Source organism: Paenibacillus sp. O199, assembly GCF_001636635.1.
GTDB lineage: Bacteria > Bacillota > Bacilli > Paenibacillales > Paenibacillaceae > Paenibacillus > Paenibacillus marchantiae.
Window position 1 is genome coordinate 1 of the sequence record NZ_LGRP01000005.1, and the last position, 57,671, is coordinate 57,671.

At 48.0% G+C, this 57,671-nt stretch carries 58 protein-coding genes, 1 pseudogene and 1 riboswitch (1 of these 60 running past the window's edge); of the genes and pseudogenes, 24 read left to right on the forward strand and 35 right to left on the reverse strand.

Translation table 11 applies throughout. The annotated features are described in order from the left end of the window. Positions 1-106, forward strand: a 106-nt coding sequence (locus tag A6049_RS34550) for a GT-D fold domain-containing protein (RefSeq protein ID WP_481852588.1), incomplete at its 5' end; no start/stop codon positions are given. Positions 107-217: 111 nt separating this feature from the next. Here the strand turns inward: A6049_RS34550 and A6049_RS09065 are convergent. Continuing rightward, the gene (locus tag A6049_RS09065) at positions 218-634 is read right to left on the reverse strand and encodes a hypothetical protein (RefSeq protein WP_063564344.1); all 417 of its coding nucleotides are present in this window, start codon (positions 632-634) and stop codon (positions 218-220) included. A gap of 189 nt (positions 635-823) precedes the next feature. Here A6049_RS09065 and A6049_RS09070 point away from each other — a divergent pair, with 189 nt between their 5' ends. From A6049_RS09070 to A6049_RS09120, 12 genes and pseudogenes are all read left to right on the forward strand, one after another. Beyond that, positions 824-1,957 carry an RluA family pseudouridine synthase gene (locus A6049_RS09070; RefSeq protein ID WP_063564345.1) on the forward strand — a complete coding sequence of 378 codons (1,134 nt, stop codon included), beginning with the start codon at positions 824-826 and terminating at the stop codon, positions 1,955-1,957. 114 nt (positions 1,958-2,071) lie between these two features. After that, positions 2,072-2,650: an SLOG family protein gene (locus A6049_RS09075; RefSeq protein WP_063564346.1), complete on the forward strand. Its 579-nt coding sequence runs from the start codon at positions 2,072-2,074 to the stop codon at positions 2,648-2,650. A 121-nt stretch (positions 2,651-2,771) separates the two neighbouring features. Continuing rightward, on the forward strand, positions 2,772-3,590 hold the full coding sequence (gene speD / locus A6049_RS09080) for an adenosylmethionine decarboxylase (RefSeq protein ID WP_063564347.1): 819 nt from the start codon (positions 2,772-2,774) through the stop codon (positions 3,588-3,590). A gap of 177 nt (positions 3,591-3,767) precedes the next feature. After that, positions 3,768-4,178 (forward strand): flagellar basal body rod protein FlgB, encoded by a 411-nt coding sequence (gene flgB, locus A6049_RS09085; protein ID WP_063564348.1) that lies wholly within the window; start codon positions 3,768-3,770, stop codon positions 4,176-4,178. Positions 4,179-4,407: 229 nt separating this feature from the next. Then, positions 4,408-4,899: pseudogene (locus A6049_RS34020) on the forward strand (GNAT family N-acetyltransferase); the annotation flags it as partial. Positions 4,900-5,100: 201 nt separating this feature from the next. Then, positions 5,101-5,508: an NUDIX domain-containing protein gene (locus A6049_RS09090; protein ID WP_240321368.1), complete on the forward strand. Its 408-nt coding sequence runs from the start codon at positions 5,101-5,103 to the stop codon at positions 5,506-5,508. A 234-nt stretch (positions 5,509-5,742) separates the two neighbouring features. Beyond that, positions 5,743-6,264: an RNA polymerase sigma factor gene (locus A6049_RS09095; protein ID WP_063564349.1), complete on the forward strand. Its 522-nt coding sequence runs from the start codon at positions 5,743-5,745 to the stop codon at positions 6,262-6,264. Further along, positions 6,254-7,585 (forward strand): DUF4179 domain-containing protein, encoded by a 1,332-nt coding sequence (locus A6049_RS09100; RefSeq protein WP_063564350.1) that lies wholly within the window; start codon positions 6,254-6,256, stop codon positions 7,583-7,585. The genes A6049_RS09095 and A6049_RS09100 overlap by 11 nt, the downstream gene beginning before the upstream one ends. A gap of 112 nt (positions 7,586-7,697) precedes the next feature. Continuing rightward, positions 7,698-8,741 (forward strand): S66 family peptidase, encoded by a 1,044-nt coding sequence (locus tag A6049_RS09105; protein ID WP_063564351.1) that lies wholly within the window; start codon positions 7,698-7,700, stop codon positions 8,739-8,741. 64 nt (positions 8,742-8,805) lie between these two features. Beyond that, the gene (locus tag A6049_RS09110; RefSeq protein ID WP_063564352.1) at positions 8,806-9,111 is read left to right on the forward strand and encodes a hypothetical protein; all 306 of its coding nucleotides are present in this window, start codon (positions 8,806-8,808) and stop codon (positions 9,109-9,111) included. A gap of 365 nt (positions 9,112-9,476) precedes the next feature. Beyond that, positions 9,477-10,172 carry a threonine/serine exporter family protein gene (locus A6049_RS09115; RefSeq protein ID WP_240321369.1) on the forward strand — a complete coding sequence of 232 codons (696 nt, stop codon included), beginning with the start codon at positions 9,477-9,479 and terminating at the stop codon, positions 10,170-10,172. A 19-nt stretch (positions 10,173-10,191) separates the two neighbouring features. Next, positions 10,192-10,641, forward strand: a complete 450-nt coding sequence (locus tag A6049_RS09120; protein WP_063564353.1) for a threonine/serine exporter family protein — start codon at positions 10,192-10,194, stop codon at positions 10,639-10,641. Between the two features lie 23 nt (positions 10,642-10,664). Here the strand turns inward: A6049_RS09120 and A6049_RS33225 are convergent, their stop codons facing one another. The 10 genes from A6049_RS33225 to A6049_RS09165 form a co-directional block, all read right to left on the reverse strand. Further along, on the reverse strand, positions 10,665-10,817 hold the full coding sequence (locus tag A6049_RS33225) for a hypothetical protein (protein ID WP_161490568.1): 153 nt from the start codon (positions 10,815-10,817) through the stop codon (positions 10,665-10,667). 64 nt (positions 10,818-10,881) lie between these two features. Beyond that, positions 10,882-12,744, reverse strand: coding sequence for a transglycosylase domain-containing protein (locus A6049_RS09125; protein WP_063564354.1), 1,863 nt, complete (start codon positions 12,742-12,744; stop codon positions 10,882-10,884). Beyond that, positions 12,738-13,526 (reverse strand): HAMP domain-containing protein, encoded by a 789-nt coding sequence (locus A6049_RS09130; RefSeq protein WP_145921912.1) that lies wholly within the window; start codon positions 13,524-13,526, stop codon positions 12,738-12,740. The genes A6049_RS09125 and A6049_RS09130 overlap by 7 nt, the downstream gene beginning before the upstream one ends. A gap of 171 nt (positions 13,527-13,697) precedes the next feature. Further along, positions 13,698-14,834, reverse strand: a complete 1,137-nt coding sequence (locus tag A6049_RS09135; RefSeq protein ID WP_063564356.1) for a sensor histidine kinase — start codon at positions 14,832-14,834, stop codon at positions 13,698-13,700. A 54-nt stretch (positions 14,835-14,888) separates the two neighbouring features. Then, positions 14,889-15,611, reverse strand: a complete 723-nt coding sequence (locus A6049_RS09140) for a response regulator transcription factor (protein ID WP_063564620.1) — start codon at positions 15,609-15,611, stop codon at positions 14,889-14,891. A gap of 89 nt (positions 15,612-15,700) precedes the next feature. Next, complete coding sequence (locus A6049_RS09145) at positions 15,701-16,522, reverse strand: DUF2785 domain-containing protein (protein WP_063564357.1); 822 nt, start codon at positions 16,520-16,522, stop codon at positions 15,701-15,703. 241 nt (positions 16,523-16,763) lie between these two features. Further along, positions 16,764-17,222 carry a DinB family protein gene (locus A6049_RS09150; protein WP_095206027.1) on the reverse strand — a complete coding sequence of 153 codons (459 nt, stop codon included), beginning with the start codon at positions 17,220-17,222 and terminating at the stop codon, positions 16,764-16,766. Between the two features lie 184 nt (positions 17,223-17,406). After that, the gene (locus A6049_RS09155; RefSeq protein WP_063564358.1) at positions 17,407-18,351 is read right to left on the reverse strand and encodes a DUF1963 domain-containing protein; all 945 of its coding nucleotides are present in this window, start codon (positions 18,349-18,351) and stop codon (positions 17,407-17,409) included. A 155-nt stretch (positions 18,352-18,506) separates the two neighbouring features. After that, complete coding sequence (locus A6049_RS09160; protein ID WP_063564359.1) at positions 18,507-19,796, reverse strand: ammonium transporter; 1,290 nt, start codon at positions 19,794-19,796, stop codon at positions 18,507-18,509. A gap of 2 nt (positions 19,797-19,798) precedes the next feature. Further along, the gene (locus A6049_RS09165; RefSeq protein ID WP_063564360.1) at positions 19,799-20,212 is read right to left on the reverse strand and encodes a hypothetical protein; all 414 of its coding nucleotides are present in this window, start codon (positions 20,210-20,212) and stop codon (positions 19,799-19,801) included. A gap of 282 nt (positions 20,213-20,494) precedes the next feature. On the opposite strand from A6049_RS09165, the gene A6049_RS09170 reads away from it, so the two are divergent. Continuing rightward, a complete protein-coding gene (locus tag A6049_RS09170; protein WP_063564361.1) occupies positions 20,495-20,995 on the forward strand; it encodes a DinB family protein in 501 nt (166 codons plus the stop codon). A gap of 87 nt (positions 20,996-21,082) precedes the next feature. Here the strand turns inward: A6049_RS09170 and A6049_RS09175 are convergent, their stop codons facing one another. Next, positions 21,083-21,586, reverse strand: a complete 504-nt coding sequence (locus tag A6049_RS09175; RefSeq protein ID WP_063564362.1) for a GNAT family N-acetyltransferase — start codon at positions 21,584-21,586, stop codon at positions 21,083-21,085. A gap of 100 nt (positions 21,587-21,686) precedes the next feature. Continuing rightward, complete coding sequence (locus A6049_RS09180) at positions 21,687-22,835, reverse strand: M23 family metallopeptidase (RefSeq protein WP_240321358.1); 1,149 nt, start codon at positions 22,833-22,835, stop codon at positions 21,687-21,689. 217 nt (positions 22,836-23,052) lie between these two features. Between A6049_RS09180 and A6049_RS09185 the strand changes: the two genes are divergently transcribed. From A6049_RS09185 to thrS, 3 genes are all read left to right on the forward strand, one after another. Further along, positions 23,053-23,820 (forward strand): response regulator transcription factor, encoded by a 768-nt coding sequence (locus tag A6049_RS09185; protein ID WP_063564363.1) that lies wholly within the window; start codon positions 23,053-23,055, stop codon positions 23,818-23,820. Beyond that, positions 23,817-25,577, forward strand: coding sequence for a sensor histidine kinase (locus tag A6049_RS09190; RefSeq protein WP_063564364.1), 1,761 nt, complete (start codon positions 23,817-23,819; stop codon positions 25,575-25,577). The genes A6049_RS09185 and A6049_RS09190 overlap by 4 nt, the downstream gene beginning before the upstream one ends. Positions 25,578-26,055: 478 nt before the next feature. Continuing rightward, on the forward strand, positions 26,056-28,035 hold the full coding sequence (gene thrS, locus A6049_RS09195) for a threonine--tRNA ligase (protein ID WP_240321359.1): 1,980 nt from the start codon (positions 26,056-26,058) through the stop codon (positions 28,033-28,035). Between the two features lie 116 nt (positions 28,036-28,151). On the opposite strand, the gene A6049_RS09200 is transcribed toward thrS, so the two are convergent. After that, positions 28,152-29,015 carry an SDR family oxidoreductase gene (locus A6049_RS09200; protein WP_063564365.1) on the reverse strand — a complete coding sequence of 288 codons (864 nt, stop codon included), beginning with the start codon at positions 29,013-29,015 and terminating at the stop codon, positions 28,152-28,154. Positions 29,016-29,144: 129 nt separating this feature from the next. Here A6049_RS09200 and A6049_RS09205 point away from each other — a divergent pair, with 129 nt between their 5' ends. Next, positions 29,145-29,690: a hypothetical protein gene (locus A6049_RS09205; RefSeq protein WP_063564366.1), complete on the forward strand. Its 546-nt coding sequence runs from the start codon at positions 29,145-29,147 to the stop codon at positions 29,688-29,690. A gap of 67 nt (positions 29,691-29,757) precedes the next feature. Continuing rightward, positions 29,758-30,489: an MBL fold metallo-hydrolase gene (locus tag A6049_RS09210; protein WP_063564367.1), complete on the forward strand. Its 732-nt coding sequence runs from the start codon at positions 29,758-29,760 to the stop codon at positions 30,487-30,489. 102 nt (positions 30,490-30,591) lie between these two features. Here the strand turns inward: A6049_RS09210 and A6049_RS09215 are convergent, their stop codons facing one another. Further along, positions 30,592-31,800: a PQQ-dependent sugar dehydrogenase gene (locus tag A6049_RS09215; RefSeq protein WP_063564368.1), complete on the reverse strand. Its 1,209-nt coding sequence runs from the start codon at positions 31,798-31,800 to the stop codon at positions 30,592-30,594. 262 nt (positions 31,801-32,062) lie between these two features. Between A6049_RS09215 and A6049_RS09220 the strand changes: the two genes are divergently transcribed. Next, positions 32,063-33,154, forward strand: a complete 1,092-nt coding sequence (locus tag A6049_RS09220) for a M24 family metallopeptidase (protein ID WP_063564369.1) — start codon at positions 32,063-32,065, stop codon at positions 33,152-33,154. A gap of 104 nt (positions 33,155-33,258) precedes the next feature. On the opposite strand, the gene A6049_RS09225 is transcribed toward A6049_RS09220, so the two are convergent. Continuing rightward, positions 33,259-33,942 (reverse strand): queuosine precursor transporter, encoded by a 684-nt coding sequence (locus tag A6049_RS09225; RefSeq protein ID WP_063564370.1) that lies wholly within the window; start codon positions 33,940-33,942, stop codon positions 33,259-33,261. Between the two features lie 259 nt (positions 33,943-34,201). Further along, positions 34,202-35,599, reverse strand: a complete 1,398-nt coding sequence (locus A6049_RS09230; RefSeq protein WP_063564371.1) for an L-cystine transporter — start codon at positions 35,597-35,599, stop codon at positions 34,202-34,204. A gap of 334 nt (positions 35,600-35,933) precedes the next feature. Between A6049_RS09230 and A6049_RS09235 the strand changes: the two genes are divergently transcribed. After that, positions 35,934-37,634 carry a methyl-accepting chemotaxis protein gene (locus A6049_RS09235; protein WP_063564372.1) on the forward strand — a complete coding sequence of 567 codons (1,701 nt, stop codon included), beginning with the start codon at positions 35,934-35,936 and terminating at the stop codon, positions 37,632-37,634. A 151-nt stretch (positions 37,635-37,785) separates the two neighbouring features. Here the strand turns inward: A6049_RS09235 and A6049_RS09240 are convergent, their stop codons facing one another. The 11 genes from A6049_RS09240 to cobD form a co-directional block, all read right to left on the reverse strand. Further along, complete coding sequence (locus A6049_RS09240; RefSeq protein WP_063564624.1) at positions 37,786-39,327, reverse strand: cobyric acid synthase; 1,542 nt, start codon at positions 39,325-39,327, stop codon at positions 37,786-37,788. Positions 39,328-39,399: 72 nt separating this feature from the next. Continuing rightward, a complete protein-coding gene (gene cobS / locus A6049_RS09245) occupies positions 39,400-40,290 on the reverse strand; it encodes an adenosylcobinamide-GDP ribazoletransferase (protein ID WP_063564373.1) in 891 nt (296 codons plus the stop codon). Beyond that, positions 40,287-40,847 carry a bifunctional adenosylcobinamide kinase/adenosylcobinamide-phosphate guanylyltransferase gene (gene cobU, locus A6049_RS09250; protein ID WP_063564374.1) on the reverse strand — a complete coding sequence of 187 codons (561 nt, stop codon included), beginning with the start codon at positions 40,845-40,847 and terminating at the stop codon, positions 40,287-40,289. Before cobU ends, cobS begins: the two co-directional genes overlap by 4 nt. Continuing rightward, entirely contained in the window at positions 40,844-41,974 is a 1,131-nt protein-coding gene (cobT, locus tag A6049_RS09255) for a nicotinate-nucleotide--dimethylbenzimidazole phosphoribosyltransferase (protein WP_063564625.1), read from the reverse strand. Before cobT ends, cobU begins: the two co-directional genes overlap by 4 nt. A gap of 47 nt (positions 41,975-42,021) precedes the next feature. Beyond that, positions 42,022-42,843 (reverse strand): ABC transporter ATP-binding protein, encoded by an 822-nt coding sequence (locus A6049_RS09260; RefSeq protein ID WP_063564375.1) that lies wholly within the window; start codon positions 42,841-42,843, stop codon positions 42,022-42,024. Beyond that, entirely contained in the window at positions 42,840-43,886 is a 1,047-nt protein-coding gene (locus A6049_RS09265) for a FecCD family ABC transporter permease (RefSeq protein WP_063564376.1), read from the reverse strand. The genes A6049_RS09260 and A6049_RS09265 overlap by 4 nt, the downstream gene beginning before the upstream one ends. Further along, complete coding sequence (locus A6049_RS09270; RefSeq protein ID WP_063564377.1) at positions 43,883-44,884, reverse strand: ABC transporter substrate-binding protein; 1,002 nt, start codon at positions 44,882-44,884, stop codon at positions 43,883-43,885. The genes A6049_RS09265 and A6049_RS09270 overlap by 4 nt, the downstream gene beginning before the upstream one ends. 200 nt (positions 44,885-45,084) lie before the next feature. Beyond that, a riboswitch (cobalamin riboswitch) is annotated at positions 45,085-45,221 on the reverse strand. Between the two features lie 166 nt (positions 45,222-45,387). Beyond that, positions 45,388-46,035, reverse strand: a complete 648-nt coding sequence (locus tag A6049_RS09275) for a histidine phosphatase family protein (protein WP_063564378.1) — start codon at positions 46,033-46,035, stop codon at positions 45,388-45,390. Beyond that, positions 46,026-47,006, reverse strand: coding sequence for an adenosylcobinamide-phosphate synthase CbiB (gene cbiB / locus A6049_RS09280; RefSeq protein WP_063564626.1), 981 nt, complete (start codon positions 47,004-47,006; stop codon positions 46,026-46,028). The genes A6049_RS09275 and cbiB overlap by 10 nt, the downstream gene beginning before the upstream one ends. Positions 47,007-47,050: 44 nt before the next feature. Further along, positions 47,051-47,875 carry an adenosylcobinamide amidohydrolase gene (locus A6049_RS09285; RefSeq protein WP_063564379.1) on the reverse strand — a complete coding sequence of 275 codons (825 nt, stop codon included), beginning with the start codon at positions 47,873-47,875 and terminating at the stop codon, positions 47,051-47,053. Further along, on the reverse strand, positions 47,856-49,004 hold the full coding sequence (gene cobD, locus A6049_RS09290) for a threonine-phosphate decarboxylase CobD (RefSeq protein ID WP_095206029.1): 1,149 nt from the start codon (positions 49,002-49,004) through the stop codon (positions 47,856-47,858). The genes A6049_RS09285 and cobD overlap by 20 nt, the downstream gene beginning before the upstream one ends. Positions 49,005-49,215: 211 nt before the next feature. Between cobD and lplA the strand changes: the two genes are divergently transcribed. Together lplA and A6049_RS09300 are read left to right on the forward strand one after the other, a co-directional pair. Next, the gene (lplA, locus tag A6049_RS09295) at positions 49,216-50,217 is read left to right on the forward strand and encodes a lipoate--protein ligase (RefSeq protein ID WP_063564381.1); all 1,002 of its coding nucleotides are present in this window, start codon (positions 49,216-49,218) and stop codon (positions 50,215-50,217) included. Positions 50,218-50,460: 243 nt separating this feature from the next. Then, positions 50,461-51,264 carry a Cof-type HAD-IIB family hydrolase gene (locus A6049_RS09300; protein WP_063564382.1) on the forward strand — a complete coding sequence of 268 codons (804 nt, stop codon included), beginning with the start codon at positions 50,461-50,463 and terminating at the stop codon, positions 51,262-51,264. Between the two features lie 111 nt (positions 51,265-51,375). Here A6049_RS09300 and A6049_RS09305 read toward each other — a convergent pair whose 3' ends face one another. Then, the gene (locus A6049_RS09305) at positions 51,376-51,681 is read right to left on the reverse strand and encodes a hypothetical protein (RefSeq protein WP_063564383.1); all 306 of its coding nucleotides are present in this window, start codon (positions 51,679-51,681) and stop codon (positions 51,376-51,378) included. Positions 51,682-51,721: 40 nt separating this feature from the next. Then, positions 51,722-52,660: a DMT family transporter gene (locus A6049_RS09310; protein WP_063564384.1), complete on the reverse strand. Its 939-nt coding sequence runs from the start codon at positions 52,658-52,660 to the stop codon at positions 51,722-51,724. 120 nt (positions 52,661-52,780) lie between these two features. Here A6049_RS09310 and A6049_RS09315 point away from each other — a divergent pair, with 120 nt between their 5' ends. Then, complete coding sequence (locus A6049_RS09315) at positions 52,781-54,202, forward strand: aminotransferase-like domain-containing protein (RefSeq protein ID WP_240321360.1); 1,422 nt, start codon at positions 52,781-52,783, stop codon at positions 54,200-54,202. 186 nt (positions 54,203-54,388) lie between these two features. Here A6049_RS09315 and A6049_RS09320 read toward each other — a convergent pair whose 3' ends face one another. The 5 genes from A6049_RS09320 to A6049_RS09340 all read right to left on the reverse strand — a co-directional run. After that, complete coding sequence (locus tag A6049_RS09320; protein WP_063564386.1) at positions 54,389-55,015, reverse strand: ABC-2 transporter permease; 627 nt, start codon at positions 55,013-55,015, stop codon at positions 54,389-54,391. Next, positions 55,008-55,874 (reverse strand): ABC transporter ATP-binding protein, encoded by an 867-nt coding sequence (locus A6049_RS09325; RefSeq protein WP_063564627.1) that lies wholly within the window; start codon positions 55,872-55,874, stop codon positions 55,008-55,010. Before A6049_RS09325 ends, A6049_RS09320 begins: the two co-directional genes overlap by 8 nt. Continuing rightward, entirely contained in the window at positions 55,874-56,254 is a 381-nt protein-coding gene (locus tag A6049_RS09330; protein ID WP_063564387.1) for a GntR family transcriptional regulator, read from the reverse strand. The genes A6049_RS09325 and A6049_RS09330 overlap by 1 nt, the downstream gene beginning before the upstream one ends. A 218-nt stretch (positions 56,255-56,472) precedes the next feature. Then, positions 56,473-57,054, reverse strand: a complete 582-nt coding sequence (clpP, locus tag A6049_RS09335; RefSeq protein WP_062326868.1) for an ATP-dependent Clp endopeptidase proteolytic subunit ClpP — start codon at positions 57,052-57,054, stop codon at positions 56,473-56,475. Positions 57,055-57,072: 18 nt separating this feature from the next. Then, positions 57,073-57,671, reverse strand: the 3' portion of a protein-coding gene (locus tag A6049_RS09340) for an RNA polymerase sigma factor (RefSeq protein WP_063564388.1). Its footprint extends 268 nt past the window's final position; only the last 599 of its 867 coding nucleotides appear in the window; its start codon lies off the right edge, out of view — the gene reads right to left on this strand; its stop codon occupies positions 57,073-57,075.

The following is a 57,671-nucleotide window of genomic DNA, read 5'->3' on the forward strand; positions in this document are numbered from 1 at the left end:
CGTAAACGCGGTTGTCCTTGCGGAGCGGACAGCGGCACTTGCGGGCAAAGTCGCCATCGACTTCGGCAAAGCCAACAACATCATTTTGAAAGGCCGCGCCAACTAGTTTGTAAAAGTGGATACTACAACAAAAAATCCCGGACTCCTTGGAGCCGGGATTTTTGTCTGTTCATCATAAGATGCCATATGATAACACTCTTCCTGTTGAACCTTCTGTTCACAGGAACCAATTGGTGGCTGCAATACCATAGAACACTTCGGGTCCGGTTCGTACCGATGTGGATACCCCTGAAATAAACGAGGTATACACACTTTCCAGTGCAGGCGGTGCGGACAGATCCTGTGCAGTGAACGAATGAAATTCAGCGCCACCGTTCTGACCTACTGTACCTTCGGCGCGATAGATTACAAAGAACGGATCGTAAACACTGCCCCGTACAAGTTCAACAACGAACGTATCCCCCACTTCTCCAGTAACGCCAACCGTGCCATTCAAGGTGATAATGGGGTTTGGGACACCAAGGGTCTGCAGACCAATGGAGCCAAACGCTTCCGGCGAAGGAGACAGGGACAAACCCGGCTGTCCTACGAATCCCGAGTTCATCGAACTTCTCATATCGAGAAACACACCCATGAGTAACACCTCCAATGCTATGGGATACGTTATTCTATGAATCTCGACTCTCTTTGGACTGGATGGGTAACAGATTCCATCCACCTATTTTTATTTGCCCTCGGTTAATGGTATATTGAACTGCATAACGAAATGAACGGATCGTATGCACACAAGCGGTACAGGCTGTTCAGAAGGAGATTACTATTTATGAATAAACGTAAACGCCCAACAGGCAATACATCGGCCAAGGGGAAAGCATCCGCAGGTTCGTCCACAGCACGGTCTGGTCGGTCCACTTTTACTTCCGCCAAATCATCAGGACCATCCGCATCACGCAATGCAGGAGCGGCGAAGAAGCCAGTAGCCGCCAAATCCTCCGCGGCTCCCAAGAAGGCCGGAGCACCCAAACCCAAAGCAGCCAAACGCTCGGGCAATTCCTATTATCGCAAGCAAGAACCACCACGCCCATACAAGGTTACTGAACCGGATGAGCTGCTCAACTTCTTGCTGAAGCACTTGAAGTCCGGCCGGAATGCGGTCAAATCCATTCTGGGTCGTGGTCAGGTTTCCGTTGATCAGAAAGTGGTGACCAAGTTTAATCTGGAGCTGACGCCAGGGCAAATCGTAACGATCAGCAAAGAAGGCGCAGTTGCCGCTCCTTCCCTGACGGGCATTAACATTTTGCATGAAGACGATGATATCATCGTCATTCGCAAGGAAGCCGGACTGCTATCCATTGCCGCTGACAAAAGTGATGATCTTACCGCTTATCGCCAGTTGACCGAGCATGTTCGCCGTACCGACGCGCTGAACCGAATATTTATTGTCCATCGTCTGGACCGCGACACTTCAGGTGTCATGATGTTTGCCAAGAGTGAAGAAGTGCAGCAGAAGCTGCAGGACAACTGGAAAGAGAATGTACAGGAACGTTTGTATATTGCCCTTGTGGAAGGCGCCGTTGCGAAAGAAGAGGGCACCATTTCCTCATGGTTGAAAGAAACCAAAACGCTCAAAATGTATTCTAGTTCTCGCCCGAATGATGGACAACATGCCATTACTCACTACAAACGTCTACAGTCGAACCGCGAGTTCTCCTTGCTGGAAGTCCGTCTGGAAACGGGACGCAAAAACCAGATTCGTGTGCATATGGAAGATCTGGGCCATCCCATCGCAGGCGACAAAAAATACGGTGCTCATACCAAAACACTGGGTCGCCTGGGACTGCATGCACGAGTTCTCTCGTTCATCCATCCAACGTCGGGTGAGTTGATGAGATTTGAGACCGACATTCCGAAACAGTTCCTCTATCCATTCCGTACGGATGCTCCACCAGCGAACTAACGGGATGATTCAAAGAACAGGCATTGCTGACTCAGCGATTTCAGCCGATTCTGGACAAGCCTCGGTGCCGGAACTGGCCGATGGACTGACCACGCCTGAAAGGAGGAAGCGATACTGAAAAACTTGCTGATTACCGGTTATCGCGCACATGAACTACAGATCTTTGGACAGAAGCATGAGGGAATTCCTTTCATCAAAAAGGCGATCTCCTCCCGTCTTACGCCCCTGGTCGAAGACGGGCTGGAATGGGTGCTGACACCGGGCCAATACGGTGTAGACCTGTGGGCCTGCGAAGTGGTGCTTGAGCTGAAAAAGACGTTCCCGGATCTGAAGCTGTCCATCATTACCGCTTTTCAGAATCCCGAGGAACAATGGAAGGAAGACAAACAGGAATATTATCGCTCCATTCTGCAAAGTGTGGACTATTATGGTGCGATTAGTCATCAGCCGTATATCGGCCCGTGGCAGTTTACTGCGCGGGATGACTTACTGCTGCGCAAAAGCGACGGTCTCCTGCTCGTGTATGATGAAGATGCCGGGGATGGAAGTCCCCGTTTTATTAAGGAAAAAGCGGTCAAAAAACAGCAGAATGAAGATTATACGATCATCAGCGTCACCTCAGAGGATATCCAATCGGTCGCCGAAGATGAACGGATGAACGATGTTGGGGATTATGAAGATTCTTCATTCTGATCTGCGCACGACTGGAGTAGCAAAGAATGACGTACATATGTTTTTTTTGGCGGTAGGTTGGGTATAAGTAGTAGTAAAACTGCGATTACCATGTCGTATGGGACAAAGGGGAACTGCAACCATGACATTAACGCCAGAGCAGCGCATTCAACTGCATGGATTCAACAACCTGACCAAGTCGCTGAGTTTCAATATGTACGATATCTGTTATACGAAAACCAAAGATGAGCGCGAAGCTTACATTGAATATATTGATGAACAATATAATGCGGCCCGGTTGAGCAAAATCCTGAACAACGTGTCTGACATTATCGGTGCCCATGTGCTGAATGTCGCCCAACAGGACTATGTTCCCCAGGGCGCAAGTGTGACGATGCTTGTCTCGGAAGGCCCCATTGTGGAGATCCCTGAAGAATCCTTCGATGAATCTCCAGGCCCTCTGCCCGATAATGTCGTCATGCAGCTCGACAAAAGCCATATTACCGTTCATACGTACCCCGAATTCCACCCGAGCGAAGGCATCAGTACGTTCCGGGCAGATATTGACGTCTCTACCTGCGGTGAAATCTCGCCGCTAAAGGCACTGAACTATCTGATCCACTCGTTCGATACGGATATCATGACGATGGATTACCGGGTACGTGGCTTTACACGGGATACGAGTGGACGCAAGCTGTTCATTGATCATGAGATCGGCTCAATCCAGAATTACATTCCGGATGAGATCAAGAGCAGCTTCGACATGATTGACGTGAACGTCTATCAGGAGAACATTTTTCACACCAAGTGTAAACTGAAAGAATTCGATCTCGATAATTATCTGTTTGGTTATACCAAAGATAAACTGAGCAAGGCCGAGCAACAGGAAATTACGGAGTGGTTGAAGCTGGAGATGGATGAGATTTATTATGGCAAAAACATCAATCGTCCTTCTTCATAGCTGATTCGTAAGGACTGATTCATACGGGCTGGGACAAGGATAAGATGTCATGAAGCAGGATTTCGTAATGGAAGCCTCCGTCATGCGCTTGTCCTTTTCTTTTGCCTAACTTGACAGGCAGTAGCTCATTTTTTTATGATGAAAGCAATTGCATTTCCATTGAAGGAGACTGAGCCGTTGATTGAAACGAACACTTCCAGACGCAATGAATCTCTGTTACAAGCGCTGAACGTACAGCACAAGGTTACCACTGAAAATATTGCCAATGCAGACACACCCAATTACAAAAAGAAATCGGTGGAGTTTGAGGAAGAGCTTAGACGTATCATTGAGAATGGCAAAACAGATCAGCTCGATATGAAACGGACTCATGAGAAACACTTTCCGGTCAGTAATCCCAATGACTCCATCGTAAACTACCGTATTGTCGAGAACAACGAAACATCCATGAATAATAACAACAATAACGTTGATATTGACAAGGAAATGGCGAATCTTTCGGAGAATCAGCTTATGTATAACTACATGGTTGATCGGGTCAGCGGGCACTACAAGAAAATGAAAAACCTGTTGCAGGATATGAAATAATGAATGGTAGAGCAGCCCTTTGGCTGCTTTTTGTTTTGTCTACATTCGGAAACATGTAGATGATCTATTTTGAATTATATTGATCTATATTAAACGCATTTAGCGTCGCTTTTCTTTTCCTAATCAGGAGGATATGCTCCCCTACTTGTGCCCTTTTTCGGTATCCTCTCTGTTTCGTAGTATAATGAGATAAAATGTATGATTTCATATCCAATAAAAGAGGTGCAACATGGCTCCACGTCATTTAAATGCTTTTCAAGGCTCCAAAGTCCGGCTGGCTGCTCCTTGCCCAGAAGACTGCATGCGGCTCTCCCGCTTTACTGACAGTTATGATTACTTGCGTAATCTGGATACCGATATTGCTGTTCCGCTAACGCCGGATGAGACGGGGTCATCCGCAGTTCGTAGAGACAATGGCTTTGAATTTGCACTGCGTACTCTCGAGGACAATCGGTTCATCGGATTCACGGCCCTCTACCGAATTGAGTGGAATAACCGCTCTGCACGCCTGGCAATTGGTATTGGTGATGACAAAGATCGGGGCAAAGGATACGGCAGTGATGCTCTCGCCCTGATTATTCGTTATGGATTCCATGAATTGAATCTGAACCGGATTGCGCTCGAAGTGATTGAATACAATGAAGCTGCGAGGCGCGCCTATCTGAAAGCCGGATTTCGGGAGGAAGGCCGTCAGCGCTCTGCCGTTCTACGGGATGGCACGCATTATGATCTGATCTCCATGAGTATCCTTGCAGAAGAATGGTCAACGCAGACCAAACTTCCGCTCGCGTTTCAGTCTACTCATGTCCAAGGAGCTAAACAGACGGAAGATCACTCAGACTCACGATTGGTCGCTGCCGAAGGATCTGCGTTGTCCTTACTTAACACCAAAGGTACAGAGAACTCTCCTGTCCAACCTCGGATTGGTGTCGGAGCGGTCATCCTCAACGAACGTAATGAAGTCCTTTTGGTTTGGCGGAATCGTCAGCCTGAACAGTACACCTGGAGTATCCCTGGGGGCAAAGTCGACCCATACGAATCCATTGAAATGACCGTCATTCGGGAGATTAAGGAAGAAGTCGATCTGGATATTACCATCGACAAGCTGCTCTGCACCGCAGAGACGATCCGACCTGAAAAACAAGAACATTGGATTTCCGTCCTCTACTCAACTCGAGTTATTGGTGGCATTGCTCGTAACCTCGAAGAAGGCGGAGCGATTGGTGAGATCGGTTGGTTCCCGCTGGATGATCTGCCATCGCCACTTGCTAGTTTCGCGGGGCCTGGTCTGGAAGTTGCGAAGAAACTCCATCTTTATTCGGAAGATTGAAATCGGGAGAAACGAACCTCATTACGGTCAGACAAGTCATATAAAGAAAAACAACCGCCGAACTCCTCTCTCTAACATAAAGGAGAGCTTGGCGGTTGTTTTCAGTTTTCTGAGCAATTTGCTTCTTTGTGGTAGTCTCAGTACGTGTATACATAACTTTTTTCCCAAAATCAAGAACCGTTTGGCCCTTTGCACGGTCTAATACGCAACAACATCCATGAAAGGAGGAGCCATGTGACCCCTGCTCAACTGACCATCGCCGCACAAAAAGGGGATGCCGAGGCTTTTGCAGCCTTAATGGAGATGCATCAGAGCCGACTGTACCGGATCGCCTGTGCCTATCTGCACAACGAGGGCGATGCGCTGGAAGCGATACAGGAATGCACCTACAGAGCTTATCGAAAGCTCAAGAAATTAAAAGAACCCTCCTATTTCGCCACTTGGCTGATCCGCATTCTGCTGAACTACTGTGCGGACGAACGCAAACGCAAGAGCCGGTTCAGCCACGTTACCGAAATTCATGAACCCAGCAGCTGGGACCAGCCCGCAGACCCTGATCTGGCCGCAGCCGTCTCTGCGCTGGATCGGGATTGCAAACCAATTATTATTCTAAGCTATTTCGAAGGTTTCTCCTTAACAGAGGTCGCTGATATTCTCGAAATTCCGACCGGAACCGTAAAATCCCGACTGCATCGAGCACTTAGGCAGCTCCGGGACCAACTTGAAACGAAAGGAGATGTAACTCATGAGCGATGAGATGAAGTCATTTGAAGCCATTGAGCAGCGTCTGAATGATCGTAAAACAGAATACGACGCCATGTCTGTACCGGATGCCGAAGCATATCAGGCTGTACAGGCCGGAATTCGTCAGGCTGCGCGCAAGCGCAAGTCCCGGCTGCGCTGGGTTATGAGCTCCATATCGGCAGCCGCAATCATCCTCGTGTTTACGGGATGTATCCGCGTCTCCCCCGCTTTTGCGTCCTTTGTGGAGCAACTGCCAGGCATGGAGGGCATCGTCAGTATGATTCGCCAGGACAAAGGGTTAATGATGGCCATCGATCAATCCCTCTTGCAGAAGGTTGGTGTGACCGATGAGCATGATGGAGCTTCGGTGACCGTGGACAGCATCATTACAGATGAGTCACGCATGGTTATTTTTTACACGATGAAAGGCATGAAAGATCCAGACAAGGGTATGTATGACATCGATTTGCTTGATGAGCATGGTAAAAAGCTGCCTGTTGCGTTTAGCTATTCCACTCCTAAGCCGGCTTCAGAAAGTGGCATTTATGAGGATAAAATCGATGTCTCATTTACACAATCTTTACCCCCACAAGAGTTGACCGTTGTATTTAAGGAACGAGGTAAGGAACCGAATAATAAGTGGAAAGTCACTTTCCCAGTGGATCGCAGCTTAACGAAAGGCATGAAAAAAATCATTCCCATAAACCAAACAATGACCGTGGACGGGCAGCGTATTCAAGTAAAACAGGCCATTCTGTATCCCACTCGTCTTGTACTTGATATCGAATATGATCGGAACAACACCAAAAAAATCTTCGGAATTCGTGATTTGCAGTTGGTAGATGAGCAAGGCCGAGCATGGCGAACGGATTCCTCCTCCATCGGAGGCTCTGGAAGTTCTGTCTTTTTCGAGAGCATGTACTTCTCCACTCCGAAAAAACTGACACTGCAGGGGTCTGGTCTTTCAGCGGTGGATAAGGACGAACTGGTTATCAGCATCAATCCATCTTCAGGTGAAATACAAGGTGGCCCATCGAGTTTGAAATTCCTGCAAAGCAAGGTAAAGGGCAAAGATCTGGTCATCGAGTTTTCAATTGCAGACGCTCAAGATTCCATTTCTGCTCTGTCATTTACCAATATCAAGGACAGTAAAGGAAAGCCTTTCGAAATTAATGAGTTAGGCTGGAGTCCTTCAGGTGAAACTGGGATCTCCGAAGCAAGGATTTTTATTAAAAATGCAGCCGCAGCCAAAGGAAATCTGACAATGGAAATATTCTCTTATCCTGATCAAAGTCGTGCACCGTTCTCTATTGAAATTCCTGTGACTCCCTAAAGGAAATGTAACAGCCATAATCGCAAACCACATGAAGTAGCCATGTACTATAATGAAAATATCAATCATCTAGAATTAAATCGATATGTTCACAAGAAAGGGTGTTTCCACAATGAATAACCGTTCGATCCGTTACCCGCAACCACTCGCTCAGGGAAATACCATTGGCGTGGCTGCACCATCCAGCGGTGTAAGTGAATCCTTGCATCATTACCTTGAAGAGAGCAGGCACAACATGGAGCGCCTTGGTTTTAGTGTTCAGGAGAGCCCATTTCTACGGCATAACGCCAAATGTGTAAGTTCCTCCAAGGAAGATCGCGCTGCCGAGATCAATGCATTTTTCCGTGACCCTGAGATTCAGGCTATTATCCCTCCGTGGGGTGGAGAGTTCCTTATGGATATCCTGCCCCTGCTGGATTGGGAAGCTTTGAAAACGTTGCCTCCCAAATGGGTCATGGGATATTCGGATATCAGTACCTTTTTATTCGCATACACCCTGATCACCGGAACAGCTTCGGCACATGGTACGAACTACGTGGATCTAAGATCCAACGAGCTCGATCCGGTGACCGCCCGCTGGATTGATGTATTACAGACAGGCCAGGGAGGCCAGATCACTCAATCTTCCTCCACTCACTATCAATCGGAATGGAAACCGGAGTTATCGAGGTTTAATCTGGATACCTCTTCTCGCTGGAAACAGCTAGGGCAGTCCGAAGGAGAAGACTCTCAAGTTACATTCTCAGGTCGGTTGATCGGTGGCTGTATGGATACAATCACCTGTCTGATTGGCACACCTTATGCACCAGTTGAAGCGTATCTTGATCAGTATTGTGCAGAAGAAGGAACGATCTGGTATCTGGAAAGCTGTGAGATGAATGCGGGTGATATCTACCGTCATCTGTGGCAGATGAGACAGGCAGGCTGGTTTGCAGGCGTAAAAGGCTTCATGTTCGGTCGACCTGCTGGTTATACCGATACAGGAGATTTCAACTTCATCGATGCCCTGTCTTCGGCTCTCGGAGATATGGATGTTCCCGTACTGTATGATGTGGATCTTGGCCACATCCCGCCACAGTTAACTTTTGTGAATGGCGCACTGGGCAATGTGGCTTATCAGAATGGGCATGGAAGACTTGAGATGGCATTTGTGTGATCACCTTTTGTAGGCAGATGCATACCTTGAAGTAAGAAATTATTTTGAGGAAGGGTTGTGCATCATGTCTGAATCCACATCCACACCATCCGCACGGGTCGTATACCAAGCCAATCAACCAATGCTCCAATCCGTGCAAAGTGTGCGGAATATGCTTCATCATACAGCCCGGCAGCATGTAGGCAAGAATGTGCAAGTCCAGAATATCGATGGTCAGGTATGGGAAGGCGTCATTATCAGCGCAGATCGGGGAATACTGTATCTCCAGGTTACGCCGATGCATGGATATCCTGAGCCACGTGCCTTGTTTGGACCAACCATTCTGCCACTCGTGCTGTATGAGCTGTTGGTCATTACCCTGTTGATGTAGTTGTTTTTTGTCTCGATTGAGCCTAACCCAAGAAGCTTCACTCCCTTTGACCATCAGGCCCGGGAGCGAAGCCTTTTTGGGTTTTAGGAGTTATCGGGTTATCAATTTGGTGTGAATGTATGGCATTAATCTCTGCAACCTGAATGACTTCCTGTAGTTCGTGCGGTATGTTTCCTTGCTAACGTGTGAAATATGATACAATGGTGTCGGCACCAAGCCTTATCTCATATGAACGGAGCTTGATCCGGTTGGAATATATCCCTCATGATCCTCCACCCGTGCCTCAGTCTGAGACGGAGCTGGTTGGGACAAATCACACTGAACAATCCCGCGTGATTGCAATCTGTCTATTGGCAGGCAAGATCATGCTGCAAAGCGGCGGTGAAACCTATCGTGTGGAAGATACGATGAAACGCATGGCTGCCGCGCTGGGCCTTCCCCATTCGCACAGTTATGTTGTGCCCACAGGTATCTTCTTCTCGGTTGATGCAACCGAGCCTGCCAAGCTGATACGGATCTCTGAACGAACCACAGATTTGCACAAGGTATCCGAAGTGAATGCCGTTTCCCGGCGTATTGGGCAAGGTGAATTGTCCGTTGAGGATGCCTATGCATTGTTACTACAAATTGAGGGACAGCCCTCCTCCTATTCTGCGGTTGTGCGGCTTACGGCGGCGGCGTTATCCAGTGGGTGCTTTACCATTATGTTTGGTGGAGGCTGGGTCGACTTTCTCCCTGCGGTACTCTGCGGTGGTATTGGTTATGCAGCGGTCATTGCCTTCCATCGACTGGTACTCGTGAAATTTTTTGCCGAGCTGACAGCTTCATTTGTCATCGGTTTGCTCGCCTTTTTGCTTGTCTATATGGGCGCGGGTCATGAACGGGACAAAATCATTATTGGCTCAGTCATGCCCCTGGTACCGGGACTGCTGATTACCAATGCTGTGCGTGACCTGATGGCCGGGCATCTCGTGTCCGGGTTATCCAAGGGAGCCGAGGCGTTTCTGACGGCTTTTGCGATTGGTACCGGCATTGCTGTTGTTTTTTCACTTTTTACGTAAGATGGAGGAGTTGCAGGTTATGCTTCATTTTATTGAACAGGCCCTGACCAGCTTCGTTGCCTCGGCCGCATTCGGTATTATTTTCAACGCTCCTCGGCGCATGCTGCTTCACGGTGGATTTGTCGGCATGATCGGCTGGATCATCTATATTGTGCTCGAATATGCTGCGGATGCTGTTCCTGCTACCTTGGCAGCGACCATCGCGGTAGGTGTCATCAGCCAGCTGTTCTCCCGCATGTTTCGCGCGCCCGTCATTATCTTTAGCGTGGCAGGCATCATTCCGCTCGTTCCCGGTGGACTGGCGTATAATGCGATGCGTAATTTTGTGCAAAATGACTACGGTGCAGCCATGGAGATGGCTGCCAAGGCACTCATGTTATCCGGTGCCATCGCGATCGGACTTGTATTGTCCGAGGTGCTCAACCAAATGATTCGTCGTATACCCGAATCACTGCGAGCAAAATCCTAACACAGTAAATGAATATATTATCACTAAACTAAACGATAAAGACCCGTTAGAGACAGGGTAAACGCTGTCTCTAACGGGTCTTCTATATTTCCAGCCAATGTTGATCCGTTATTATCTAATATGCAGCGTTTTGTTTTCATCATTGTATCCATTTGTTCGATAACTGTACGATCCATAAAAAGAACTCCCCATGTCTGTTGGACACTCCTTGTCCATTGGTGTACGGTAAACCATTCTCTTTTATGGCAAAGCACGCTTCATCACCGACGCCAATAAATCCGCCGCCACACCACTTCCGGATCTCATATAATGCTCTGCATCCGTACGATCAAATCCCATCCAGACTGCAGCCGTCCACTTGCTCGTATATCCTACAAACCACAGATCCCTGTTCGCCTCCTTGCTTACACCAGGTAATGCAGCTTGCGTTGTTCCTGTCTTCCCCGCTACCTTATGCTGACTCAGCTGTGCCCTTCTACCTGTTCCTTGACTGACCACATCTTGGAGCATGCCGGTCATGGCAGTTGCCGTGCTGGTGGATATCACCTGCTTGTTCTCTGGCTTAAAAGCATAGATTTTCCGGCCGCGTGAATCCGTAATTTCACGAATTAGATGCGCCGTATTGAACTTGCCGTTATTGGCAAACACGGAATATGCCTGGGCCATTTTTAGTGGAGACACCCCTTTATGCAAACCACCTAAGGCAATCGACAGATTAAGATCCTCCTTGCCCAGTTCAATGCCCAATCGACCTGCAAATTGATGTGCGCGTCCCAGTCCTGTCTCATGCAGCAGCCATACGGCCGGAGCATTGATGGAATTTTCAATGGCTTGCGACATCGTAACTGTACCTCTGTAACGCCCACCCAAGTTGCTTGGTTGATAACTCCCATATTTCATGCGTTGATCAGGCAGCATGCTCTCTGGCTTAAACCGACCTGATTCCAATGCAGGTCCGTATGCAATAATGGGCTTAAATGCAGAACCAGGTTGCCTTGCATCCGTGGTTGCCCGGTTAATGCCTCCTTTTACGGGGTCTCGCCCGCCCATCATCGCTTTGACTTCACCGTTATGCTGGTCCAGTATGATCATACTCGCCTGCACTTGCTCATCCTCACGATCATCGGTGAACCGTGAAGATTCACGGAATGTTTGCTCCATCGCCAGCTGCGCCTGATCATCCAATCCCGTACGAATGGTCCAGCCTGCGGATTGAATCTCTGCTCCACTCTTACCTGTGAGACGAGAAGCCTCCTCAATTACCGCATCCAAGGCAGACACGTAAGCAGGCGCTGTTGAGCCTGGAGTCGATTCAACTGTAGAATTGAGCGGTGTATAGTCCACATTTCGCGCTTCCTCCATCTGTTTTTTAGTAATAATTCCTTGCTCATGCATGATACCAAGAACCACAGAACGCCTCTCTTTGGACAGGTCTTCCCGATCCACCGGATTGTATATAGAAGGTCCCTTCGGAATGCCGGCCAGCGTAGCCATTTGCCAGATCTCCAGCTGATGTAGATCCTTAATCCCGAAGTATCGCCAAGCCGCGGCTTTAACGCCATATTGCTGGCGTCCCATATAAATATGATTCAAATATAGCTCTAATAGCTCATCCTTGCTAAATCTCTTTTCCATCGCCATGGCAATCGACATTTCATTCACCTTGCGAACCAGCGTTTTATCTCCGTTCAAATACAGATTTCTGGCCAGTTGCTGTGTAATCGAGCTGCCTCCTTGACTCAGGTTCATATGTAAAACATCCTGCACAACCGCCCTGCCAATGCCGATAAAATCCAGGCCATCGTGGTTATAGAAACGTCGATCTTCCGTAGCCAGAAACGCCTGCTTTAACAGATCGGGCATATCCTTTAAATCAGCATGCAGCGCATATCCCTTGGTTTGTACTTGTAATCTTGAAATTTCTGTTCCATCCGCATTGGTAATGATCGTGGAAGAGGCCACCGAAATGGCCTCAGGATGATTGCGAAGGACACCTTCGCCGTAAGTAACTAGATAGATATAGCCGACCGCAAGCAAAATAACGATTACTACAGAGGCATCAAATATATGATAAATTCCGCGCCTTATGCTGGATCTCAACATTCAGGCTCCCTAAATACATGTGGATTGGAGCCTGAATGTTCCTGTTGCTTCATTTCCATAGAATCCAGGGCAAGCTCCAGCCTTAACGTCTGTTCATACGCCAACCTGACCCAGTGCTGAACCTCCGCTTCATCCCGACAGCGGCCTTCCATGATCGTATCCAGCGAAGAACGAACACCGTAGAGAGTCAGTTTAATCGGCAGATCGGCACTTATGCGACCAGATTGTGATCCAAGCAAATCTGCTTGAATACGTTGCTTATGGCTTCTCTCACTTTCTAACACCATTTGTTGCCGGCTACTTTTATCATCATACATACCAGAACTGAACCATTCTTCGCCTCTCGTCTCTCGATCTGTCCACTCCTGGTCTGAACTATTTAAGCGCTCCGCTTGAATACGCATCGCAATGTCATTCAGATCCGCGGCAATCTGTCGCAACTCTCCTCCGTTCAACACTTCTATCTGTGCTGGAATTCGGCCATTTGCCAGTTCATGAGTTCCACGACCAATCACCTTGAGGTCATCTGCAATCTTCTGGGATCGAATCCAAAAAAACAACGCAAACATACCCCCACCGATGAATATAACCAATGGCGTTGTACCAATATGGTTTATCACCCAGTACATAATGCGAGTTATTCCTGTTGTCTCCGATAGGATATGATGGTGGGCAAAACGTAACATGTGATAAACGACAAATAGGAGCGCTACGCTAAGTAACGCGCTTGCTCCGCAAATATATATGTAGCTCAATCTGACTGTACGTAATAATAATCTCATATTCGGTATCCTCCTCAATTTTGCAGTTCATGTGTACGATTGAGGTTAAGAATACCGAATATTTCTTAATGAGGAAGTGGGTAACTTCTTATCATTTTCTTAATTAAGCATTTAGCATAGATGCTGAATCAAGCAATAAACTCTCTTATATAAGAAGAGGATTCTGCCAGGTTACCGTTCCTCTGTGTCTCTGTTCATCGGAGGAGCAGTCACCGGAAAACGCGTAACAAAATCGGTCCGGCCCTGTTCACTGTAGGCAGTGATACTCCCGCGATGTAATTCAATCATGGATTTGGCAATAGCCAGCCCCAGTCCGGTGCCGCCTGTGTCGCGAGAGCGGGATTTGTCCACCCGGTAGAATCGATCGAATAAGTGCGGCAAATCCTGCGCCGGAATGGGTTCACCATAATTGCTAATGCGCACCACAGCTTCTTCACCTTCAAGAGACAACGCAATCTCCATCACTTTACCCTGTGCCCCATAACGGATCGCGTTACTGAACAGGTTCTCATACGCACGAACAAGCTCGCCAGGAGCGGCCTGAATCCATAAAGGTTCTTGTCCACCAATGATCTTGTATGTCATGCCCGCTTCTTCCAGCATCGGAGCGAACTCCTCCGCAAGCTGCATCAGGAATGGATTCAGGTTCAAGGAAGTCAATGACAAGGGTAAGCTACCACCACTGACACGGGTATATTCGAACAAATCGTCGATCAGCTTCCTCAATGTTAAGGATTTCTCGTACGCAATACTCACGTAATAGCGCATCTCAATTTCATCCTGGTACCGATCCTTCTCTATGTATTCCAAAAATCCGAGAATGGAGGTCAGCGGCGTCCTCAAATCATGAGAAATGCCTGTAATCAATTCATTTTTGGCAGCAACTGCGCTGCGCTCCTCCTGCAATGACAGCTGCAATTGTTCAGCCATCTGATTAACACTGGCAGCCACAACGCCAAATTCATCCGATGTCTTCACTTCGATCCGATGAGACAGCTCCCCTTTGGCAACTTCCTGAATTCCCGCCGTAATCTCGTCCAGAACCAGCATCACCCTGCGCGTGAACAGGAAAAAGAACAGCACAAAGCCAAGTATGCCAACCATAATCATTAGTGGCACCGACCCAATATGGTTCACCAGCCACCTGATGCCCCTTGCAGGGATCGAATAATTAGGATAGGTCTGAGCCGCCAGAATGGAGTGTACAACTTTGCTGCCCCCATACAAAATAGCCGCCGTAAAAATGCCACTCAGCAGAAATGCGTAGATAAATTTCCACCGGACTGTGTTAATTAATTTTGAATTCATCTAGGAACTCCTTGCTCACGCTCTGTATCCAATTAACCTCATAGACGCACGTGCTTATTGTGGTTTGATCATCTTATAACCAACACCCCATACCGTCTGTATGAACTTGGGATGTTTGCTGTCGAGTTCGATTTTCTCACGAATCTTGCGGATATGCACCATGACTGTGTTGTTGGACTCCATAAACTCTTCTTTCCAGACCTGTCTGTAGATCTGCTCCATACTCAGCACAGAGCCTTGATGGCGCGCCAGCAGCTCCAGAACGGCAAATTCACGTGGAGTCAAGCGAACAGGCTGCTCATCCACCCAGACCTCATGCGTATCGGTGTTGATGACCAGATCGTCAATCACCCACTCATGCTCCTTGCTTTCCCGGCCCTCATTGAAGGTATGGTACCTGCGAAGCTGTGACTTTGCCCGTGCCACAAGTTCAAGCGGGTTAAACGGCTTGGTCACATAATCATCAGCGCCGATGCTCAGCCCTGTAATTTTATCCATATCCATGCTTTTGGCTGACAGCATAATGATCGGCATTTTCTGCTCTTCCCTAATTTTCATACATGCTTCAATTCCGTCCATATTCGGCATCATGACATCCAGAATGATCAGATCAATTGGCTCTTTCTTCAGTTGCTCAAGCGCCTCGATCCCATCACTGGCTGTCAGAACCCGGTATCCTTCATTACCAAAATAAATCTCCATCAGTTTAATAATATCCTGCTCATCATCCACAAGCAGAATGGTTGCTGGCTGTGCCACGGCATTATTCCTTTCCATTCCATGAATCATTACTTGATCAAAGTATACCACTAGGAAATGGATCTGCGAAAATCATCGCCCTAGGAAAGAAGCAAAAACGTTGGATTTTAGGAATAATATACTTTTTCTATTTTATATAAAGTATGCTCGATTGTTGGGCAGAGATCAGCATCGACTTTGTGAAATTTAATTCGAAAGTATAAACTTTTCAAAAAGTTCTTTATATTATTTTTTTGCCTAAAGGCAGGAAGGAATTCTGGATTTTTCTCCACATCACCAAAACGTTGAATCCATTGCTCTACATAAGTCTGACTAAGTATTTTTCTATTTAAAACACTAATTATGGATTTTACCATTCTTTCATCTTCCCCATCGGAGTAAACTCGATCAGTGATGGTCATCTTTTCGTAAACCAAATCGAGAATGGTTAAGAGATCATTTTTATCCAACTCGGAACATTGGGCCAATTCGTCTAAAGCATCTGCTGCATGGGCTATGGCATGAGCCCAGCCTTTTTCTTCATCATACCCGCGGTAATCTCGCTCTTTATGTACATTGTAAAACACGATCTCTTTTATCTGATGAATATGCTCTTTCGAGAGAAATGGTGATTCTTTATGCCTCATGAAGAGGAGCGGTATAACTAGCATAGAGAACGATCGAGTAAAGACAGAGTCTGTATTCGTTTCACCAAGCCTAAAAAGCAAATGCTTATTATCCAAAACAACGGATAGAAGTTGTTCTAGTTCGTTTACTGTTAAGGTATTATCAGGAATCCAATTTGATAAGGTTGTATAAATGAGGTCATCACGTAGTTGGGCATCCAAAGAACCGATATTAACCATCATTTCTTGTATCAACTGGAATGTATCGAGAGGTGTTTGGTAGTCATTCTCTTTTACTAATATCAACTTTTCTTTTAAACTCATTTTACACACCCCTAATAGAAGATTTTCCGAACTTACTATTTTAGTTTCTATTGACTATGTGGCATTTTTAAACGTTGGTTTTCGTTAATTGTAGCTGATCCGGCAATCTCTATTATTAACGTATAGTATCGTCGATTTAATCCTTGCTTAACCGTTGCTTGTGCGGATAACATGTTCTATGTATTCTATTAAATCTTGCTCTATATTCAGGCAGAACCTAGCATTACGGACCTTGGTCTATCTATTCAAACAACGATACTTTGGGCTCTATACCAGTCAGTGTCAGCATCGTATGCAGTTGACCCCTGTGGTGATACACATGTCCCATGATCTCAAGCAGCCACTCCAGACGACTGTACGAAGCTCCCCAATAGGAGTCAGTCACCTGTAATAATTCCTCCGTATTAAACTGTCTGTATCGATGATAGAGATACATCTGATTCGCAATCAGCGCTTCTTTGATCTCACTCAGTGAATTCGGCTGATTTTCCTCGTAAAACAAAGCCATTTCTTCTTCGGAAGCTCCCTCCGAAATATGTACATCTGCACGACAAATGACGGATAGATGAGAAAGCAATTCTCCGACCGGCCGTTTGCCCTCAATCGGAGTCAAAGCCAAGTCTTGCTCCGACAGTTGGTCACATAAATGGATTAATGATGTCACTGCCACATCAATATGTTTAAATGCAGACTGAATCAACAGAAACACTCCCTTTTTATCCCATTATATAGAACATATGATCGCTAATCAACCATAAATTCCCCCTTTATATATAAACCAGCTTTGATCGAAAACCAACAATAATGAACAAAAAAAAGTCCCTCCTCCCCCATATAGACGGAATTTGGGACATTTTGTTGCTCCGATGATAACAAACACGAACTCAACTTGAATATAACGAGCAATACGTTTGATCGAATCGTCCTGCGAGCAAGTCAGCCTTGCGAATGAAAAATTGCAATTCCCCACAATCCCACCATTGAAAACCGATGGCGTCATGCGTATCAATTTTTAATAGAAGCAAGGTATCCGCAAGCTCTTGTTGTGTCCGTTTCTCATCCCCGCCATAATGTTCAGTCAGCTTCCTCTCACACGCCTGCTCGTCATAAGTATACTCTTCACCAAGTACGATCTGTAACAGCGCCTGGTGTTCGGCATCCGGATGCTGACCGTCAGGGTATCCAAACATGCCACCCCAGTTCTGCGTACTCGGATGATTCCAGCTGGACTCAAATTCCAGGTACCGGTCATATAGACCTTCCTCCCCTTCGACAGCTACCGTTCCACCAGACAGCGGGGCGGCGATTGCATTCAGAGCCAGAGAATCAATATATGCATATGTAGGAAACTCGAGATTAGGCAGCACTGTTACCGAATGTGCTACAAAATCGTCCTTACCCAGCGCGGTTTCGCCATCAGGCTCTCGCCTTATCAGGTTATGAGCGTCCGGCTCGTAAATCACACGATGCTCAATATGATAAGCCGGTTCATCCACACCAATGAAGAAGTATAACATGCCCCGTTCGGGCAAACTCCCCCGCCCATCATTAGGCGTATATGGCGTCAAATCCACGAGATTCAACTGGGCCAGGAACGTCATGGGCACCCCGTCCTGTGTCAAAGGCCATTTCATGTTGCTCGGCAGATCCGGATTTCCACCTACACGTGAATTTCCTGTTCTGCGATACTCATCGATTGTCGATACATCAAGGCGAATTCCCCAACGGCTTGAAGATAACAGCAGATCGGCAGCATTACCCAATCCATACTCCTCAAGAGTTTTCCGGGCTTTTCTGGTCAGACGTTCACATTGTTCAGGTTTAATCATACAGATCCTCCCCTTCTGACAATACATCTATGGTGAGACATATTCAGGTTCACACCTGTATATTCTTCCGCTGAGTCTTCTTTCCCTGCTTCTTGCAAAAAAAGAGACTGACATCCGTTGTCAGTCTGCTTCCTTATTATCCATTCGGTTCATTCTTAACGATCCCGATTCTGTGAATCATCTTGAAAAGCACGAATATGCTCCTCGCCATCTAAAAATTCATGGGACTGGTGTGCAGCCATTACACCATGATAACTAATATCCAGACCCAACTCTTCCTCTTCTTCCGTGGAACGGACAGGAACGATCTTGCCAATCAGTTTCAGACCAATCCAGGTCATGACAAATCCCCAGACGACCAAAGCCGTGAGGCCGAGCGCCTGAACACCCAGCAGCCTCCAGCCACCTCCCATGAACAAGCCACCCTCGGTTGCAAACAAACCCACGGCAATCGTTCCCCACATTCCGGATACAGCATGAACAGGGAACGCACCCACCGGGTCATCAATCTGCCTGCGGTCCAGCCAATTCGTTGCAGCCATCATGAGTAATCCAGATACCGCCCCGATGAATATCGCAGCTACATCATCGACAAAAGCACACCCCGCCGTAATACCGACCAGACCGGCCAGCGAGCCATTAATGACCGATGGTGCGTCTGAACGATTGAATCGGAACAAGGTGTAGAGCAGTGTAGCCGCACCGCCCGAAGCAGCAGATAACATCGTTACGATGGCAATGTGACCGATCCTTACATCAGTCGCACTGAGCGTACTTCCTGCATTGAAGCCAAACCAGCCGAACCACAGCAGAAATGCACCTACAGATGCCAGCGGCAGATTGCTCGGAAGCGCAATGGCACTCACGCCAAGCGGTGTGTATTTGCCTTTACGCGGCCCAATAATAATCGCTGCAGCCAGTGCAGAGAACCCGCCCAACGCGTGAATAACTGCGGAACCGGCAAAATCCTGCATCCCCAGCTTGCTGAGCCAACCGCCGCCCCATGCCCAGTGTCCACCAATCGGATAAATGATTGCCGTCATCAATATGATGTACAGCAGATAGGCACGAAAGTTAATCCGTTCAGCTACAGCACCTGATACGATGGAAATGACGGCAATGGTGAACGCGGCCTGGAACAGCCAGAATGTTTCCAATGAAACGGGTACATCCAGGTGAGACAAGTCTCCATTGAGGAAAAATCCGGTTATGCCTACAAAACCTCCGGCATCAGAGCCATACATCAAGCCAAATCCGATGGCATAGAAAAGCAACGTTCCAATGGTAATGTCAGCGAAAACCTTCATAATAATATTCACGCTATTTTTATAACGTACAAAGCCAGCCTCCAGGAGCGCGAACCCGCCCTCCATCAACAAAATCATGGCTGCACTCAGTACGACCCAGACCGTATCCATCCCGGAGCTTAACGTCTCCAAAGTCATGCTTATACATCCTCCGTTTCCCTAAGCTGTCTAATCTCCCGGATCGTTTCGGGCGTAAGCTCGATTTCATCCCGTTCGATGCTGTCCGGATGCTTGATTCGTTCAGCAATGCGGTCCAGTTCTCGTATCCGCCGCCGGATTTGTTCCATTTTGCGAAAACGCTCCTTCACCTGAACCATATATTCCACCGCCTGGTGATGGGATGCAGGGCGGCCTGCGAACCATTTGCGTACAGTCGACAAGGACTGATAAGCCACTTCTTCCGCACGTTTTTTTTGTTCGAATTGTTCAATTTTATGTTTAAGCGTTTCGATCTCATTTTCTTTTTTGACCTTGAGCTGTTGGATAAGGTACAATAAATCGGACGATGATATTTGCAATGCTGTATGGTGATACACCTCGTCAATTACTAACATATCATGTCAGGACTCCTTACATATCAAGTTACTTGTTATCGATTATAGAGTCCAGCACTACTTAGCGTCAATCCTTTTTTGGCGATGGCATGATTTCATATGACCCATTTATAAAAAACAGCTTCATTCTCATGTACACAACTTCAACTAACAAAGTAATTTAAACACATCTTCGCATTCATCTTTCATATCCTCTATGATGTGTATTAAGCATCCACATTTTAGGCACTGCACTTACACAAGCTAACATCATAGAACTCATTTAAAGGAGAGGATCGCACGATGTTCACTCGTAATGACGACATTCGGAGCCAAATCTGGGAAGCCGTCTCTGGACTCAATGAAGAACAATTGAACCTCCAACCCACACCTGACCACTGGAGTATTATGCAAGTTCTCCGTCACCTGAATTTGATGGAAAACATCATTGTGAAGCAAGCCCACGCCGCGCTAGAGAAGGAACAGACCGTTTCGGTGGACAAAAAACCATATGAGCTTACATTGGATCGCAGCCGCTCTGTTAGCGCCCCATCTCATCTCCAGCCTCCTGCGGAACCGGAAACGCTGGCGAATGTTCGCCACGACCTGAAAGACTCACATCAAGCGTTGATGCATGTCGCACAAGATCATGAGGCTGAACTGCTGCGAAGCAAGTCCTTTCTTCACCCGGTTTTCGGTGAGATGGATCTGGCTCAATGGGTCGATTTTGCAAGCTATCATGAAGAGCGTCATCTGGCACAAATTCAGGATATTAATCAAAGGCTTGGCGTGTCGCACACCTAAGTCATCCCCTATTTACTCGATGTAAGCAAAAATAACCTCCAACCCACACATTGTGGATTTGGAGGTTTTGATTTAATTTGAAACATGCTATATTTTTTTGCCCAAAATCGCCAAATCCCGGTTGACACCATCCAGCACAGCCACTTCAGGGTAATAGCCCCACTGTTCAAAGCCATGCTTGCGCAATAACCCCAGACTCGGTTCATTATGTCCAAACACAAAGCCCAGAATCGTCTTGATTCCAAGCGCAGGACAAGCGTCAAAAATGGTGTTCAGCAAACGTCCGCCAGCCCCAATTCCCCGGCACTGCTGATCCACATACACACTGACTTCCACCGTCCCATTGTACGCAGGTCGTCCATAAAATGAACCCAGGCTAGCCCAGGCTACAACCTGTCCCTCAAGTCTCATCACCCAGAGTGGGCGATGATCGGAAGAATGCTCCTCAAACCACGGAATACGTTGCTCGACGGTCACCGGCTCCAAATCCGCCGTCACCATTCGGCTCTCAATCGTAGAATTATAGATCTCCACAATCCTAGGCAAGTCCTCACGACTCGCATACTCAATCTGTACACTATCCAGCTTCATGTCTACTCCTCCATCATCCAGATCGATTCTATCTTATGACGGTATTATAACGGAGGAATGAAGTCGACGTCATCCCCCAACATTCAGCTAAATTCCATATTTACTCAGACAACCCTTGAATCGTGTTACCCCGGGTTAACTGCTGGCTCTGATCCGCCCAACGAATGTTAACAGAACGGGAAGTGAATAGATCCGGGCCGTCCGATACCTGGAAGTGCAGATGAGCTTCACTGGAATTACCTGAGTTACCCAGCTCTCCAATGAGGTCCCCCTGCTTGACTTTGTCCCCTTTTTTGACGGCCACACTGCCTTCCTTAATGTGCCCGGTGATGCTGTATTCTCCGTTTCCATGGTCAATGACCACATTATTACCCGCTGGTTCTTCCGGGTTCATAACACCTGGTATATTATCTGGAATATCATTCTTGATATCGACTACGGTTCCATCTGCTGCTGCATAGAGCGGTTCACCAAAAGCGTAGTAGTTTTCGTTCACCTTTGCATCTCCGTTGTAACTGAAAGCTGCTTTGGTGCGAATGATATCTAGCGCATAGCGCTGTGTTTCATGCTCGTAATGATAGTTTGACATCACATCATTGCCTCCCCAGAACACATACCATTCACCCTTCATTGGAAATTGAAATTCTGTTTTGGTGAATGTTTGATCCGTATCTTCATGGGGTTCCAGTGGTTGGATTAACAGCCCTTCAATCTGATTTGCTTCGGTAAAATAGGCTTGAATGCCTTTGTCTCCTGTTTGATCCTTCCAGGCGAGCTCAGTTAAATGATTCACTTTGGCATTCACCACTAGATCAAAGGAAGTTACGCCCTCAAGGAATTGATCCGCAGACGATTTAAACTGTTCAAGCGTTAGTGCTTCCTTCAACTCGGGACTCATCTGACTGTAGATGGCATCCTTGGAACCGTTCATTAACGTATCGATGAAATTGTCGGGTGTAATGATGGCGCTCACCTCTGTACCTGAATTCTCTGCCTGATGGGTACTCTCACTCGCTTCATTGGCATTTGTCGTCCGTTCCTTGGACTGCTGCTCCGCCTGCTCGGATGTAATCGAGTTACTGTTACCGCAGGCAGACAACATCACGCAGGCTCCAAGGGCAATGGCAAGCAACTTCCAGCTCTTTTTGCTCTGTAACTTCTCATGTGCAGCATATCCTGATTTCGGAAGACTTCCCCCGCCATTTAAGTGATTCGCACGAATTTTAGATCCTTCTTTTAAACTGTTCATTCTCTACATCCCTTCTGTGTTCGTTATACTTTCCTGTTAAGTGTACAGAATGAATCTTATCCTTCGTCTAACCCATCCTTACATGTAGTTAAACTGTAGCGTCTTCTATGGCTTCATAATTAAGATTCCGTTAAGATAGCTCACACACTACATAGCCCTTTCGGATGGTATGATTAGCAATAAACAAACAGGAAGCCCTAGGAGGTCATTTCACATCATGGATCACGTCTCCATACTGCTAGTTGATGATGAACAAGCCATTTTACATATGCTCAAAACCGTCCTGCTCAAAGAGCAATTTGTAGACATCGACACCGTTACCACTGGAGAAGAGGCGATTGCCGCCTGCGAAAATAAAACCTATCACTGTATCGTTCTGGACATCATGCTGCCTGGCAAAAGCGGATTGGAGATCTGTCCCTTCCTGCGGCAAGTGACCGATGCACCGATTCTTTTTCTGACCGCCAAAACAACGGATTATGACAAGTTAACCGGATTCGCCGTTGGCGGCGATGATTATGTCGTTAAACCATTTAATCCACTGGAAGTGGTCGCCCGGATCAAATCACTGCTGAAACGTTATTTACCTACCAAAATGGCGGCGACTACAACGGCGACTACACCCTCTTCTGACGTAACTTCGTCATTTCCTGCCGTGCAGGAAGGGGTATATGATTTTGGCCGTTTTCAAGTATTTGAACAAGCTGGTGAACTTCAGGTTGAAGGCCAGCCGGTAAACTGTCCGGCTCTTGTCTATCAGCTGCTGCTCTTTTTCTGCAAGCATCCCAATCGTATTTTCACTAAATCGGAATTGTATGAGCGCGTATGGGGTTCGGAATCCATCAGCGATGACAACACCGTTATGGTTCATATTCACCGTATCCGTGAGCGGATTGAAGCTGACCCCTCTAACCCTGCGTTTCTCGTCAATGTTCGGGGACTGGGGTACAAACTCATTCAGCCTAACCAAGTGTCACGCGCATGAGTATTCGTCGCAGATTAATGACCCGATTTATCGGTATGCTCGCTGGCGCAGTAGTTCTCATCATCCTGTTGGGTTCTGCAGCCACCTATTGGGTCGTTCAAAAGGTGAATGAAGTGAGCCTGGTGGATGACTTCGCTACCAGTGGTCTTGACCAACTGATTAATACCGCAGAAATTATGCCCGATGGGACGGTCCGCTATGATCCCAGACTGCTGAAGCAGGTCGAGAAAAATCAGGGATGGCTTCAGGTTGTGGATGAAAAAGGCTACGTCATTGATGATTTTGATACACCGAATGACGTTCCGAAGCAATACATGCCTGGAGAGCTGATCGCATACTGGGAAGGCAAAAAGCCGTTCCCGTACCAGATCGTTATGCTGATCCGGGAGAAAAACGGCGAGATGTTCACCTTGCTGTACGGCGAACGCAATCAGGTCAAATCCTTACTCGATCAAGCCCGGGAGGACAGTCATTACGCCGATGGAGAGCTTATGCTGCGCCCCAAACAAAAGGATGCTATCCGTTCCAAAGGTGCCTATCTGCAAATTTTGGATGCCTACGGTCAAGAGCTGGTCTCTTATAATAAACCTGCCATGGGCGTTCCCAGCAGTTACAACATACAGGAACTGGCTTTGCGTATTCGTTATCCCAATCGATATGGAATATCGATCGCAACCTTTTACGATGAACAGAATGGCACGACCTGGATGCTCAGTATACCTGTCGATCCAACTGCTACAGGGGAAGAAAATCCCTATAATTTCATTTTGACCCCAGTGCTCATCGTGCTGATCCTATCCGTTGTCATTTTGCTAATTCTGCTGGCCCTATGGTACGCCAATCGTTTCGGTTCCCCCATGCTGCATATGCTCCAATGGCTCCAACGACTGGAACAAGGACATTATGAAGAACCCAAAGGCATTGGCGGCATACCTCGCAGTCAGCGACGAAATGGCAAATGGAAACGGAAATACCACGTGTATGCCGAAGTGCTTCGCTCCATGCAGGCATTATCCGCAACATTGAAACAAGATGAAGAGCTCCGTAAACAGACCGAATCTCTGCGTGAGGAATGGATCGCCGGAATAACGCATGATCTCAAGACACCGCTATCCTCCATCCAGGGATACGCACATATGCTTGAAGCACAGAAATATAGCTGGTCCGCGGAAGAAGTGAGAGAATTTGCGGGCATTATGCTGGATAAATCCATGTATATGGACCGACTTGTGAATGACCTTGCCATGACGTACCGATTGCGCAGCGGTGGATACCAGCCACCTGTGGAAGAAACTGACGTAAATACGCTACTTCATGATCTCGTCCAGCGTGCAGAACGCAACCCGGTATATGGCGAGGGACGTATTGTTTTCCGGCCTGCGAAAGTTCCGGTATACGGCCATGTGCATATTCCTTCGTTTGAACGCATTGTGGATAATCTGACCGCTAATGCCCTTCTGCATAATCCAGCGGAGTCAACTCTGACCGTTAGTGTGCATCCGGGTAAGCAGACAGGTGAGTTCAGTGTTCATTTTGCCGATGACGGTCAAGGAATGGACCCGGAACTGGTCTGGAGGCTGTTTGAACGATATTACCGAGGGACCGATACAGGTACGTCCGATGTCGGATCAGGCCTTGGCATGGCGGTTACGAAAGGGTTAATTGAAGCGATGCAGGGCCGTATTGAAGTACAATCGACTTCTGGTGAGGGTACTGTCATTCGATTAATATGGGATGGACAATCAGAACATGGGTAAAAAAAACATTCCGCTTGACCTTTTCATTTTCAATCTATATAATCGACACTCAATAACACCTGTTCCAATATATTGATATGGACTTCAACGATATTAAGATCAATTCAATGGATATCGATTTTGCATATTTGGCGATGACCAGAGACAAGATTCCGTTTGCGTGCTGCCCAGAGAGAGAAGGGATTGGTGAAACCTTCTTCAGCGAACGGACCGGAATTACCCCTCTGCAGCCGTGACCTCGAACTTCAGCTTTTCGGTTTTCTTCATGAATTCCGGACAAAGCTGTCAGTAGAGTTCACCGTCTGATCCCCGATAACGGATTCCAATGAGGGTTATGATGTTCTTGCTTGCGGCGGCTGGTCGTGTTCAGGAGCATTCATAACCAAATTAGGGTGGAACCACGAGCTGAGCGCACTCGTCCCTTTTCCGGGACGGGTGTTTTTTGCGCTTCAAATTTGAATATTGGAGAGTGGTTCACATGAGTAATCTGAATAAAAACAGCCAATCCAGCAACCAATCGAAGAATGATCAACAGCAACCCGGGCATCCGATTGAAATTCGCCTGCAAGGCGGAGCTGTACGTTCTTACAACGCAGGCATCACTGTAGGAGCGGTCGCCTCATCCATCAGCACAAGTCTGGGCAAACAAGCCATCGGCGGAATCGTAAATGGTAAGAATGTCGATCTCGACTGGGAGCTTGAGCAAGATTGCGAACTCGTCATCGTTACTTTAGACAGCGCGGAAGGTCTGTATCGTTACCGACACAGCACAGCTCATGTACTCGCGCAGGCTCTCAAACGCATCTACGGTGCGGAACAAGTGAAGCTGGGCATCGGACCTGTCATTGAAGATGGATTCTATTACGATGTCGATCTGGAGCATGCTCTATCAATCAGTGATTTGGCTGCCATTGAGCAAGAAATGAACAAAATCATAAAAGAAAATGAAAAGATTAGCCGCCGGGTAGTTAGCCGGGAGGACGCACTTCGCATCTTTGGAGAGATTCAGGACCCGTATAAGCTTGAACTCATTCAGGATTTACCAGAGGACGCTGAGCTTTCGATTTATGACCAAGGAGAATTTTTCGACCTCTGTCGAGGCCCACATCTTCCGTCCACTGGTCGGATCAAAGCATTCAAACTGCTGAATGTGGCTGGTGCATACTGGCGCGGCAACTCGGATAATAAAATGCTGCAACGCATCTACGGCACTGCTTTCCCGAGCAAAGCCCAATTGGATGAACATCTGCACATGCTGGAAGAAGCGAAAAAACGGGATCACCGCAAACTGGGCAAAGAGCTTGAATTGTTCATGTTCTCCGAAGAAGCACCCGGTATGCCGTTCTATCTGCCCAAAGGCATGACTGTGCGTACAGAACTGGAGCAATTCTCCCGTGAATTGCAACTACAGGAAGGCTATCAGGAAGTTCGCACTCCCCTCATGATGAACAACCGTCTGTGGGAGCAATCCGGTCACTGGGAGCATTACAAGGACAATATGTATTTCTCGGAAGTGGACGATGCCACTTTTGCCCTGAAACCAATGAACTGCCCGGGACACATGCTGATTTTTAAAAATACACTCCATTCCTATCGTGAGCTGCCGATTCGTATGATGGAATTCGGTCAGGTCCACCGCCATGAATTCTCAGGCGCTCTGAACGGCATGATGCGGGTGCGGACTTTCTGTCAGGATGATGCCCATCTCTATGTGATGCCAGAGCAGATCGAGGAAGAGATCAACCAGGCGATCTCATTGATCGGACGCATGTACGACATCTTTGGATTCGAATACAACATTGAGTTGTCCACTCGTCCGGACGATTCCATGGGATCGGAAGAGCTGTGGGATCAAGCGGAAAGCGCATTGCAAAATGTACTCGATCGGCGCGGTGTGAAATACCGCATTAACGAGGGTGATGGTGCCTTTTATGGTCCGAAAATTGACTTCCACATTCTCGATGCACTGAAGCGCAGCTGGCAGTGTGGAACAATTCAACTCGATTTCCAAATGCCCGAGAAGTTCGATCTCACTTATATTGGCGAAGATAGCCTGAAACACCGTCCTGTCGTGATCCACCGTGCCATCTATGGTTCAATTGATCGTTTCATCGGCATCCTGACTGAACATTATGCAGGTGCGTTTCCGCTCTGGCTCGCGCCCGTGCAAGTGAAGCTGCTGCCAGTGTCAGATCATTACGCAGATTATGCGCTTCAAGTTCAGAGCCAGCTGCGGGCTGCCGGTATTCGAGTAGAAACAGACTTGCGCAGTGAGAAGCTAGGCTACAAAATCCGTGAAGCTCAGATGGAGAAAGTGCCTTACTCGCTTGTACTGGGGGAAAATGAGAAAAATGCCTCATCCGCCTCTGTCCGTGCATACGGTCAGGGCGATCAAGGCATTCAGCGCATTGAAGCATTTATTGAGCTGATTCAGCAAGCTGTGAAGGCCAAAGCCTAAGCGCTTAATCAGGAATGGGCTGAAACTTAACGTTAGAGGCAGCCGTTATTATGGAAAACGGTTGCCTCTAATTCTGTTCCAAGAATGTTTCCCCTTTTGCTTCGAGCGGCCAACAATTACAACTTTTCTTCTGGTCTAAGTCCGACTTGCTCTTCGCTCCATGTCCAGAAACGCTCAGCAGCTGCGACATCCAGCGCATGGGCTTTCAATTCCTGGTCCTTTTGTTGATAGAAGTAACGCCCGGTTACGCCGGCGACTTCAGGGCTTGTGGCGAGATAGATGGCCGTTTGTGCCCCTTCTTCAGGTGAAAGGAAAAACGGCAGCTTGCCCACCAAAGCCATAATGCGTGTGCCAAACCCAGTATTGCGGTCTACGCCAATACTTGTACCAACCGCACCGGGATGAAGGCAGTTGACCGTGATCCGGGTTTCCGCCAATTTGCGGGCCAGAACACGGGTGAACAACACGTTAGCCAGCTTGGATTGAGCGTAACTTTTGATTGGATTGAAGCCTTTATGCAGATGGGGATCTTCGAAATGTATTTTGCCGGCTTTGTAGGCACCAGACGAAACATTCACTATACGCCCCTGCTTCGCAGACTTCAACGGTTCGATCAGGAGTAAGGTAAGCAGGAAATGTCCAAGATGGTTAATACCGATAGCTTGCTCGAAACCATCGGAGGTTTCTTGGCGCTTCAACATGACGACACCCGCATTATTAACGAGAACGTCAAGTGTGTCGTAACGCTCACGGAAGGACTGGGCAAAATGACGGATGCTTTCCAGTGACCCCAGGTCACACAGCATCAATTCAATCGCAGTAGAGCCAGACTGACGCAGAGCCTCCTCCAGTGCCTGCTGTCCGCGCTTCTCGCTGCGGCACGCCATAATCACGTGATACCCTTGCCTTGCAAGTTCAATGGTGGTTGCCAGACCCATGCCTGAATTGGCTCCCGTAACAATGGCTGTTGGAATGGACATCAGGTACTTCCCTTCTGAACCAGAGGTTCTTCATATTTTGGAACTCTCGTCTTCTTGTTTTTTTAGCACTACTGACGTCAATATGAGATAATTGAAAGAACACATATTGGTCTTATAGGGAGGATACGTATGCTAACCAAAGAAGACTTCAAGAAACTGAAAAAAGAAGCGAAACTTGAGATTGCACTCATCGAACAGGAAGTTCAAAATCTCCAGCAAAAGATAGACTCATCCCTGTATGAAAAAGATAAACTGTGGAACGATGAAGAGATTGGTGAGCTTACCCAAAAACGGAAAGAGCGAAAATATAGTTCATGGACGATTGAATTATGCACGATTATTGAAGACCTGCTAAATCAACTATACCAGCAAACGTATCAAAAAAAATTTAATTCGATCCAGTTGATGAAAACTCCTGCATACCGCTCATTATCCAATATCGAGATCCTTCAGGCTGAATTGAAAAATCAGCATCTTTCCCTGAAATCGGGAGAAGAGAAATTTGAAGAAGAAATAGCCAAAGTGTTTCAACTGAGAAATAAACTTATTCACTCCAACTTCTCTTATGCTTCCATTATTAGAGAAAATCACGATGCAAAGCAAGAGTTTGAATTCATCCTGGATACGGTGAAGAAGTATAGAAAACACTTGAAATATAATCAGTCAGAGAACTGACGAATGCATGATTCAAAATGATCCTACACGACAAAGGAGGTGCCCCGGATTCGATCCGGAAACAAATATGAACAATCAACCCATGGATATTACGGTTCTAAATCTTCATATTGTCACACCTGCGGGTAAAAACCCGATCTATCCTGTTATGTTGCGCGATGAAGATGGTATTACGCTTGTGGATACAGGCATGATTGGCCAATTCGCCGAACTTCAGTCCGCACTGGAGCATGAAGGCGTTCAGCTATCTGATATCAAGCGCATTATTGTAACACATTCCGATATTGACCACATTGGTAATCTTGGTGCCCTGGTGAATGCTGTTCCCGAAGTGGAAATCTGGGCGCATAGCGATGAAATTCCGTATATCACGGGCAAAGAGCCCATGATCAAGTTCACGCCAGAACGCAAAGCGTTGCTACCTGAACCTATAGCGGAGCTGGCGGAACAATTGATCTCACAACGGACTGAGTTCAAAATATCCAAAGTGCTAGAAGATGGTGACATGCTTCCTCTACAAGGCAGCATCCAGGTCATTCATACACCAGGACACACCCCAGGACATATCTGCCTCTACTTCCGGGAGCAACAATTCCTGCTCGCTGCCGATGAATTACGTGTGGTCGATGATGAATTGGTGGGTCCTTCTCCACCCGCAACACCGGACATGCCTGAAGCACTTCGCAGCTTGAAAAGGCTGCTTGGCCTGAAGCTGGAGAAGGTACTTTGTTACCATGGTGGCGAGTACACCGATGAGCCGAGTCGGCGCATTGCCGAACTCGCGGAAAGTGCGGACTAATTGGTCCCTGCAACCTAAGCTATATTTACGTAAATAATGAAGCGAAGGGGCTGTCCCATACGTCATGAACATGGCGGGACAACCCCTTTTCTATTGTAAATGTTACGGTTTCGGCGTCAGAACGATCAGTTGGTCATCTCCATCGCGTGGCGATCCCCTGCCATCCCGGTTGTTCGTGAGCACGTATAACTTCCCGTCTTCTCCGGCAGTCACATTGCGAATACGTCCCCACTCGTCTTTAAAAATCGGCTCTACCTGCGTTACTTGTGTACCATCTTCGGACAGAGTAATTTTAAGCAGTTGTTCACCCCGCAGATTGGCAGCAAGCAGTGATCCGGCCCACGGACCTTCCTCTATAAAGGCTACACCTGATGGAGCCCATGTTTCATCTCCACTATGGGCAAGCGGAGCCTGATATGTGCCATTATTATCATCGTCTCCCTCTACCTCTGGCCAGCCATAATTCTCACCTGCTTCAATCCGGTTAATTTCATCAAAATTACGCTGACCATGCTCTGTAGCGTACAGATAGCCATTGTTCGGGTTCCAAGCCAGGCCCTGTGCGTTCCGATGCCCCATGCTGTACACGGGTGAATTTGGCCAAGGGTTATCTTCTGGGATCGATCCGTCGAGACCAATCCGCAATATTTTGCCACCCAAGCTATCTTCGTTTTGGGACAACTCCGGCTCATAGCGTTCACCTGTCGTAATATAGAGCAGATTGTCCGGGCCAATCTTGATCCGTCCTCCATTGTGATTCACCCCACCAGGAATGTCACTGAGCAGCTCCTTGTCTATAGTCGCCTTCCCGTCACTTACCTTCAAGCGCAATACCCGATTGGCAATGTCACCACCACCTTCCAGATAGGAATGGTATGCATACAGATAACCGTTATCATCAAAGTCCGGATCAGCAGCAAGTCCAAGCAAGCCACCTTCCCCTTCTTCATTAAATGGAGCAGTAAATTCAATCAGAGGTTCAGATGCCAGCTCTCCGTTCTCGATGACCTGAATGGTACCTGGTCGCTCTGTTACAAACATCCGTCCATCAGGCACGCTTACCAACTCCCAAGGTACATTGAGTCCGTCGACCAGCATGGAAGCCTCGTAAGGGATTACAGTATTTTCGTCTGTTTCCTCTTCCCCACCACTCGCACCGTTATTACCACCTTCCGCTGTCTGCCCCTGACCTGTACCCTGTCCTTGTGACGTCTGCTGCGATTCTGTCGTTGGCTCACCCGAAGCACAAGCAGTTAGCAAAGCCATACTGAGTAAAGAAGCATATAACGGAACGCTTAGTCGATTATTCATGAATACATCTCCCTTCTAATTTTGTTATATCGTGTAATCCTAGTTTCAAGGATTGTCCATTTTCAAAGTAAGTAAATAGGTAAGTTATTGAGTAAGCAAATTAGCAACCCTACGCGGTTTCGCCCTGTATTACCCTCCCTACCTGCCACTCAAACGGGTAGTTAAAGCTAATTTTCAGTCATCATTCCTTCCTCCATTTGGATTTCCCCGACATTCTTCTATAATAGAAAGATAGAACGAATGAAAGGTGGACATATAAATTATGAATCAAACTCCTTTATCCCGGCTGGAAGCTGGTCTGTCTACGCAAGGATTGGACGCCATGCTGATTACAGATCCGAAGCATATTTACTATTTAACAGGTTTTGCGAGTAATCCGCATGAGCGTTTCCTCGGGCTTGTTCTTGCACGCGGCGAAGATCCGCTGTTGATCGTGCCTGCACTTGACGAGGAAGCTGCAGCAGCCGCTTCTTCGGTCTCGAACATTGCCACGCATTCAGATACGGACAATCCTTACGCTTTATTTGAGCGTTATCAAGGACGCCTGGGCCGTGTAGGTCTCGAAAAAGAATACGTGACTGTCGCACGTTATGAACAGTTGACCGCCGCGCTGGGCGCTGCCAACTTTGAAGATGTCGGCCCTTTGCTTCGCACCTTGCGTGTGAAAAAAACACCGGATGAAGTCGCTCGCATTCGCCACGCCATTCATCTGATCGAAGAGACGCTCCGCCAAGGACTGTCTCACGTTCGTACAGGTGTAACCGAAATCGAACTGGTTGCCGAAATGGAATACCAGATGAAAAAACTGGGTGCAGACGGCCCTTCCTTCGATACGATGGTGCTCACTGGCCCCAAAACAGGCTTGCCACACGGCACACCAGGTGAACGCAAATTGCAGCATGGCGATCTGTTGATGTTTGATATGGGTGTCTACGCTGGTGGGTATGCATCAGATATTACGCGCACATTTGCCTTTGGTGACATTTCACCTGAACTTAAAACCATCTATAACACTGTGCTCGCAGCAAACGAAGCTGCCATTCGTGCAGTTAAGCCAGGTGTCACCTGTGCGGATATTGACCGTGCAGCACGCCAGGTTACGGAAGAAGCCGGATACGGCGAACGTTTCCTGCACAGAGTTGGACATGGAATGGGCATTGACGTGCATGAGTATCCTTCACTGCATGGTCAGAACATGGACATTCTGGAGGAAGGTACGGTATTTACGATTGAGCCGGGTATTTATGTAACCGGAGCAGGCGGTGTACGTATCGAGGATGATGTACTTGTGACGGAGACGGGTGTAGAAGTTCTGACGACATATCCGAAAGAGCTGCAAATCCTGACGGACTAATCCTTTTTGGTCATAAGCAAAAGTCCCGTGAAACCATGAATGCATGGCTTTGCGGGACTTTTGTGTTTGGATTCAGCATTTTGCAGAAGAACTTAACTACGAATCTAGGCTTCATCCTTGAATTTAAAGCTTCGTGCAGCATATAGAAACGGCGTTCCTACCGCGGTCAATACAAATTTGATCACATATGTGGTCAAGAAAATTTCAAGCCAAACGTCCCATGGATAGATGAAAGCAAACGCAATCGTGCAAAATACCAGTGTATCCGCGAACGAACTGATGATCGAGCTACCGTTGGTTCGTATCCACAACTGATTACGCCCTGGCGCCACCTTACGCAGCCAAGTGTATAGTCGCACGTCCAGGAACTGACTGATGAAATAGGCTGTCAGACTACCGAGTGCCAGACGTGGCAGCATACCAAACAATTTTTCCATCGACTCCTGTGCAAAGTCCGTCGATGCTGGCTCAAAGAACAATACCATCTGCATCAGCACTGTCGTCATAATCAAAGTGAAGAACCCGAACCATACGGCTTTACGTGCCTCACCTGGTCCATATTTCTCATTGAGCAAATCACTGGTCAAGTACATGCTGACATACATCGTATTGCCCAGCGTCAGAACGATACCCATAATATCTATCGTTTTGGTCACCTGTATATTGGCAATGACTGTTGCCACACCAATCCAGGCATAAAGACCCTTTTTACCGAACAAGCGGTAACACAAAAGAAAAAAGCCGTACGTTACGAGAACGAAAAGCGCTCCCCATCCTAAATTAAACAATATAAATACACTGCCTTCCTAGTTTTGATTACGCGGGATGGTTACGAACCGCGGTTTGGCTCTGGGCCAAAACATGAATACTCTATCACATTTCCCCAAGCTTGAACAGCACTAAATAACTCCAACTGGCTTCAGATGATATTCACCGTATGCCCAACGGATGCTAAAAGCAAAAAGCCGCCCTCCGGATTAACCCGAAGAACGGCTGCTCTTGCATGGCTTGTGGCAGTAACTGCCATCCGCCTATTATGAATCTGAATTACGCCTGAACGGCTGAATCCAGATCACGACTTTGATCATTAAATGTATCATGATCGTTTTCTTTCAGAATTTTGCTAGTCACAAGTCCTGAAGTCATGGACCCGTTCACGTTCAATGCTGTACGACCCATATCGATCAGCGGTTCAACCGAGATCAACAATCCTGCCAGAGCTACCGGCAAGTTCATCGTGGACAACACAATCAGGGAAGCGAAGGTTGCCCCGCCGCCTACACCAGCTACACCGAATGAACTGATCATGACAACCAGGATCAGGGTAATAATGAAGTCCCAGCTCAGCGGATCGATTCCGACCGTTGGAGCAATCATCACCGCCAGCATGGCCGGATAGATCCCGGCGCAGCCGTTTTGACCAATCGTGGCCCCAAAGCTTGCTGACAGATTCGCAATCCCGTCGGATACACCCAGTTTCTTCGTCTGCGTCTCCACGTTAAGCGGAATTGCTGCCGCACTTGAACGAGAGGTAAAGGCAAATACCAGAGTCGGCAGAACCTTTTTCAGATACGTGAGTGGGTTGAACCCAGAGAGCGCAATGATAATCAGATGAATGATGAACATGACGAGCAACGCAACATAGGATGCAATCACGAATTTGATCAGCTTCAGAATCTCATCCGCATTCGTGGTGGCCGTTACCTTTGTAATCAGTGCCAAAATCCCGTAAGGCGTCAGCCTGAGCACCAGTGTTACAATTCGCATAACCACCGCATATACCGCATTGACCATGCCTCGGAATGTTTCCGCCTGCTGTGGTTTTTTGCGATCCAATCCGAGCACCGCCACACCGATAAACGCCGAGAAAATAACAACCGCCAGTGTGGATGTACGACGTTCTCCGGTCATGTCCGCGAATGGATTCGACGGAATGAACTCCAGTACTTGCTGTGGAATCGTCTGATCCTTCACGTCAACGAGACGTTCCTCCATCTTCTGCCCCTGTGCAAGCTCTCGGTCTCCACCTTCGATCTCAATGGAAGTCAGGTTGAAGCTCAAGCTTGTCACAATGCTGACCCCTGCGGCAATAGCCGTCGTGATCAACAAGATCGCGATAATCGAAACACTCATTTTACCGAGATTCTGCTTGCCTTTCAGATTCATGATGGCCGATATGATAGAGACCATGATCAATGGAATCACGACCATTTGTAACAAACGAACATATCCTGAACCGGCCAGATTAAACCAATCGACCGACTTGGTAATGATTTCAGAATCAGATGTGTAGATCAGTTGCAGAATGACGCCATATACAACCCCGATGCCCAAACCCGCAAATACACGCTTGGTAAAGGAAATATGTTTCTTCTGCATCCAGAACAGGACACCCAGAAGAGCGAGCATAACCACTACGTTCAAAATGATTAAAAAGGTATTCATCTGTATAAATCCTCCTCAGTGTGAGTAACCGGATATTCCGGTTTTCTACTCGCTCAAAAGCGATATTCAACAATATATCACATAACAAACTATTCTGGTAGGTATTAATTGATATTATGTAATATGCGTGTAATAAATTCATCTATTCCTGAAAAAAATACACTGAATCGTGAAAATTATTGTATTCAACCTCCGGTTAATTTTGTAATATAGGTATATCCGCTTATTCCCAAGTTTTCTCAACGTGAAAATTAGGCCTTTCTTCGTTGGTATTTAGTCTTACGATAACGGAAAAGCGACGATGTTAATGAACATGACGTGAAAGGATGATCCTATGTTTCGAAATCGCACCGTTGCCGGTAAAATTAGAGGCACTTTGTTCCTCGTACTGCTGGTTGCTTCCCTGTTGTTTAGTATCAGTTTCTATGCTGTCTCCATGAATATTATGCAGAGTTACGTGCTTCCACAGTTCGACAAGGTCCTGGGCACGTCCATTCAGGATATATACAAGAACACATCCGCTTCTAAAATTTTGCAAGTACAGAGTGGCGGAGCTGGCTCTGAAGGTGCTGCACTGACCGTGGAATCCTATTTGGCTGGCAAAGCCAAAGAGCATAATCTGGACGGAGCATACGTTGTCTCTATTCAGGATGGTAAAGCTACCGTGGTCATCGCAAATACCTCCTCGGGCATGAAAGCCGGAGATGAGATTAAAGTAGAAGCAGCAATGAATGAGGCCACTGAGAAAAAAGAAATGGAAATCAGCCAAGTTTATGCCGATTCCTTCGGTGTACATAAAGCAGCCTTTATTCCGATCGCAGGAAGTAACATGATCATGGCTGTTAGCATGGATGCCCAATTCATTCAGGACAAAATTGCACAGATCTTCTGGTTGTGCCTCGGTATCACGGCATTGGTCTTTTTGCTCGGATGGCTCATCTCAACAAGCATGATCAAACGTGTAACCAAGCCGATCATTCAGCTCGTTCAACATAGCAAACAGATATCACAAGGAGATCTGACTGCTGAACTTCAGATTAAAGGTAAGGATGAAATTGCACAGCTCGCTTCAAGCTTCCAGACGATGACTCATAATCTGAAAGAAATGATTAGCCGTGCCCTCTCCACATCCAATGAAGTTGTGGAAGGCTCCAATGATTTGCTCAAACGGGTAGAATCCATGTCCGGTATGGTGAAAGACTCCAGTCGTTCTGCAGAAAGTGCCGAGAAAGGCAGCGTAAGTATCGCTTCCAGCGCAGCCGAAAATGCCAGAGCCATGGAAGAAATCACGCAAGGCATCATGCATATTGCCTCCTCTTCTGCCGAAGTATCCGAGCAGATCGGAGATGCTGCAAACGAAGCTGTTAACGGTAACCGTCTGGCACAGGATGCCATTCAGCAAATGGAACGTGTCGGCCAGACCGCGAGCGAATCTCTGCGTTATGTGGAAACGATGAACGAGCGCTCGATCGCGATAGGAACTATCGTTCAATCCATTTTTGAAATCACGAAACAGATTAACATGCTGTCCCTCAACGCTTCCATTGAAGCAGCACGTGCTGGAGAGCATGGACGCGGGTTTGCCGTTGTTGCCGGAGAAGTACGCAAACTGGCGGAGCAATCCAAGACAGCTACGGAGGAAATCTCCGATTACCTGGGTACTATCCGTGAAGATGCTGAACGTTCCGTTGATGCCATGAACCGGGTAACCCAAGAGATTGGATCAGGTACTCACGTGGTTCAACAGGCAGGCTCCGCATTCCAGCAGCTTAACGAGTTGATTCAGAACGTTAATCTGACCATTCAGACGGTATCGGCCTCTACCCAGCAAGTATCAGCTGGAGCTGAAGAAGTCAGTGCTTCCGTGGAAGAAACGGCTCAGATCACGTCCAAATCCCGTCAAAGCATGCAAGAGATTGCTTCTACAGCGGATCTCCAACTGAATGAAATGGACTCCCATTCCAGCACGGTACGTCATCTACATGAGCAAGCGGTAGAACTGCAATCCGCCATGAAGAACTTCAAAATAAACTAACCGGAATACCTTTAACCCATTATTTCCATATTCGAATCAAACTTTAACATTAGGTACACAAATACCCCCATGCTCAGCATCGTTCCAGGTTTCAAGGAACGTTGCCACGCATGGGGGTATTCTTTTGGACTGCACATCAGGATGCTTCCTTTTACTCAGGTGGCTGAACGCCCATAATCTCGTATACACGCTGCATGTTCAATGAAGAACGTAATGATTCAGCTACACGGTCAAACTCCATTTCCTTGCGTTCACGTGCGCTGTACGTCTCCAGCAATGGAGAAAGCCCTTTTCCTTCACGCAGACCATTGAGCCATGAACGCCGGAATTGATCACTTTCAAACAAACCATGCAGGTACGTTCCCCACACTTTGCCATCCATCGTGCCCCAGCCTTCATTGAAGGATTGACCTCCCGGATGGGCGATTTCGAATAAGGCCGTTACACGTTCAGGCTCAAGACACTCGGTAACACCCATATGAATCTCGTATCCCTGGATCGGCAACGAGTTTGCTGCATCACTTTCCTTGGGCAAACGAATTGGATGATGACTGTGAACATGCCCGGAGGCTCTTACCGTTTGTTTGTTCTGTAGAAATGTTGTCGATAGGGGCAGCCATCCCAATCCATGGGCTTCCTGAATCTGATTCGCTTCTACCGCAAATGGATCTTTGAGATGCTGACCGAGCATCTGATATCCACCACATATCCCAACAAGCTGAACATGTTTACGCTCCGTCTGGCTGGCAATCGCTTGCTCCAGTCCCGACGCACGCAGAAATGCCAGATCACCGATCGTATCCTTCGTACCTGGAAGCAGAATGGCGTCGGGATGCCCCAATTCATCGGGAGAAGTCACGTACCGCACATTCACATCCGGCTCCCTAGAAAGGGCATCAAAGTCTGTAAAGTTTGAAATACGCGGATAACGAATTACTGCCAGGTCCAGCTCCTGCTGACCGGATTTGCCGTGTCGCATGGAGTCCAGCACTACGGAGTCTTCCGCTTCAATCTGAATATCACTTATGTAAGGCAATACGCCCAATACAGGAATGCCTGTCCGTTCTTCAAGCCAGTCCAACCCAGGCTGCAGCAGGGACAGATCTCCACGAAACTTGTTGATGATGAATCCTTTTACACGCTGAACCTCATGCGGCTCCAGCAGCTCCAGAGTACCTACAATGGAGGCAAAGACACCGCCACGATCAATATCCGATATCAGAATAACCGGAGCATCCGCCCAGCCTGCCAGATTCATATTAACGATATCCCGATCCTTCAGATTAATCTCCGCAGGACTTCCCGCACCTTCCATCAGCACAATATCATACGTCGCGCGCAACCGATTCAGCGCATCCATGACCGTTTGTTTGGCTTGGGGCAGGAAATGCTGCCGGTAGTCCCACGCACTCATCTGTGTAAGAGGCACACCGTGCACGACAATCTGAGAATGCATATCCCGAACCGGCTTGATCAGGATTGGATTCATATCCGTTGTCGCTTCAATGCCGCATGCCTCGGCTTGTGCTCCTTGGGCTCTTCCGATTTCCTTGCCGTCTTCCGTGACGTAAGAATTCAGTGCCATGTTCTGTGATTTGAACGGAGCCGGCCTGAAGCCATCCTGCTTGAATATTCGGCATAAGGCTGTCGTAATTACACTTTTCCCCACATCCGATGCCGTCCCTTGCAGCATTAATACTGCTGCCGTTTGTTCGGACGTTTGTGCAGAAGTATCTTCCACGTTCCCTCACCTCCACTCTCAGCGTTATATCAAAAAGAATCCCTGTAACAGACTAAGTACCGTTAGCAGTGCGGCCTCAAGCAGCTCATTCATGGCTCCATATGTGTCCCCTGTAAGTCCACCCAGCCTTTCGCTGATACGCCCGGCAACGAATTTGCCAATCACATAACCAGCCAATGGTACCACAATGATCGCTGCAACAGGATATAGCCACCATGGTAACGTCCCCAATCCATTCTCCGTCGCCAGTACCTGGAACATGGCTGTATCCGGCTGGAAGATCCATACCGCAGCCCATGTGATCACACCTGACAGAATGGTTAGCCCAACCGCGGAGCTTCGTGCACGCTGGACTTCCCTCCGTTCCCCCAATCCCTTGAACAGGACAGCGAGTCCATCGTCCTTGCGGGCATTCGGCCAGGCCGCCATGGCATATACCATGAACCAACGGCTCCAGATCATCGGCAGGATGAGCAAAGCTCCATAGGCCCAGTTACCACGTGCGATAAAGTCAGCAATCAATGCTGCTTTCATCATCAACAGCAGGACACAGGCGATTACGCCCATGGCCCCCACACGACTGTCTTTCATAATCTCCAGCATTCGCTCACGGGTTCGATAACTGAGTAGCCCATCTGCCGTATCCATCCAGCCATCCAGATGAAGGCCTCCGGTTAGCCATACCCATAACGTCAAGGTTAACACCGCTGCCGGAAACGATGGAAGCAGTGCACCCGTCAGGGCTCCGCCCAGCCAGACGCATAATCCGATGACCGCACCAACCAGCGGGTAATACACTACACTCTCCCGCAATAATGGCGGGACGAAATCAAGCTGCATTTTCACCGGGAAACGGGACAGAAATTGAAAAGCGGCCGCAGCCGCATGTTTTTGTTCAAGATCGCCTTTACTCATAAACGATACTCCCTGCTTTTCAGCTCAATCGCAATGCCCACTGTCACCAGAAACACTTCGCGGCAAACCGCGGCAATCCGCTGATTGAGAATGCCCGCCAGATCCCGATATCTTCTGCCCAGCGCATACTCCGGCACAATACCGTCCCCTACTTCATTGGTGACAAGCACGAGCAGACCCGGGTACGACTGGATGGCCGCTACCAGCGCATCCATATGATCGTACAGCACCTGCACCGGTTCATGTTCATGCGCTAACAGCACATTGCTGAGCCACAGTGTCAGACAATCGACCAGAACGGTCGGTGCAGACGTACCTGTATGGGACTCTCCCATTCGTGTAATTAACTCAGGCAATGCCAGCGGTTCCTCCACCGTATGCCATAGATATCCTGCTTCATCCCGCTGGCTCTGATGCAGGCGTATACGCTCGCGCATCTCGTCATCATAAGCTTGAGCCGTAGCGACATACCAAGCCTCAGAGGATCGCTGCATACAGAGACGCTCGGCAAACGAACTTTTGCCACTTCGCGCCCCGCCTGTCACGAGTACACTCATGAGGATACCTCTCCTTGTACAGAGGAATCAGCAGAAGCTGATGAAGACTCCGTAGGTTGAGTCTCGTTCGTGCCACCAGATACACCCGCACTTGCAAATGTCGCCATCTCGTTCAAAATGCGGCATGACGCATCAATCAGATGAAGACTAAGCACGCCTCCGGTACCTTCACCCAGTCGCATGTCCAGATCCAGCATGGGCTTCAGGCCCAGTTCACGCAGCAACGCTGCATGTCCACTTTCATGCGATGTGTGGGAAGCAATCATGTATTCTGCGCTGAGCGGAGCAAGATGACTCGCAATCAACGCGGCAGCGGTGGAGATAAATCCATCCACGACAACCGGGCATCCGTTTGCAGCAGCAGCAAGAATCACGCCTGTCAGTCCGGCAATCTCCAGTCCGCCCACTTTGCACAGTACATCGAGTGCATCGTCTGCATTCGGAGCATTCACGCTGAGGGCTTGGCTGACTACTGCGGCTTTGCGCTGCAAACCGATATCATCTACGCCTGTTCCCCGGCCAACCGCTGAAGCAGGTGCTGTTCCGGTTAATGCACACATCACCGCAGCGCTAGCAGTTGTATTCCCGATCCCCATCTCTCCGGTCACAAACAACTGCGTTCCCTTCGCAACCTCGGTGGAGACCACTTCAGCTCCTGCAAGAATGGCCTCAATCGCTTCGCCCCGGGTCATTGCAGCACCCTTCGCCATGTTGGCTGTTCCTTTGCGGACTTTGCGGGAGACCAGGTCTGGATGATCCAGATCCGCATTCACCCCGATATCCACACAGATCACATGAGCTCCAGCGTGGCGCGCAAGCACATTGACAGCCGCTCCCCCTGCTAGGAAATTCAGGACCATCTGCGGCGTTACCTCAGCAGGAAAAGCACTAATCCCTTCTTCAACCACCCCATGATCCGCAGCCATAACGATGACAGCTCTTCGATCAAAGCAAGGCCGAGCCTCACCGGTGATTCCCGCCAGACGAATAACTAGCTGTTCAAGCTTGCCCAGACTGCCGGGTGGCTTCGTCAATGCATCCACTTGCGCGGAAGCTTCAGCCGCAACTGCCTCATGTGGACCCACGATCCGACCCATTAACTGTTCCAACACCTGTTCATTATTCATACAGCCAGCACTTCCTTTATCAAAATATGGGGTCTCCCCCGCCTCATTCATTTCTTCTCTCGTCTTAGCAAAAGCTGTGGCAATCCATTGTCGGGATGATTCACCATGGCCGGGCTCACTCGGAAGATCTCCCGAATGTTCTCTTCCGTCATCAACGAATGGGGTGTGCCACTGCCTACACAAGTCCCGTCACGCAGCGCCAGAATATGATCGCAAAATTGCGCGGCCAGATTCAGATCATGCAGCACTGCCACAATCGTAATATGATTTTTTTGACGCCACGCTGATAATAACTCCATGAATTGCAATTGATATTTGATATCGAGAAAGGTGGTTGGCTCGTCCAGCAATAATAGTCTGGGTTCCTGAGCCATGACTTTGGCAAGCGCAACCCGCTGCCGTTGCCCGCCACTCAGTGCATCCAAAGGTCGTTCGGCCATGTCACTCAGACCCAACTCCTCTAACACCTTATCAACTACCGCTGCTCCATCCGACGATTCTTTGCCAAGCCAGTTCTGGTAAGGGTAGCGTCCCATCTCGACAACATCCCTTACGGGATAAGAGATGGCCGGCAGTCCATCCTGCTGCAAGACAGCAATCATGCGCGATAGATCTTTACGGGTGTATGAGGAAATGTCGCGTCCATCAATCTGTATGCTGCCTGCGTTTGGCTGTTCGGTTCCGGCAAGTAGCTGAAGCAGGGTCGATTTTCCACTGCCGTTTGGACCAACAACGCCCCACCATTCACCCTCTGTGACTTGCCAGTCCACCGCATGCAGAGCCCGATGGTTACCATACATTTTACCAGCTTCTTTGACTTCTATCATCGGCCGACTCTTGGTAAGGTCTGTTTTCATGAATGTACTCATGGCATCATCCCCTTCCGCAGCTTTTTGTTCCGGTGCAGCAGATACGCAAAAAATGGCGCTCCAACAAAAGCCGTAACCACACCCAGCGGAATTTCGGTTGGAGCCAGCAATGAGCGTGCAATCGTATCTGCCCAGACCACGAAGATGGCTCCCCCAATCGCTGACAAAGGCACCAGCAAGCGATAATCAGGTCCGACGATGAGCCGAAGAATATGCGGAATGACCAAGCCGACGAAGCCAATCACGCCGGATACGGAGACAGCGCCTGCGGTAAGCAGCGTACCCACAGCTAACACCGACAGCTTCAATCCATCCACCTTAACCCCGATATGAGCAGCCTGTCGTTCCCCCAAGGCAAGCACATTCAACGAACGCGCACGGCTCCAGAGGAAAATCAGCCCCAGCACAAAATACGGGAAAAGGATGGCCGTATACGACCACCCACGCAGTGCCAGACTTCCCATCGTCCAGTATATAATTTCATTGATTGTCTGCTTCGACATGGTCGACAGGAAGGAGACGACTGCTCCCAGGAAACTTTGCATGACCACCCCAGCCAGAATGAGGCTGTGTGTCGGTATTTTGCGTCCCTCACGAGCGAGGGCCAGCACAAACCACAATGTGATTACTCCCGTCAGAAACGCGACCAGTGGCAGAGTCCAGATCCCAATCAGTGCATACTGCAATCCGAAAAAAATCAGAAAAGCCGCACCTACCGATGCACCGGACGATACGCCCAGGGTAAACGGATCAGCCAGAGGGTTACGAAGAACCCCCTGGAATCCAGTTCCGGCAATCGCCAGCGATGCACCTACAAGCACGGCAAGCAGTACACGTGGGAATCTGACCTTCCATATAATCTGTTCTGCTGCTGTATTCCAGTCAGGAACAATCCAGTCGCCCAGCCAGGGGATGCGATGAAGCAAGATGCCCGCAATGTCCCGGACAGGCAGGGCAACCGAACCGATGCCCGTGCAGATGAGCACGGTTAACACAAGCAGCACAATTCCGGCCGTTCCGTACACTGCCAGCTTTTTACTCATTTGAACAGATCAGGGTAGATCGCTTTGGCTACTTCTTTCAGACCTTGGGTTACCCGTGGTCCCGGACGGCTCAACAGGTTGGCATCCAGACCGATGACTGCATCGTTTTTCACAGCCGTGATTTGATCCCATCCGCTGCGTGCTTTGATGATTTGATCCAATGTTTTGGAATTTTCATCAATGACATCGTTCGCATATAGAATGACGTCCGGGTTAGAAGCAATAATGTTCTCTTCATTAATCTGATTCCAGCCAGTCAAGTCGGAAGCTACGTTGTTTCCTCCGGCAAGTGTGATCAATTCATCCATGAATTCGCCTTTACCCACAGTCCAGCCTGGGGAGAATTCAACGTATACTTTTTTCTTTTCTTCTGGTTTAACTGCCTTCACAGCTTCAGTTACATCAGCCACATCTTTTTTCATCTGGGTGATGATCTCCTGTGCTTTTTCCTGATGATCCGTGATTTTACCAAATGTTTCAATGTTGTTCATCACATCATCCACTGATTTAGGATCTGTTTTGAAAATCGTAATGCCAAGATCACGCAGTTTCTTCACTGACTCTTTGCTCATCGAGATACCTGTAAATACGATATCTGCTTCAGCTGCAATAATCGACTCTTCATTAGGCTTTGTTATGCCGCCCATTTTTGGTTTCTTTGTTGCTGCTTCTGGATAATCGTCATAGTCGGATACCCCTACGATCTGCTCGTCCAATCCGAGTGCGAACAGGGATTCCGTTTCAGCCGGAGATACAGATACGATTTTGGCTGGTGCTTTGTCAAAGGTAAACGATTCACCCGTAGCATCTGTAACCGTGAGTGGATATTGTGTTTTGAGATCTGTTTTAGCCTGTTCCTGGGATTGCTCCTGTGCAGGTTGCGAGGTTCCTGTACCCTCGTTTGTTGTTGTACCACATCCGGCCAACGTCAGTGCCAGCATCGCTGCGCTCAGCAGTGACGCTACGCCTTTCCATGTCTTGAAATTCATTGTGTTCATTCTCCCCTTCTCTATCCATTCTAGTGAGTAGTGCTCCTGTCCCAATTCCGCTTGAATTTGTGTTCCGAAAAAATAAAATCCCCAATCCTTGGGTCAGGATCAGGGATGACGTCTCGCATGTGGCGATCTGTGCATGATCAGCTTGGCGCTGTATATGCACAGAGAACTGCCCGAAACGCTGTCCTTTCCTCGAAGGAACACCGGTTTATACGTCCAGGGCAGGTAACCTGACTTACAGGAATTCATCCTGATTTACAGTGGCGGGACCGTGCCGGATTTACACCGGCTTCCCTATTTCACCCGTTTGCCGTTCATCGCCTTATATAAAAGCATGAAACATTACTGCATGCACTCGGGACCCATGGTCGCTAATATTGTTTAACCATTCAAGTGAGCATCCTGCATCGTTGGCAGGGCTTGTTGAGCCTCCATCCGATGATGCACTTGCTAAGTCACACTTCTGTTGTGATTATAGGTTATATTGTACATCCTTACAACCCGATTTACGGAAAAGTCAATCTGGTTCCAACCCAGCTATCCCCATCGCCAGCCAGCCGGATCTTTATCGCTTGTCCTGGTACTACCTGCGTATCCCAGAAATCTTGATTCGGAATGAGACGTGACACAATATAACGAATAACACCGCCATGCGTAATCACGGCTACTTTTGGCACGTTTATGCTGCGAGAGTGCAGTATTGGTGAAAAGGACATCAGACACTCTTCCATAAATGAATCAATCCGCGCTGCAAATGCTGTCCAAGGCTCGCCACTCGGTGGCGTTACCTCATGCGGCGCATCGATCCAGTCTCGGTACTGCGGATTGTCCTTGAGCTGATCGTAGGTCAACCCCTCCCACTGACCAAAGTCGATCTCCCTTAGTCGGGCATCAAGCTTGGCCTGTCCCATTTGGGACGATGCAATGTGTGAAAGTGTCTGCTGACAACGCAGCATATCACTGCAATACAAGGCGTCGCATGTGATATCGCTACACTGCTCACGCAGCCAAGATAGCTCCTGCTTTGCCTCAGGCAACAGTCCGATGTCAGTATGCCCAAGATACCTTTTTTCCAAGTTCCACGCCGTTGTACCATGACGTATCAAAATAATCTCACGGCTTTGCATGCCACCATGTCCAGCTTCTATCTCCATAACAGTGCACCTCCAGCAGACCATATCCCGAAGGTGACCAACCAACATAATAAAACAAAAGAACCTGCCGACCAGAACATAAGCCGTGTTGTTCGTACAATATCTTCTGCTTCCATCCGTCTTGTAGGCTCGCCCATATATGCGCGAAATGAAGCAACGCCGTGATATACGTTATGTCCACCAAGTCTTATGCCCAGCGCTCCGGCCACCGCTGACTCGGGAAAACCGCTATTTGGGCTTGGGTGAAGTCTTGCATCCCGGGACACCATGCGTGCAGCCCCTCTGGCATCCAGCTTCATGAACCAAGCTCCTATAATCAACAGCAAGGCGGTAAGCCGCGCGGGAATCCAGTTGGCCCAATCATCTAGACGGGCAGACGCCCAACCGAGATGCAGATATTTTTCATTTTTATAACCTACCATCGAATCCAGTGTATTCACCGCTCGATAGGCCATGGCAAGTGGTGCACCACCAATCAGGGCATAGAACAGTGGAGAGACGATGGCATCCACGATATTCTCCGCCACAGTCTCTACCGTCCCACGCACAACCTCCGGTTCATCCAGATGAGCCGTATCACGTCCTACAATCATACCCAGTGAACGTCTCGCCGCAGGCCAATCCTGTTGACTCAGATAGCGGTAAACTTCCATACCTGCATCCTTCAAACCTTTCGAGGCAATGGTGGTTGCGATTAACACCACTTCTGCCACAACCGCAACAGCGGGATGAATAAGACCCAGCACATAGATCAATCCCCAAGTCAGTGCAAAAGAACCGCCTGCAATCAAAAGGGGAAATAACACGCCCGCTCTTTTGAGAGCCTGGTTCGAGTCCGCCCGCGATCTTATCGCCCGCTCCAGTGCAGAGATGGCCTTTCCCATACCAATCACCGGATGAGGAATCCAGCGTGGATCTCCGATGCAGCGATCCAATATGTATGCTCCTACAATAATCCAGGCTCCAGCCATTCCCGCCCAGATCGGCCAAGAAGCCCATTGAATCAGCAGAGATGTCATTGCTTGTTATTCCTCTCTTTCCACTCCTGCGCGGCTTTCAGGCTTTCCATTATCGTGTCATACACCAGCCTGCCGATCGCTGCACCCATGACCGTAGCCGTCCCGGCGTAACTGATGAGCGGTTTATTTACTTCAGCCTGGCTTACCGCGAGTACGATGGCATCCGTTGTTGTTCCGGTTGCGGTTAGACCATTCTCTGAATCGGCCACACCGAAATCAGCTAACGCAGCGGCCTTTGCCTCTACCGCAGTCTGAATGGCATTCACCATCGCTCCAGCAGTCATACGCCCATTCATCCACAACATGATATTGATCGTACCGGGAGTATAGGTTGAAGCCGAAACCTTCCCAATTTTCTGGGACACCGTCCCATTGCTCATCTCATTCCCCGCAGCATCAAACACGGTTCTTGCAGAACCCGCCCGTGCAGCATTGGATACCCCTGCTGTAGTGCAGCAAAGTAATCCGAACTCATCACTTTCGTATTCCTGGATCGCTGTGTGCTCCAATCGAACCGCAGTCAGAAGACCGGCACATTGATCCTGCTGCTCCTGCCATTCACTCAACAGATCAGCAATATCACGTGGTGGATCGTCACAGCGATAATGTTTGTCCACATAGATGTTGAATATACGATCCAGTTCAATCATGCCGCCCCCATACACGGCACTGGAGAGTGCTGTTACAACAGAGGGGCTGGATGCTTTAATATGCCGTTCATGTGCGGAGACGTATAATCCCGGCCACACAGAAGATCTGTATTCGTTCTGCTCCTTTTGGTCCTTTTGTAAATGGGAGTAATTATAGAATGGCAGTGCCATCGTTGTGTCCCCCTGCCTCTAATCCGGTTGTCGGATTAGACGTAATAACATTTCCCATTGTTTCCAGTAAACGTCCGTTAGCCTCCGCGTCCTTGACCGCAAAACGTACATGTCGTTCCCCAAGTCCGGGATACATCGCGCAGCTTCGGATCAGTATTCCCCGTTCACCGAGAGCAGCCTGCATGGACGTCGCTTTCCACGGCTCTGGCAGGGCTACCAATATAAAGTTCGCTTCCCCTCGCGTCACCTTACATCCCAAAGCCTCCAAGCCTTCCGTTAATCTCTCTCGCTCGTATGATACAAGTGCCAGTGTCTCCTGTTCATAATCCTCCCCACTACTCAGACAGGCTTCTCCTGCAATCAGTGCAAGCCCATTCACACTCCAGGTGACCTGTTTCTCTGTCATGGCACGAATCAGTTCGGGACGACCCATCGCATAACCCAGTCGCAGGCCTGGAATCGCATAAAACTTGGTCATCGAACGAATGATGATCACTTGCGGATACTCTTTCAAGCTGGATGCAAGCGATTGCCGCTGTGATTCAGGAATAAAATCGATAAATGCCTCATCGACAACCAATATCGTGCCTGTTGTCTCTGCATTACGAGCAAGCCGTTGCAGAACGTCCACCGGATACTGAACCCCATTGGGGTTGTTGGGCTGTCCAAGGAAAAGCAGGTCCACCCGCTCCATCAGCTTCTCAATATCTTCCGGTTCTGCTCGCCAGTCCAGCTCTTCCCGTCCTTGAACATGGTGGACTTCTGCTCCAAATTGTTTGGATAATGTGCTGTACTCCGAAAAACCGGGCTCTACCGTACCTACTCTACGCGGCGCAAGTCCAAGTAAGATTAGAGCCATGCTTTCTGCCGCCCCGTTGCCCACAGATATGTGATCCGGGGTTAAATCCAGCCGGTCACTAAGCAATATTTTGAACGCCCGATGACCCGGATCGGGGTAACGAAGTACCGTATGCATTCCTTGCTCCAAAGCCTTCAGCACTTCCCGAGGTGGACCCAGAGGATTAATGTTTGCGCTAAAATCGAGGAAATCTGCAGGATTCCCTCCAAAACGTGCCGCGGCCGTCTCCACATCACCGCCATGTCCGAAAACTTCAATTAAACCGGTCATCCTGTCCGTCATCCTTTCTGCATGTCCTTTTTATTATGGATGTCGTGGCAGGCAGGGGTCAATCCTGATTTGACTATTCAAGCCCTTTGCGGCTTCAATTTCTTTGTGTCCTTTCGACAATTCGTTTACAATAGAGAAGGAATTTCGATTCCGTAAAGCATCACTACATAAGGGATATACATCCCTCACATACATTAATGGAGGAATGACCATGCTGTTTGTTGATAACCAGGGCATTACAGATCCTTCTGTAAACCTCGCCATTGAGGAATACATTCTGAAGCATTTGCCGATGGATGACAGTTACTTGCTGTTTTACATCAACCGCCCGTCCATTATTATCGGAAAACACCAGAATACCATTGAAGAGATCAACATTGAGTATGTTCAGGATAACGGTGTTCAAGTCGTACGTCGTCTTTCGGGAGGCGGAGCCGTTTATCACGATCTGGGCAACCTCAATTTCAGCTTTATTACCAAAGATGACGGACAATCCTTCCATAACTTCCGCAAATTCACGCAGCCTGTGGTGGAGGCCCTGCAAGAGCTCGGAGTTAATGCCGAACTGACGGGACGTAACGATCTGCAAGTCGGAGAAAAGAAAATTTCGGGCAACGCCCAATTCTCTACGCGTGGCCGCATGTTCAGTCACGGTACATTGATGTTTAACCTGAACCTCGACCACGTCCAGGCTTCACTCAACGTTAATCCAGAGAAGTTCAAGTCCAAGAGCACCAAATCCGTGCGCTCTCGTGTAGCGAATATTCGTGATTTGATTGACAGCAATCTGACCATTGAACAATTCCGGGACGAGCTGCTCCGCCATATTTTCCGTATGGAGCCACAAGATGTTCCTCAATATGAACTCACAGAGAAAGACTGGGACAAGATCAACGAAATCTCTGCTGAGCGTTATAACAATTGGGACTGGAACTACGGGCTTTCCCCGGAAAGCAATGTGAAGCATACACGTAAATTCCCTGTCGGCATCATTGATCTGCGCATGAATATCAAAGATGGACGGATTGAAGATATCAAAATCTTTGGTGATTTCTTCGGCGTAGGCGATGTAGCAGATATTGAAGATATGCTGCGTGGCAAGCGTTACGAGGAATCTGAGGTGCGTACTGCGCTTGAGGGTCTGGATGTAAAACATTACTTCGGTAACCTGGAGCTGGAGGACTTTATTGGCCTCATTTTCCTTGAAGAATAAAATTTAGATGTGAGTATAATTTTAGAACGAATTCCAGAATTACACGTTAACGGAGAAGGCAGAATCAATCTGAAGAAGCGAAGCGTTCGCCTTTATCCCCGGATTTTCCCTCTGGGGAATGGATTCAATGAAATCCGGGGATAACAGCGATCGAAAGATGAATCTGCAGTCGGAGTGGTCTCGTGTAATGCTTATCTATTCGTTCGTTGTTATAGATACAGATAAAAAAGGAGAGAAACACAGATGACCTACAAATTAATCGCAATTGACATTGATGATACCCTGATCAACGATAACAAGGAAGTAACGCCTGCAACACAGACTGCCCTGGAACAAGCGGTAGCTCATGGTGTCGTTGTAACACTGGCAACCGGACGTGCCTATGCTTCTGCACAAGCACTCGCTCGCCAAACGAAGCTGAACGTGCCAATCATTACGTATCAAGGCGCTTTGGTGAAAAACTTGCTGGACGAAAAAGTACTCTATGAGCGCTACGTTCCACAGGACGCTTCCCGCAAATTGTACGACTACTGCCTGGAGCATAATTTGCACCTGCAAACGTACATTGACGACAAGCTGTATGCCCGTGAAGAAAACGACAAGCTGCGTGACTACGCCAAACTGAATGGTACTCAGTACCACATTGAACCGGATTTCATCAAAGTGATCGAGCAAAAAACACCGAAACTGCTCATCATCGATGAGCCGGATTACTTGGATGAGGTTGCGGTTGCCCTGCGCGAACTGCTCGGATCAGAAGTACACATCACCAAGTCCAAGCCATACTTCCTTGAAATTATGCACCGCGAAGGAACGAAAGGCCATGCACTAACCTTCCTGGCAGAACACTTCGGTCACCAATTGAGCGAGTGCATTGCCATCGGGGATTCCTGGAATGACCATGAGATGCTGGAAGTTGCTGGTCTTGGTGTAGCGATGGGAAATGCGATCCCTGCTCTGAAAGAGCTGGCAGATTACATTACCGCGAGCAATAACGAAGACGGCGTGAAGCAAGTGATTGAGAAGTTTGTACTGAACGCAGAGTAAGCTTTTAAGAGGTCGAGTCCATATAAAACATGTTATTTCAAGATACAATGAAACAGCCCTGCACGGTGATGAATCGCTTGTGCAGGGCTGTTTCTGTAATAAAACTGTTAATTATTCTATTTTGCCATACTTCTCGTCAAATTCACGATTCCGCTCACTGATCTCCTTCATTACTCTCCCTTTGGATAAATCGGCCAATGGCCTAGGAAGCAGGAGTGTTACTCCTATAATGAATAAAAGAATGGCCAAGATAAGTCCAATGATGCCACCCGTTTCAAAAGTGGCTTGCAGATAACGGCCCCATTGATTGAACCAGATCGTTACGTCCGGTAAATGAATAATGGTCCCAATATGGATCATGCCATAGAGCACGATTCCCGCAAACAATAAAACAGCACCGATCCCCTGTCTATTCAAATGGATTACTCGCCTCATTCCTGCGTAAAATATATATTCCCTATTTTACCATGGATTTGGAAGTCTGACCCAATGAAGTTGTACGTTTTCCCTTTTTAAGCCACCCCATCACTTTCTCATTCATCGCCAGCAAACCTGAAACGATCAGCGCAACGCCTAACCATGTAATCCAGATCACATGTTCATTGTAGAGAACCGCCCCAAGTCCGACCGCAATCGGAGGAGAAATGTATAACCAGGTCGCCGGGAATAACGGGTTGGTACGAGACATGATCCAGTAGAACAAGCTGTGCCCGACCATCGAACCGATTACCGTCAGATAGATCAGGGATGATATCGCTGGCATCCAATCCAGTCCAGTAGTGTTCCACGATTCGGTCACCGCCGAAAGCGCGGATAACAGCAAACCTCCGTACATCATTTGAACCGCATTGATTGCTACAGGACTAGCCTCCTTAAACTGGTTAATGACCTTTTTGGAGTACAACGCACCTGCCGAATAACAGACTTCACCCACCAATACAGCAATACAGCCCCATAACCACAGTGAATTACCACCAATGGATACACCAGGCAATACAACGAGGATAACTCCGGCAAAACCAATTAGGCATCCCGCAATCATGCGTGCAGACGTTTTTTGACGCAACAACGCTGTCTGCATCACCATAATCATCAGTGGACCTGTTGCTGACAGAATCGCGCCAACACCCGAGCTCACATATTGTTCAGCCCAATACAAGGTCGCAAACGTACCAAATGTCAGTCCAGCCCCCGTCAAGAGCATCTCTTTCCGCCATAATAAAGACAGGTTCACTTTCCCTTTCATCCACATCCATGCAAACATTAGAGCACCTGCAATGATAAAGCGCAGTCCGGCCGACAGAAAAGGTGGCATGCCTGCCTCCACGCCAATTTTAATCGCTAGAAACGTTGTTCCAAAAATAAGACACATTACGGTAAATGCTACTGCAACCATGCTAGCCCCTCCTTCATCTGTTCTCCATCATATAGCACTGTCTACAGAACAGAATGAATAAAACAGAACAGTTAGTTCCCGTTTGCTGTTACAATGGAGTTCAAAAGGAGCGTGAGCCGGGTGGGCAAAGCCATGTTGATGACAGATAACAGCTTGAAACTATATGAGCAAGTGGTACATTATCTGGTTGTACGGATCGAGGCCGGAGAGTGGAAAGAGCATGAGAAGCTGCCGTCCGTGCGGAGCCTGTCCGAGCTGCTCGGTGTACATCGTCTCACCGTTTTTAAGGCCTATCAGGAATTAAAGGAACGCGGGAACGTTTACGTCAAGGATAAGTCCGGTTATTATGTCAGTCCTGCTGACCCTTCTCCCGTGACCGATCAGGCCGATGACCCGGCCGTGTCTGCCTGGCTGCATTGGGATTCACTTGCCCGCGTGCAATCCCTGGAGGCGGAGTACCAATTTTCCAAGTCATTGATCGACCCCGCCCTGCTACCCAACCGATATTGGGGAGAATTGATGCGGGATTTACTGGATCTTTACCCTCGTTTGCTTGGCACATACTCCACTATTCAGGGAGATCTGGAGCTACGTAGTGCCCTGGCAAGCCATCTGACGACAAAGGAACGTTTCTACATCTCGGCAGATGAAGTGCTGATTACTTCAGGTGCACAGCAGGCCATTGATGTAATCTCCCGAAGTCTCGTCAGACCCGGTGACCGTGTGCTCATGGAGAGGCCAACGTACGGCCCTGCGATGGAAATTTTTCGCAAACAGGGTGCCAAGTTAATTTTTACGGATATTCATCCTGATGGCTACGATTTAGAACAGATTGAACGCCTGATGAAGCAGGAAAAGCCAAGAGTATTTTATATGACGCCGACCTTCCAAAACCCCACGGGCATCAATATTCCGACTGAGCAGCGCAAACAACTGCCTGAATTGGCGGAACAGTACGGATGTTTTCTGGTGGAAGACGACAGCACCTATGATATCTATTTCAAGGAAAAACCTCCTGCGCCAATCTTCACATACGATACTACAGGGCATACACTCTATATTCGCAGCTATAGCAAATATGTCGTGCCGGGTCTGCGGATTGCCGCCATTATGTGCCGCCCCCGATTCATGCCAGGATTACAGGCCGTAAAAGCACTGACAGATAACGGATCACCTCTGCTGAATCAGAAGCTGTTCCTTCGTTATTTCCAGTCCCCACGCATGCACCAGCACTTGTCCAAGCTGCGTACCGCCATTCAACTGCGGATGGAATTAATGGAACAGTGCCTTCAACAAACCAATTGGACGTGGACTCGTCCTGAGGGTGGACTCAACATCTGGGCGGAGCTTCCGGAAGGTGTAGATACGGGGCGCTTGCTTCACCGATGCATGGAGCATTCCGTCGCTTTTGTGCCGGGAACGGTATTCGATCCTTCCGATGCGAACGCCAGTCGCAAGCTGCGTCTCTCCTTCTCCTATGCTCACGAGCAGCAAATCCGAGAAGGCATGAGCAGACTCATTGCGTTGGCTGAAAATACGTGATGATACGTTTGCAAAATCTGCATTTGCAGATTAACGACAGCTTGTCTGGCAGGTCACAAATTTTAAATCTTCTGTAACACAAAAAGTCGCCGTTTGGCGACTTTACTTTTTGGGCTGCTGTTCTGCTGTTCTCGACTGGCAAAGTAAGTTTTAAAGTTTTTTTATTGAAATTCTTCTTCATCCATCCTATAGATCTTTCCTTGCAAACAGTCGGACCGTTACAAAATAGGAGACAATGAACAACAGAAGAATGCAAACTGAAATAAAAACATAAACCGAAGCACGACCCATTCCGTTCTCGCCTGCCATATATAAGAGCGAGGCGACAGGTTGCGCTAAAATAATAAGAACGATCATGAAAACCGTATTAATTATTCCCGCTCCCTTTTTACTAAGGGCGTAAAAAAGAGGCATATAGATCGAAATTAAAACCAGCACCATTCCAATCGAAATCAGGATGTCCAGTACCGAAAAGTCGGGCTTGTTCAGTTCGGGAAAAAGAAAGTTAACCAGCCAGTGAGCGCCTGACGAAGCGAAAACTCCAAAAAGCGTATAGAGAACGGCAGACAGATACTTTGCTTGCACAATGTTTCTGCGACTAAGCGGGAGCGTGACAAGAAATTTATGATTATGGTTTTTGATATCAATCATGGTTGCAAGCATAATCGAGCCAAAAGCGGTATAGATCCCTACAAAATACATCGACATTTCCACTGTCGGGATAAATGCGACACTGAATACAACAAAATAAAAAAGGATGGACCATAGCGAGCTTTTCAAAGCGATATAATCTTTGCGAAGCAAGTTAAGCATGATGCTTTTCCCCCTTGGCCGTAAAATAGATAAGGTCTTCGAGGGAGGGTCTATGTAAAAGAGCATAATTGCCAAATAATCGTTCTGCCTCCGCCTTGTTATCTGCTAAGCCTTCAAAACCAACCGCTGTCTCACGGATTCCGACGAATTGTCCTCGCGTGTCCGCATCCAGCAGCTTCATGTCCCCCTTTACTATCGTGTACCTTTCAAGCACATCATCCTTTGCTTCATTAAACACAATCTTTCCTTTATTAATGAATGTAATATAATCTGCTATACGCTCCAAATCCGTCGTGATATGAGTCGAGAAAATAATGGATCGAGTTTCGTCCTGTATCATATCTGCAAGCAGGTCAAGCAGTTCTCTCCGAAACACAGGATCAAGCCCGGATGTAGGCTCATCCATGATGAGTAGCTCAGCATCGTGAGATAAAGCGATAGCCAGTGAAAATTTTATTTTCATGCCTTTGGACAGTTCTTCAATCTTCTTTTTGGGAGACAATTCGAATTGCTCCAGGTAGTTGTTAAATTGCTTTTCATCCCATTTCTTATAAAAAGGAGCAATCATGCTTTTCATTTCACGGATCGTAAGATGCTCATAATAGAAACATTCATCTGAAACAATACCAATGCGTTCTTTAACGTTAACTTCCTGAGCAGGCATCTCTTTTCCCAATGTTTTGATGCTCCCAGAGTCCGGATGAATCAAGCCGGTGATCAGGTTGATCAGTGTGCTTTTCCCCGCCCCATTCGGGCCGATAAGTCCGGTAATATAACCTTGTTTTACATCCAAAGTGATCTGATCCAGCTTGAATAAGGGGTACGTTTTGGATAGGTTGCGCAACTCAATTGCGTTCATCATGCTTCTTCCTCCTCAACTAGCAACGTAAAATGCTTAACTACATCTTGAACACTCATGCCCAGTTCCTTGCTCTCACGAAGGATATCGAGCATTTTATCTTCGATTCGTTTCAGCCGCTGTTCCCGAATAAACTCCTGATTGGCCCCGGAAACAAAGGAGCCTTTGCCTACGACAGAATCAATCAGTTTCTCTTTCTCAAGTTCTTCATAGACACGTTTGGTAGTAATTACACTGACCTGCAGATCCTTTGCAAGTTGACGGATGGAGGGGAGACTCTCCCCTGCAACCAGTTCCCCGCTTAAAATGCTCTGTCTAATCTGGGTTAGAATCTGCATGTAGATGGGATCGCTTGATGCGTTTGATATTAGTATGTTCATGTTCTCTCACCTCACTGGTTTCAATCCAGCCCATGTATAGTGTATATATATAATATATACACTATACATGGGCTGAGTCAATAATCATTCAATTTTTTCCCAATACAGACAAAACAGCAAAGTAGCCCGAAAAGTCGAATGACCTCCCGGGCTACTTTGTTGTTCATTTTCCTTGTTTTTTTAGTCGTGTTTCTTGGCACGTATGGTACCTTTTTTTCTTACGTACTGGAAATCACCTTATCCACAAGACCATACTCGACGGCTTCCGCAGCGGTCAGGAAATAATCTCTGTCTGTATCCTTTTCAATCCGCTCCATCGGCTGTCCCGTATGATCGGCAAGCAGCTTATTGAGGCGCTGACGGTGCTGGATAATCCGGTTGGCATGAATCAGCATATCCGAGGCCTGCCCCCGCGTTCCGCCAAGCGGCTGGTGAATCATGATTTCGCTGTTTGGCAACGCCAGCCGTTTCCCTTTTGTCCCACCAACCAGCAGGATCGTACCGAAGCTGGCTGCCATGCCTGTGCAGATCGTGGAAATGTCAGGTTTCACGAATTGCATCGTGTCATAGATGGAGAATCCGGCAGTCACGGAACCACCAGGACTGTTGATATACATTTGAATATCCTTCTCCGGGTCCTCTGCGGTCAGAAACAACAACTGGGCCACGATCGCATTGGCCATCTGATCCTCAATTTCCCCGGATACCATAATGATCCGATCTTTCAGCAAACGGGAATAAATATCATAGCTCCGCTCTCCGCGGGCTGTCTGTTCAACAACATAAGGTACCACGTTCATGCATTTTGCCTCCCCGGTTTACGCAACCATGGTGACCGTATATCCTCCCCCATACGACATTGAACTCATACCGGAGCTTGAATAACTGTACATCACTGGCTGCATCGATTGAGACGGCAGAGTCTGCTGCAAAATCGTTCCCGCCACAGCCATCGGATCATCGGTCTGATTCAGGCATAGATCAATTAAACGGGCTGTATCACCGCTGCGGAACGCCAGTAAATAACTGCGCAGTTCCTCCCGATTTTGCTGATGTTCCTCCAATCGATTCGTCTGATCAGAATCCGTTTCGTTCAGGCTGTGCCTCACTTTCGCCAGAGCAGAGCGGGCACGACTTAGGGCAGCTTTGACCGCCCCTTCCGTCGTATCCAACAGTTCAGCAGTCTCTACCGTCGTGTATCCCATCAAATCACGTAACATATATATCGCTCGCTGCCACGGTGGCAGTTCATCCACAAGGATTTGAACAGCGGACTCGACTTCCTCGAATCGCTCTTCTTCCTCAAATTCCTGCATAAATGGCTTCATGCTTTCCAATTTGCTTGCCAAGTTCTCACGCTTCCGTATGGCGTCAATCCAGGTGTTGCGTGCAACACGGATAAGATAGGCTTCCCAGT

Excerpts from the sequence above, each read along its gene's own strand:
- A6049_RS09170 (WP_063564361.1), top strand. The coding sequence starts at position 20,495 with ATGTTCACTCGTAATGACGACATTCGGAGCCAAATCTGGGAAGCCGTC.
- A6049_RS09300 (WP_063564382.1), top strand. The coding sequence starts at position 50,461 with ATGACCTACAAATTAATCGCAATTGACATTGATGATACCCTGATCAAC.
- speD (WP_063564347.1), top strand. The coding sequence starts at position 2,772 with ATGACATTAACGCCAGAGCAGCGCATTCAACTGCATGGATTCAACAAC.
- A6049_RS33225 (WP_161490568.1), bottom strand. The coding sequence starts at position 10,817 with ATGGATCGTACAGTTATCGAACAAATGGATACAATGATGAAAACAAAA.
- A6049_RS09240 (WP_063564624.1), bottom strand. The coding sequence starts at position 39,327 with ATGCTGCAAGGGACGGCATCGGATGTGGGGAAAAGTGTAATTACGACA.
- A6049_RS09160 (WP_063564359.1), bottom strand. The coding sequence starts at position 19,796 with ATGACTTTGGAGACGTTAAGCTCCGGGATGGATACGGTCTGGGTCGTA.
- A6049_RS09320 (WP_063564386.1), bottom strand. The coding sequence starts at position 55,015 with ATGCTTAACTTGCTTCGCAAAGATTATATCGCTTTGAAAAGCTCGCTA.
- A6049_RS09155 (WP_063564358.1), bottom strand. The coding sequence starts at position 18,351 with ATGATTAAACCTGAACAATGTGAACGTCTGACCAGAAAAGCCCGGAAA.
- A6049_RS09185 (WP_063564363.1), top strand. The coding sequence starts at position 23,053 with ATGGATCACGTCTCCATACTGCTAGTTGATGATGAACAAGCCATTTTA.
- A6049_RS09325 (WP_063564627.1), bottom strand. The coding sequence starts at position 55,874 with ATGAACGCAATTGAGTTGCGCAACCTATCCAAAACGTACCCCTTATTC.
- A6049_RS09260 (WP_063564375.1), bottom strand. The coding sequence starts at position 42,843 with ATGAGTACATTCATGAAAACAGACCTTACCAAGAGTCGGCCGATGATA.
- A6049_RS09115 (WP_240321369.1), top strand. The coding sequence starts at position 9,477 with ATGCTGCAAAGCGGCGGTGAAACCTATCGTGTGGAAGATACGATGAAA.
- A6049_RS09180 (WP_240321358.1), bottom strand. The coding sequence starts at position 22,835 with ATGAACAGTTTAAAAGAAGGATCTAAAATTCGTGCGAATCACTTAAAT.
- cobD (WP_095206029.1), bottom strand. The coding sequence starts at position 49,004 with ATGACCGGTTTAATTGAAGTTTTCGGACATGGCGGTGATGTGGAGACG.
- lplA (WP_063564381.1), top strand. The coding sequence starts at position 49,216 with ATGCTGTTTGTTGATAACCAGGGCATTACAGATCCTTCTGTAAACCTC.
- A6049_RS09070 (WP_063564345.1), top strand. The coding sequence starts at position 824 with ATGAATAAACGTAAACGCCCAACAGGCAATACATCGGCCAAGGGGAAA.
- A6049_RS09210 (WP_063564367.1), top strand. The coding sequence starts at position 29,758 with ATGAACAATCAACCCATGGATATTACGGTTCTAAATCTTCATATTGTC.
- A6049_RS09125 (WP_063564354.1), bottom strand. The coding sequence starts at position 12,744 with ATGTTGAGATCCAGCATAAGGCGCGGAATTTATCATATATTTGATGCC.
- A6049_RS09145 (WP_063564357.1), bottom strand. The coding sequence starts at position 16,522 with ATGAGTTTAAAAGAAAAGTTGATATTAGTAAAAGAGAATGACTACCAA.
- A6049_RS09110 (WP_063564352.1), top strand. The coding sequence starts at position 8,806 with ATGTCTGAATCCACATCCACACCATCCGCACGGGTCGTATACCAAGCC.
- A6049_RS09265 (WP_063564376.1), bottom strand. The coding sequence starts at position 43,886 with ATGAGTAAAAAGCTGGCAGTGTACGGAACGGCCGGAATTGTGCTGCTT.
- A6049_RS09220 (WP_063564369.1), top strand. The coding sequence starts at position 32,063 with ATGAATCAAACTCCTTTATCCCGGCTGGAAGCTGGTCTGTCTACGCAA.
- A6049_RS09140 (WP_063564620.1), bottom strand. The coding sequence starts at position 15,611 with ATGGAAAGGAATAATGCCGTGGCACAGCCAGCAACCATTCTGCTTGTG.
- A6049_RS09330 (WP_063564387.1), bottom strand. The coding sequence starts at position 56,254 with ATGAACATACTAATATCAAACGCATCAAGCGATCCCATCTACATGCAG.
- A6049_RS09135 (WP_063564356.1), bottom strand. The coding sequence starts at position 14,834 with ATGAATTCAAAATTAATTAACACAGTCCGGTGGAAATTTATCTACGCA.
- A6049_RS09205 (WP_063564366.1), top strand. The coding sequence starts at position 29,145 with ATGCTAACCAAAGAAGACTTCAAGAAACTGAAAAAAGAAGCGAAACTT.
- A6049_RS09105 (WP_063564351.1), top strand. The coding sequence starts at position 7,698 with ATGAATAACCGTTCGATCCGTTACCCGCAACCACTCGCTCAGGGAAAT.
- clpP (WP_062326868.1), bottom strand. The coding sequence starts at position 57,054 with ATGAACGTGGTACCTTATGTTGTTGAACAGACAGCCCGCGGAGAGCGG.
- A6049_RS09175 (WP_063564362.1), bottom strand. The coding sequence starts at position 21,586 with ATGAAGCTGGATAGTGTACAGATTGAGTATGCGAGTCGTGAGGACTTG.
- A6049_RS09230 (WP_063564371.1), bottom strand. The coding sequence starts at position 35,599 with ATGAATACCTTTTTAATCATTTTGAACGTAGTGGTTATGCTCGCTCTT.
- A6049_RS09275 (WP_063564378.1), bottom strand. The coding sequence starts at position 46,035 with ATGGAGATAGAAGCTGGACATGGTGGCATGCAAAGCCGTGAGATTATT.
- A6049_RS09310 (WP_063564384.1), bottom strand. The coding sequence starts at position 52,660 with ATGGTTGCAGTAGCATTTACCGTAATGTGTCTTATTTTTGGAACAACG.
- A6049_RS09235 (WP_063564372.1), top strand. The coding sequence starts at position 35,934 with ATGTTTCGAAATCGCACCGTTGCCGGTAAAATTAGAGGCACTTTGTTC.
- A6049_RS09200 (WP_063564365.1), bottom strand. The coding sequence starts at position 29,015 with ATGTCCATTCCAACAGCCATTGTTACGGGAGCCAATTCAGGCATGGGT.
- A6049_RS09100 (WP_063564350.1), top strand. The coding sequence starts at position 6,254 with ATGAGCGATGAGATGAAGTCATTTGAAGCCATTGAGCAGCGTCTGAAT.
- thrS (WP_240321359.1), top strand. The coding sequence starts at position 26,056 with ATGAGTAATCTGAATAAAAACAGCCAATCCAGCAACCAATCGAAGAAT.
- A6049_RS09215 (WP_063564368.1), bottom strand. The coding sequence starts at position 31,800 with ATGAATAATCGACTAAGCGTTCCGTTATATGCTTCTTTACTCAGTATG.
- A6049_RS09165 (WP_063564360.1), bottom strand. The coding sequence starts at position 20,212 with ATGTTAGTAATTGACGAGGTGTATCACCATACAGCATTGCAAATATCA.
- cobS (WP_063564373.1), bottom strand. The coding sequence starts at position 40,290 with ATGAGTAAAGGCGATCTTGAACAAAAACATGCGGCTGCGGCCGCTTTT.
- A6049_RS09270 (WP_063564377.1), bottom strand. The coding sequence starts at position 44,884 with ATGAACACAATGAATTTCAAGACATGGAAAGGCGTAGCGTCACTGCTG.
- A6049_RS09190 (WP_063564364.1), top strand. The coding sequence starts at position 23,817 with ATGAGTATTCGTCGCAGATTAATGACCCGATTTATCGGTATGCTCGCT.
- cbiB (WP_063564626.1), bottom strand. The coding sequence starts at position 47,006 with ATGGCTGGAGCCTGGATTATTGTAGGAGCATACATATTGGATCGCTGC.
- cobT (WP_063564625.1), bottom strand. The coding sequence starts at position 41,974 with ATGAATAATGAACAGGTGTTGGAACAGTTAATGGGTCGGATCGTGGGT.
- A6049_RS09285 (WP_063564379.1), bottom strand. The coding sequence starts at position 47,875 with ATGGCACTGCCATTCTATAATTACTCCCATTTACAAAAGGACCAAAAG.
- cobU (WP_063564374.1), bottom strand. The coding sequence starts at position 40,847 with ATGAGTGTACTCGTGACAGGCGGGGCGCGAAGTGGCAAAAGTTCGTTT.
- A6049_RS09120 (WP_063564353.1), top strand. The coding sequence starts at position 10,192 with ATGCTTCATTTTATTGAACAGGCCCTGACCAGCTTCGTTGCCTCGGCC.
- A6049_RS09130 (WP_145921912.1), bottom strand. The coding sequence starts at position 13,526 with ATGAGATTATTATTACGTACAGTCAGATTGAGCTACATATATATTTGC.
- A6049_RS09065 (WP_063564344.1), bottom strand. The coding sequence starts at position 634 with ATGGGTGTGTTTCTCGATATGAGAAGTTCGATGAACTCGGGATTCGTA.